The organism is Anabaena lutea FACHB-196 (genome assembly GCF_014698305.1).
Lineage (GTDB): Bacteria > Cyanobacteriota > Cyanobacteriia > Cyanobacteriales > Nostocaceae > Anabaena > Anabaena lutea.
In genome coordinates this window covers 1-52823 of the sequence record NZ_JACJST010000034.1, presented here as the reverse complement: position 1 = coordinate 52823, position 52823 = coordinate 1, and the positions used below count along the sequence as shown (strand labels likewise).

At 40.0% G+C, this 52823-nt stretch carries 37 protein-coding genes; 21 read left to right on the top strand and 16 right to left on the bottom strand.

Annotated features, from left to right (window positions below; translation table 11 throughout):
- Positions 1-1104, bottom strand: a 1104-nt coding sequence (locus tag H6G59_RS24805) for a hypothetical protein (RefSeq protein WP_190719981.1), incomplete at its 3' end; no start/stop codon positions are given.
- A 389-nt stretch (positions 1105-1493) separates the two neighbouring features.
- Here H6G59_RS24805 and psaA point away from each other — a divergent pair.
- The 5 genes from psaA to H6G59_RS24780 all read left to right on the top strand — a co-directional run bounded on the left by psaA (position 1494) and on the right by H6G59_RS24780 (position 12165).
- Entirely contained in the window at positions 1494-3752 is a 2259-nt protein-coding gene (psaA, locus tag H6G59_RS24800; RefSeq protein ID WP_190719979.1) for a photosystem I core protein PsaA, read from the top strand.
- 112 nt (positions 3753-3864) lie between these two features.
- A complete protein-coding gene (gene psaB / locus H6G59_RS24795) occupies positions 3865-6096 on the top strand; it encodes a photosystem I core protein PsaB (RefSeq protein WP_190719976.1) in 2232 nt (743 codons plus the stop codon).
- 335 nt (positions 6097-6431) lie between these two features.
- Positions 6432-8972, top strand: coding sequence for a CHAT domain-containing protein (locus H6G59_RS24790; RefSeq protein WP_242038973.1), 2541 nt, complete (start codon positions 6432-6434; stop codon positions 8970-8972).
- A gap of 526 nt (positions 8973-9498) precedes the next feature.
- Positions 9499-10218, top strand: coding sequence for a DUF928 domain-containing protein (locus H6G59_RS24785; RefSeq protein ID WP_190719973.1), 720 nt, complete (start codon positions 9499-9501; stop codon positions 10216-10218).
- A gap of 60 nt (positions 10219-10278) precedes the next feature.
- Positions 10279-12165: a CHASE2 domain-containing protein gene (locus tag H6G59_RS24780; RefSeq protein WP_339328004.1), complete on the top strand. Its 1887-nt coding sequence runs from the start codon at positions 10279-10281 to the stop codon at positions 12163-12165.
- On the opposite strand, the gene H6G59_RS24775 is transcribed toward H6G59_RS24780, so the two are convergent.
- The 3 genes from H6G59_RS24775 to H6G59_RS24765 all read right to left on the bottom strand — a co-directional run bounded on the left by H6G59_RS24775 (position 12162) and on the right by H6G59_RS24765 (position 13377).
- The gene (locus H6G59_RS24775; RefSeq protein WP_190719970.1) at positions 12162-12602 is read right to left on the bottom strand and encodes a QcrA and Rieske domain-containing protein; all 441 of its coding nucleotides are present in this window, start codon (positions 12600-12602) and stop codon (positions 12162-12164) included. The genes H6G59_RS24780 and H6G59_RS24775 overlap by 4 nt on opposite strands.
- A gap of 69 nt (positions 12603-12671) precedes the next feature.
- Positions 12672-13076 carry a type II toxin-antitoxin system VapC family toxin gene (locus H6G59_RS24770; RefSeq protein WP_190719965.1) on the bottom strand — a complete coding sequence of 135 codons (405 nt, stop codon included), beginning with the start codon at positions 13074-13076 and terminating at the stop codon, positions 12672-12674.
- A 4-nt stretch (positions 13077-13080) separates the two neighbouring features.
- Positions 13081-13377 (bottom strand): hypothetical protein, encoded by a 297-nt coding sequence (locus H6G59_RS24765; RefSeq protein WP_190719962.1) that lies wholly within the window; start codon positions 13375-13377, stop codon positions 13081-13083.
- Between the two features lie 433 nt (positions 13378-13810).
- On the opposite strand from H6G59_RS24765, the gene H6G59_RS24760 reads away from it, so the two are divergent.
- From H6G59_RS24760 to H6G59_RS24710, 11 genes are all read left to right on the top strand, one after another.
- A complete protein-coding gene (locus H6G59_RS24760; protein ID WP_190719959.1) occupies positions 13811-14050 on the top strand; it encodes a hypothetical protein in 240 nt (79 codons plus the stop codon).
- Between the two features lie 569 nt (positions 14051-14619).
- The gene (locus tag H6G59_RS24755; protein WP_190719956.1) at positions 14620-16188 is read left to right on the top strand and encodes a ferredoxin--nitrite reductase; all 1569 of its coding nucleotides are present in this window, start codon (positions 14620-14622) and stop codon (positions 16186-16188) included.
- Positions 16189-16249: 61 nt separating this feature from the next.
- Positions 16250-17575, top strand: coding sequence for a CmpA/NrtA family ABC transporter substrate-binding protein (locus H6G59_RS24750; RefSeq protein WP_190719953.1), 1326 nt, complete (start codon positions 16250-16252; stop codon positions 17573-17575).
- A 315-nt stretch (positions 17576-17890) separates the two neighbouring features.
- Positions 17891-18733 (top strand): nitrate ABC transporter permease, encoded by an 843-nt coding sequence (gene ntrB / locus H6G59_RS24745; protein ID WP_190719950.1) that lies wholly within the window; start codon positions 17891-17893, stop codon positions 18731-18733.
- Positions 18734-18783: 50 nt separating this feature from the next.
- A complete protein-coding gene (locus H6G59_RS24740; RefSeq protein ID WP_190719948.1) occupies positions 18784-20757 on the top strand; it encodes an ABC transporter ATP-binding/substrate-binding protein in 1974 nt (657 codons plus the stop codon).
- Positions 20758-20856: 99 nt separating this feature from the next.
- Positions 20857-21702 carry a nitrate ABC transporter ATP-binding protein gene (locus tag H6G59_RS24735; protein WP_190719945.1) on the top strand — a complete coding sequence of 282 codons (846 nt, stop codon included), beginning with the start codon at positions 20857-20859 and terminating at the stop codon, positions 21700-21702.
- 230 nt (positions 21703-21932) lie between these two features.
- Positions 21933-23423: a NarK family nitrate/nitrite MFS transporter gene (locus tag H6G59_RS24730; RefSeq protein WP_190719942.1), complete on the top strand. Its 1491-nt coding sequence runs from the start codon at positions 21933-21935 to the stop codon at positions 23421-23423.
- Between the two features lie 161 nt (positions 23424-23584).
- Positions 23585-25840 (top strand): molybdopterin oxidoreductase family protein, encoded by a 2256-nt coding sequence (locus H6G59_RS24725; RefSeq protein ID WP_190719939.1) that lies wholly within the window; start codon positions 23585-23587, stop codon positions 25838-25840.
- 279 nt (positions 25841-26119) lie between these two features.
- Entirely contained in the window at positions 26120-26578 is a 459-nt protein-coding gene (locus H6G59_RS24720) for a phosphate-starvation-inducible PsiE family protein (protein WP_190719935.1), read from the top strand.
- Positions 26579-26594: 16 nt separating this feature from the next.
- Positions 26595-27047: a nitrate reductase associated protein gene (locus H6G59_RS24715; protein ID WP_190719932.1), complete on the top strand. Its 453-nt coding sequence runs from the start codon at positions 26595-26597 to the stop codon at positions 27045-27047.
- A gap of 426 nt (positions 27048-27473) precedes the next feature.
- Positions 27474-28844, top strand: coding sequence for a PrsW family glutamic-type intramembrane protease (locus H6G59_RS24710; RefSeq protein WP_190719926.1), 1371 nt, complete (start codon positions 27474-27476; stop codon positions 28842-28844).
- A 500-nt stretch (positions 28845-29344) separates the two neighbouring features.
- On the opposite strand, the gene H6G59_RS24705 is transcribed toward H6G59_RS24710, so the two are convergent.
- The 4 genes from H6G59_RS24705 to ndhM all read right to left on the bottom strand — a co-directional run bounded on the left by H6G59_RS24705 (position 29345) and on the right by ndhM (position 34590).
- Positions 29345-29983, bottom strand: coding sequence for a hypothetical protein (locus H6G59_RS24705; protein ID WP_190719923.1), 639 nt, complete (start codon positions 29981-29983; stop codon positions 29345-29347).
- A 151-nt stretch (positions 29984-30134) separates the two neighbouring features.
- The gene (locus H6G59_RS24700; RefSeq protein ID WP_190719920.1) at positions 30135-31712 is read right to left on the bottom strand and encodes a CHAT domain-containing protein; all 1578 of its coding nucleotides are present in this window, start codon (positions 31710-31712) and stop codon (positions 30135-30137) included.
- Between the two features lie 137 nt (positions 31713-31849).
- The gene (locus tag H6G59_RS24695) at positions 31850-33796 is read right to left on the bottom strand and encodes a protein phosphatase 2C domain-containing protein (protein WP_190719917.1); all 1947 of its coding nucleotides are present in this window, start codon (positions 33794-33796) and stop codon (positions 31850-31852) included.
- A gap of 437 nt (positions 33797-34233) precedes the next feature.
- Entirely contained in the window at positions 34234-34590 is a 357-nt protein-coding gene (ndhM, locus tag H6G59_RS24690) for an NAD(P)H-quinone oxidoreductase subunit M (protein ID WP_127051843.1), read from the bottom strand.
- A 1126-nt stretch (positions 34591-35716) separates the two neighbouring features.
- Here ndhM and H6G59_RS24685 point away from each other — a divergent pair.
- Positions 35717-35998 (top strand): Npun_R1517 family heterocyst differentiation transcriptional regulator, encoded by a 282-nt coding sequence (locus tag H6G59_RS24685; RefSeq protein ID WP_016948939.1) that lies wholly within the window; start codon positions 35717-35719, stop codon positions 35996-35998.
- A 524-nt stretch (positions 35999-36522) separates the two neighbouring features.
- Here the strand turns inward: H6G59_RS24685 and H6G59_RS24680 are convergent.
- Together H6G59_RS24680 and H6G59_RS24675 are read right to left on the bottom strand one after the other, a co-directional pair.
- Positions 36523-37218 carry a response regulator transcription factor gene (locus H6G59_RS24680; protein ID WP_190719914.1) on the bottom strand — a complete coding sequence of 232 codons (696 nt, stop codon included), beginning with the start codon at positions 37216-37218 and terminating at the stop codon, positions 36523-36525.
- 300 nt (positions 37219-37518) lie between these two features.
- Complete coding sequence (locus H6G59_RS24675; RefSeq protein WP_190719911.1) at positions 37519-37722, bottom strand: hypothetical protein; 204 nt, start codon at positions 37720-37722, stop codon at positions 37519-37521.
- Between the two features lie 187 nt (positions 37723-37909).
- Here H6G59_RS24675 and H6G59_RS24670 point away from each other — a divergent pair, with 187 nt between their 5' ends.
- Positions 37910-38803, top strand: a complete 894-nt coding sequence (locus tag H6G59_RS24670) for an S-methyl-5'-thioadenosine phosphorylase (protein WP_190719908.1) — start codon at positions 37910-37912, stop codon at positions 38801-38803.
- A 385-nt stretch (positions 38804-39188) separates the two neighbouring features.
- Here the strand turns inward: H6G59_RS24670 and H6G59_RS24665 are convergent, their stop codons facing one another.
- From H6G59_RS24665 to sat, 3 genes are all read right to left on the bottom strand, one after another.
- Positions 39189-39512, bottom strand: a complete 324-nt coding sequence (locus H6G59_RS24665) for a hypothetical protein (RefSeq protein ID WP_190719904.1) — start codon at positions 39510-39512, stop codon at positions 39189-39191.
- A 40-nt stretch (positions 39513-39552) separates the two neighbouring features.
- Positions 39553-41682, bottom strand: coding sequence for a caspase family protein (locus H6G59_RS24660; RefSeq protein ID WP_190719900.1), 2130 nt, complete (start codon positions 41680-41682; stop codon positions 39553-39555).
- Positions 41683-41783: 101 nt separating this feature from the next.
- A complete protein-coding gene (gene sat / locus H6G59_RS24655; protein WP_190719897.1) occupies positions 41784-42965 on the bottom strand; it encodes a sulfate adenylyltransferase in 1182 nt (393 codons plus the stop codon).
- A 735-nt stretch (positions 42966-43700) separates the two neighbouring features.
- Here sat and recQ point away from each other — a divergent pair.
- The gene (gene recQ, locus H6G59_RS24650; protein WP_190719894.1) at positions 43701-45866 is read left to right on the top strand and encodes a DNA helicase RecQ; all 2166 of its coding nucleotides are present in this window, start codon (positions 43701-43703) and stop codon (positions 45864-45866) included.
- Between the two features lie 87 nt (positions 45867-45953).
- On the opposite strand, the gene H6G59_RS24645 is transcribed toward recQ, so the two are convergent.
- Positions 45954-47087, bottom strand: coding sequence for an SAM-dependent methyltransferase (locus H6G59_RS24645; RefSeq protein ID WP_190719890.1), 1134 nt, complete (start codon positions 47085-47087; stop codon positions 45954-45956).
- Between the two features lie 476 nt (positions 47088-47563).
- Here H6G59_RS24645 and H6G59_RS24640 point away from each other — a divergent pair, with 476 nt between their 5' ends.
- Positions 47564-50725 (top strand): CHAT domain-containing protein, encoded by a 3162-nt coding sequence (locus tag H6G59_RS24640; RefSeq protein WP_190719887.1) that lies wholly within the window; start codon positions 47564-47566, stop codon positions 50723-50725.
- A 386-nt stretch (positions 50726-51111) separates the two neighbouring features.
- Complete coding sequence (locus H6G59_RS24635) at positions 51112-52059, top strand: trypsin-like serine peptidase (protein WP_190719884.1); 948 nt, start codon at positions 51112-51114, stop codon at positions 52057-52059.
- Between the two features lie 232 nt (positions 52060-52291).
- Here the strand turns inward: H6G59_RS24635 and H6G59_RS24630 are convergent, their stop codons facing one another.
- Positions 52292-52669 carry an S-layer family protein gene (locus H6G59_RS24630; RefSeq protein WP_190719881.1) on the bottom strand — a complete coding sequence of 126 codons (378 nt, stop codon included), beginning with the start codon at positions 52667-52669 and terminating at the stop codon, positions 52292-52294.
- Entirely contained in the window at positions 52666-52803 is a 138-nt protein-coding gene (locus H6G59_RS24625) for a hypothetical protein (RefSeq protein ID WP_190719878.1), read from the bottom strand. Before H6G59_RS24625 ends, H6G59_RS24630 begins: the two co-directional genes overlap by 4 nt.
- Positions 52804-52823: the final 20 nt, after the last annotated feature.

Sequence of the window (52823 nt, the reverse complement as noted above, 5' to 3'; positions counted from 1 at the left end):
AGGTTTGGGTATTATTTCAACTTTGGGAGTTGGTGTCGTTTCCGTTTCGGGAACTGGTTGCGTTTCTATCTCCGGTTGAGGTTTGGGTATTATTTCAACTTTGGGAGTTGGTGTCGTTTCCGTTTCGGGAATTTTAGGCGTATAATTCTGGTCTACGATACCTCGCACTTCATCAGCGGTTAATTCTCCTCTCACAATTCTCGAAAGCGTGTCTTTACCGTTTGGTTGATAGTTAATTAATCTGACTGTACTGTTGAAGGCATTTTTGACTGGGTTTCCCTGATTATCGAGAAATTCTAGTTTTACCCAAGTTTTACCGGGTTGAAAGCCTTTAAGATATACTGTTTGCCAACGGTCAAGAACGAAATTTTCACCGTTAATAGTGCAGCGAATGCGCCAATCGCTGATTGTGTCTTCAACATCATCTTCAGAAGCAATGTGTAAAGGCGCGTTAGTAAGATAAAAATCCAGCATAATCGGTTCTGCACCGTAACTGGCATTGGGACGACTGTAAGTTAATACTGGTAAATTAGGTTCAGGGTTGTTATCGTCAGTTTTAGTAAAAATGTGAAATGTTGTTTGGGCATAAGCGCCCTCATTTTTAAAGCTTTCATCCCAAGGACGAGAAGCAAAGACGCGCAGGGTATGAGTACCAGGGGATAAGTTAGTTAAAACTAAAGGTTGACTTAGGTCGTAAACAGCTATATCTGGCTCATTATCAAGAATTAGGTTTAAATGGGGGCCAAGTTGCCATTGCGGATCTTTAAATATTGGTAGATCCTTAACCTGCAAGCTGACTTTAACCGTTTCGTCTTGTAGCACTTCATCCCCTTGGGGACTGAGAATGGTCACTTGTGGCTGATAACCTTCCAAGCTGGGACGCAGTTCTTGGATAACATCTGGTGGAGTAGTTTCTGCAAATTTCCCCGAAATTGGGGATACTAGTGACGCTTTTGTCTGATTGTCAATAGATACTTCTTGACTTCCCGCTTTCTCAACACAACTGTATAAACTTAAGACCAACACCAACGTTATTAGCCATTTGAGGATCGGGAAACTCCTAGAGATGAGTTTCTCTAAAGCTATTTTACGCCTAGAGTTCATTCCTTTCGCCCTGTGATAGTCTTCAACGGTTAACAGATTATTGTGGCGCAAACTGTGCATAGGGAACTATAACCTAAAAGATCAAATTTGCTACCCTCAGTAGTACCTATAAATTTTAAGAATTGTTATTCTTTGTAAATTAAATGGATAAGCTATTGACATTTTAACAATTTGTTTTACGTTAAAAGCCAGATAAGGCAAGAAATCTGGCTATTTTTAATTATTGTTAAAATGTCTCTAACAAAGTACAAGTATAGACTCTATAATTCAACAGAAACAACTATCCACACAGCGCGGTCATCGCGGCTCCAGAAAATCTCTGGAATTACGAGTAAAGCTAACTATGTGGTATTCCCAAGTCCTCATTCCTTATTTAGAGAGGAGGTCGAATGACGATTAGTCCTCCGGAGCGAGAGGAAAAGAAAGCAAGAGTCATCGTTGACAATGATCCGGTACCTACCTCATTTCAAAAATGGGCGCAACCTGGACATTTCGACAGATCCTTAGCTAAAGGTCCAAAAACCACCACTTGGATTTGGAACCTGCACGCCCTCGCCCACGATTTTGACACTCATACAAGCGATTTAGAAGACATATCCCGCAAGATATTCTCCGCTCACTTTGGCCACCTGGCTGTAGTGACAATCTGGTTGAGCGGAATGATCTTCCACGGCGCTAAGTTCTCTAACTACGAAGCTTGGCTGGCCGATCCATTAGGAGTTAAGCCCAGCGCACAGACTGTTTGGCCCATTGTGGGACAAGACATTTTAAACGGAGATGTTGGCGGTGGTTTCCACGGCATTCAAATCACCTCTGGCTTGTTTCAAGTATGGCGTGGCTGGGGTATCACCAACTCCTTCCAACTTTACTGCACCGCGATTGGTGGCTTGGTACTAGCAGGCTTGTTCCTATTTGCTGGTTGGTTCCATTACCACAAACGCGCTCCTAAACTGGAATGGTTCCAGAACGTGGAGTCAATGCTGAATCACCACTTGCAAGTACTGCTAGGTTGTGGTTCGTTGGGATGGGCTGGTCACTTAATTCATGTGTCCGCACCGACCAACAAGCTATTAGATGCAGGCGTGGCCATCAAGGACATCCCCTTGCCCCACGAGTTCATTTTGAACAAGGATCTGTTGACAGAGTTGTATCCCAGCTTTGCCAGCGGTTTAACACCTTTCTTCACTTTGAACTGGGGAACTTATGCTGACATTCTGACCTTTAAAGGCGGTTTGAACCCAGTCACAGGTGGCTTGTGGATGAGTGATATTTCTCATCACCACTTAGCGATCGCTGTACTGTTCATCATTGCTGGTCATATGTACCGTACCAACTGGGGTATCGGTCACAGCATCAAAGATATCCTAGAAAACCACAAAGGTCCTTTTACTGGCGAAGGTCACAAAGGTCTTTACGAAAACCTCACCACTTCTTGGCACGCTCAGTTGGCTACTAACCTGGCCTTCTTGGGTTCATTGACAATCATCATCGCGCATCATATGTACGCGATGCCTCCCTATCCATACTTGGCAACTGATTACGCTACACAGTTGTGCATTTTCACTCACCATATTTGGATCGGTGGCTTCTTGATTGTTGGTGGTGCTGCTCACGCAGCGATCTTCATGGTGCGGGATTACGATCCCGTAGTTAACCAAAACAACGTGCTAGATCGAGTGATTCGTCACCGTGACGCTATCATCTCTCACCTGAACTGGGTATGTATTTTCCTAGGCTTCCACAGCTTTGGACTGTACATCCACAACGACACAATGCGAGCGTTGGGTCGTCCTCAAGATATGTTCTCCGACGCAGCAATTCAGTTGCAACCTGTGTTTGCTCAGTGGGTACAAAACCTGCACACACTGGCTCCAGGTGCCACAGCACCCAATGCGTTAGCACCAGTTAGCTATGCTTTTGGTGGCGGTGTGTTGGCAGTAGGCGGCAAAGTCGCAATGATGCCCATAGCTTTGGGTACAGCAGACTTCCTAATTCACCACATTCACGCCTTCACCATTCACGTCACCGTTCTGATTCTGCTCAAAGGTGTACTGTACGCCCGCAGTTCTCGTCTGATTCCAGACAAGGCAAACTTAGGTTTCCGCTTCCCTTGCGACGGGCCAGGTCGTGGCGGTACCTGTCAAGTGTCTGGTTGGGACCATGTGTTCCTAGGACTGTTCTGGATGTATAACTCCCTGTCAATAGTAATTTTCCACTTCAGCTGGAAGATGCAATCTGATGTGTGGGGAACTGTAGACGCAGCAGGTAATGTGTCTCACATCACTGGCGGTAACTTTGCCGAAAGCGCTATCACCATCAATGGTTGGTTGCGTGACTTCCTGTGGGCGCAAGCTACACAGGTAATCAACTCCTACGGAAGTGAATTCTCTGCTTATGGACTCATGTTCCTAGGCGCTCACTTTGTTTGGGCATTCAGCTTAATGTTCCTGTTCAGTGGTCGTGGCTACTGGCAAGAACTAATTGAGTCCATTGTTTGGGCGCACAATAAACTGAAAGTAGCACCAACAATACAACCTCGCGCTTTGAGCATCACTCAAGGTCGGGCTGTAGGTGTAGCTCACTATCTATTAGGAGGAATTGCCACCACCTGGGCATTCTTCCACGCACACATCCTTTCAGTAGGGTAGTAATCAGTTGAATTTTGGATTTTAGATTTTAGATTTAATCCAAAATCCAAAGTCTAGAATCTAAAATTTTACTGATACCTGATGGCTAAAGGTCAGAGGACATATCAAACCTATGGCAACAAAATTTCCAAAATTTAGCCAGGATCTCGCACAGGACCCGACTACTCGTCGGATATGGTATGCGATCGCTACAGGCAATGACTTTGAAAGCCACGATGGCATGACGGAGGAAAATCTTTACCAAAAGATTTTCGCTACGCACTTCGGTCACTTGGCAATCATCTTCCTGTGGGCATCCAGCCTCCTGTTTCACGTAGCCTGGCAAGGTAACTTTGAACAGTGGATTAAAGATCCCCTTCACGTCCGTCCTATCGCTCACGCGATTTGGGACCCTCACTTCGGTGCGCCTGCGATTGAAGCTTTCACCCAAGCTGGCGCAAGCAACCCCGTAAACATTGCCTACTCTGGTGTTTACCACTGGTGGTACACAATCGGGATGCGGACAAACACTGAACTTTACACAGGTTCTTTAGGTCTGCTCCTATTGTCAGCAGTATTCTTGTTTGCAGGTTGGTTGCATTTGCAACCCAAGTTTCGTCCTAGTCTTTCTTGGTTCAAGAGTGCTGAACCCCGTCTGAACCACCACTTAGCTGGTTTATTCGGTGTTAGCTCCTTGGCTTGGACTGGTCACTTGGTTCACGTTGCTATTCCTGAATCTCGTGGTATTCACGTAGGTTGGGATAACTTCTTAACTGTAGCTCCCCATCCAGAAGGCTTAACCCCCTTCTTCACTGGTAACTGGGGTGTTTACGCTCAGAACCCTGATACTGCCGGTCATCTGTTTGGTACTTCAACTGGTGCTGGTACAGCGATTCTTACATTCTTGGGCGGTTTCCACCCCCAAACAGAATCCTTGTGGTTGACTGACATGGCTCACCACCACTTGGCGATCGCTGTTATCTTCATCATCGCCGGTCATATGTACCGCACTAACTTTGGAATTGGTCACAGCATCAAAGAAATGCTGAACTCCAAATCCGGTTTAGTTCCCGGTAGCAAAAGTGAAGGTCAGTTCAACCTGCCTCACCAAGGTCTGTACGACACCATCAATAACTCCCTGCACTTCCAACTGTCTTTGGCATTGGCTGCACTAGGAACTATTACTTCTTTGGTGGCGCAGCATATGTACTCCCTGCCTCCTTACGCATTCATTGCTAGGGACTACACAACACAGGCAGCACTGTACACTCACCACCAGTACATCGCTGGTTTCTTGATGGTTGGTGCATTCGCCCACGCCGCCATCTTCTGGGTACGTGACTACGACCCCGAACAAAACAAGGGCAACGTATTAGACCGGATTTTGCAGCACAAAGAAGCGATCATCTCCCACCTCAGCTGGGTGTCTCTCTTCTTAGGCTTCCACACCTTGGGCTTGTACGTTCACAACGACGTAGTAGTTGCTTTCGGTACTCCTGAAAAGCAAATCTTGATTGAGCCAGTATTTGCTCAGTTCATTCAAGCTGCTCACGGTAAAGTACTCTACGGTTTAGACACATTGCTGTCTAACCCCGATAGCGTCGCTTACACAGCCTATCCCAACTACGGTAACGTTTGGTTGTCTGGCTGGTTAGATGCCATTAACTCTGGTACTAACTCTCTCTTCTTAACAATCGGCCCTGGCGACTTCTTGGTTCACCACGCATTCGCTTTGGCTATCCACACCACCACCCTAGTACTTGTTAAAGGTGCTTTGGATGCGCGTGGTTCTAAGCTGATGCCCGATAAAAAGGACTTCGGCTATGCGTTCCCCTGCGACGGTCCAGGCCGTGGCGGTACTTGCGATATCTCCGCATGGGACGCTTTCTACCTGTCTATGTTCTGGATGTTGAACACCATTGGTTGGGTAACCTTCTACTGGCACTGGAAACATCTAGGTATTTGGCAAGGTAACGTTGCTCAGTTCAACGAAAACTCTACCTACCTAATGGGCTGGTTCCGTGACTACCTCTGGGCTAACTCTGCTCAGTTGATTAACGGTTACAACGCCTACGGCATGAATAACTTGTCTGTTTGGGCTTGGATGTTCCTCTTTGGACATCTAATCTGGGCAACCGGTTTCATGTTCCTCATCTCTTGGAGAGGTTACTGGCAAGAGTTGATCGAAACCTTGGTTTGGGCGCACGAGCGTACTCCTCTAGCTAACTTGGTTCGCTGGAAAGACAAGCCCGTTGCTCTCTCCATTGTTCAAGCTCGTGTGGTTGGTCTAGCTCACTTCACTGTTGGCTACATCGTCACTTACGCAGCTTTCCTCATTGCCTCTACTGCTGGTAAGTTCGGTTGATCCTGACTACTGGTTTTAGGTAATCAATCCCCTGCCGCAAGGTGGGGGATTTTTTAATGGGCGGGGAAGGATGGCATTTTTGTCAAGAGAGGGAAACTCAAAAGTATAGAAGGTGATACCACTTCACTTTAAGGTTGATACAAATGGACAAACGCTCTTACGCGGAGATTTATTTTTAGCTTTAATTAAGTGAATTGATGCCTAAAAAATAATTAGTTAACCGCATCTAAATGTAAATGATAATTGTGAAGTCGGTTAAGGGAAGAAAAATGATGAAATTTACCCAATCGCTTCTAAAATCTATTTTATTGTTTTTCCTCTCTTTATTATTGACAATGGGCATTACTCCTGTAATCGCTCAAATGCAGCAATCACAGACAATTATTCAACAAGCTCGGATTCTTTATGATGCGGGAAAGTTTCCAGAAGTTGTCCCTTTATTACAACAAGCTGCAACCGGATTTAAGAATCAGGGAGACTTCTTAAATCAAGGTATGGTTTTAAGTAATCTGGCTGCAACTTTCGGACAATTAGGACAATGGGAACAAGCGGAAGAAAATATCAATTTTAGTCTTTCCCTCCTCAAATCCCAATCTCCAACTTCTGAACAACAGCGAATACTTGCCCAAACTCTCGATATCCAAGGACAATTACAATTTGAACGGGGTAAAATTCAAGATGCTCTAGATACTTGGATTCAATCAGCTAAAATCCACAAATATCTAGGAGCAAAAGACCGAATTATCCAAAATCAAATTAACCAAAGTTTAGCTTTACAATCATTAGGATTATATCCCAGAGCTTGCCAAACATTATTACTATCTTTAAATTTAGAAACATCAACCTGTGAAATTACTTCTGCAATATTAGAAACTTGGAAAAACCAATTATTCTCTTTGCAGAATATTCAATCTATAAATGCTTTAGGTCATGTTCTGCGAGTTTTAGGGCAGTTGAATGAATCCCAAGAAATTTTAACTTTAGGTTTACAATCTGCTGAAAAATTAAGTCTTCCTCAAATACAAGCTGAAGTTTATTTAAATATCGGCAATACAGCCCGTGCTTTTGCTAATCAACCTGCTTTAAACAAACAACAAAAAAACCAATATCAAGAAACTGCACTTTCGGCTTATGTCAGTTCTGCTCAATTAGCAACTCGTCAAAATACTCAAATCCAAGCTTTATTGAATCATCTTAGTTTATTGACAGATTCGCAAAAATGGCAAGAATCACAAACTTTATGGTTAAAATTAAAACCACAAAGTAACCAAATTTCCAATAATCAAACGGGAATTTATTCCCAAATTAATTTAGTTGAAAGTTTAATTAAATTAGCAATACATTCTTCAGAATCATTTACAGAAATTGAACAAATTCTCAACCGTGCTTATCAACAAGCCCGGAATTTAGGAACTCCCCGCACTCAAGCTTATATATTACTCACTCAGGGGAGATTATCTGAACTACAAAAACAATGGACAAAAGCAGAAATTTATACCAATCAAGCCTTGAATTTAGCACCGTCTTTTGAGTATCCTGATATTGCTTATCAATTGTTCTGGCAACTGGGACGTATTCAAAAATCACAGAAAAATACTGGAGGAGCAATTTCTCAATATACCCAAGCTATTAAAATTCTCGGTTCATTGCGCGGTGATTTGGTGACAGTTAACCCTGATGTCCAATTTTCTTTTCGGGAAAGTGTCGAACCAATTTATCGGGAGTTAGTCGGGTTGCTGCTGCAAGAAGAATCTCCCAGTCAGGCTAAATTGCAACAAGCCCGTCAGATAATCGAATCTTTGCAATTAGCAGAATTAGATAACTTTTTCCGTGATGCTTGTGCAGATGCTAAACCAAAATTAATTGATGAAATTGATCCCACAGCAGCTGTTATTTATCCAATTATTTTAAATGACCGTCTAGAAGTTATTCTCTCTATTCCTAACAAACCTTTACGTAAATACACTACTAATAAACCCCAAACAGAATTAAAAACTACCATTAAACAAGCCCGAATTTCCCTGAGAAGGACGGCTTTCCCGCAAGAGCGATTACCGATAGTTCAAAAACTCTATAATTGGCTAATTCGTCCCGCTGAGGCTGATTTGACCGCCAATGGCATCAAAACCTTGGTATTTGTTCTCGATGGCTCTTTGCAAAGTTTACCAATGGCCACGCTCCATGATGGCCAACAATATCTCCTGGAAAAATATAACATTGCTCTGACTCCCGGACTCCAACTCCTCGAACCTAAACCCCTCACCCAAGTAAAACTAAAAGCCTTAATTGCTGCACTGACAGAAGCGCGTCAGGGTTTTCCAGCTTTACCAGATGTGGCTACTGAAATTCAGCAGATTTCATCGGAGATACCAACACATACACTTTTAAATCAGCGGTTTATAGTTGAGTCGCTACAAAAGCAAATCAAAGCCGTGTCTTTTCCTATTGTTCATTTAGCTACACATGGTCAATTTAGCTCTAATGCCGCAGATACCTTTATTTTGACTTGGAATCAGCGGCTAAATGTGAAAGAATTAGACCAATTATTGCGAGAATCCCGCAATGATGTCCAAAAACTCCCTATTGAACTGTTAGTTCTCAGTGCCTGTGAAACTGCTTCTGGTGATGAACGTGCGGCTTTAGGCTTGGCAGGTATCGCCATTCGTTCCGGCGCTCGTAGTACTGTCGGTACTCTCTGGCAAGTTAATGACGAATCAACCTCTATCCTGATTAGTGAATTTTATCGGCAATTGGCCAAGTCTAAAGTTAGTAAAGCCGAAGCCCTCCGCAATGCTCAACTATTACTAATAAAAAATCGCAAATTCCAGAATCCCTATTTTTGGTCAGCCTTTGTGTTGATAGGAAATTGGCAATAAGAATTGGAGATATTCGGAAAAGGCATAGGCACAACTCATATGGGCGTAGGCCTACCGAAGGACATTGTCTTACAAAGGGTTTCGGACAACCCATAATTATTTTTTATCAGATGTTGATTAGTTTAAAGGTATTGTGAATTTTTACCAGAGGGTATTTTATTTTTCAGTTCTTTTCAGTATAATCACATTAGTTCTTATAAAATTTACAATTAATTCATATTGGTAAACTGTATAAAGTCACAAAAAAGTTCATTAAAACTCTGGAATGCTCGGCTAAAGGCTTCTTTCTCAGTAAATACCACTAATATCCTGATTTTGGAGAAATACTTAGAAAGTTAGAAATCATAACTACAGAAATACAGTAAATATTCCTTGTTTATATAACTAGCAGGACTTACGCAAGAACTCTCTCAAACCCTTCTTTCTTCGTGTCCTTTGCTTCAGAACGCTTTGCGAACGCGCCTTCGCGGTTCGTTTCTTCCTGATTTTGTGTAAGTCGTGACTAGATAACTTTCAATCTTAAATTATGAATATGCAAAAATTATCTCGTTCTGTGTTATCCATGCTCTTTACCGGACTGGTACTATTACCCTTAGCACCAGCCTACAGTGTCACCTTTCGCGCTAAAGGTAGTCCCCAGAAAACCGCAGGGGGCGCAACTAGGGGAGTTTGTCAGCACGTTGGGACTTCATCCCCACAACCAATTTTGACTGCATTGATTCCAGCGACAGAAAGGGAATTAACCGCTGCGGCTTATCCTACCGTCTTGGTGAAGATATCTGAACCTGCAACTCGAAAGGCTGAGTTAACTTTGTGGGATGAAGAAGGAAACGGAATTTACCAAACTATCGTTGATTTGAATGCTACCTCCGGGATTACTAGTTTTAAAATTCCTCAAGCAGCTGAACCTTTGGCAGTTGGTAAGCAGTATAAATGGAATCTGGCTTTGATTTGTGATCCAGAGGAACGACAACGGGATATCGTTCTGGAAGGAAGATTGGAACGTGTTGAACTCAGTTCGGCTCTCAACAGTAGTCTCGCAACTGCTAGCCCTCTAGAAAAAGCTAAACTCTATGCTCAGAATGGGCTTTGGTATGACACTGTAGCCACATTAGCTGACTTGAAGCGATCGCTTCCCCAAAATACTCAAATTGGCGCTGAATGGCAAGAACTGCTTCAGTCTGTTGGCTTAACTGAACTTAGCCAAGTCCCTGTTGTTGATTGTTGTCAGCAACCCAAAAATTAACAGTCCGCTGATGTGATTAAACTCAAACAGTTCCTCAATAGCTGGCGAGCAGTATTGATAGTGACTCCATCAGTAGCGGGTTTCATCATTCTCATGCGGGTTCTGGGGCTGTTTCAGATGATAGATTGGGCAGCACTCGACCAGTTTTTTAAACTGCGTCCCCCAGAACCGCAAGACTCCCGCATTGTGATAGTCACTATTGATGAAGACACAATTAGAAAAGTTGGACAATGGCCAATTCCCGATGCTGTGCTTGCGAAAATGCTGGATAAAATTCGCCAACAAAAACCCCTAGCTATTGGGTTGGATTTATATCGAGATTTACCTGTACAACCTGGTCATGAACAACTAATTCAGATCCTCCAATCTACACCAAATCTGATTGGAGTAAAAAAGGTAGTAGGAGATGGACTTGGCCCGGAAGTAAATCCCCATCCTATTTTAAGTAAACGTGATCAAATAGCAGCTTCCGATTTGTTATTAGATGCAGATGGTAAAGTCCGTCGGGGGATCATTTCCCTTGAACCTAAATCGGATGAGCAAGTTTTGAGTTTGGCCACAAGACTATCTTTAATGTATTTGGAAAATAAGGGTGTTGAGTTACAAGAATTGGATGCAGATAAACGCCATTATCAATTAGGAAAAGCTACATTTATACCTTTTCAAAAAAATGATGGTGGTTATATTCGGGTTGATGATCGAGGCTACCAGATTTTACTAAATTTTCGGGGGACGCAAGACAACTTTCAAAAATATTCAATCATGCAAGTGGTAAATGGTGAAGTACCGCCAAATTGGGGACGCGATCGCATTGTTTTAATTGGTGCAACTGCGGCTAGTCTACATGATGATTTTTTCACCCCTTATAGCAGTTCTGTTAGTGCTTTTCCAGAAAGAATGCCTGGGGTAGTTATTCATGCTAATGTTATCAGCCAAATTTTGAGTGCTGCACTGGACGGTAGGCCGATGATGCGGGGTAGTTCCCAAGAAATACAATGGTTATGGATTATTTTATGGTCTTTTGTTGGTGCTATTCTTGGTTGGACATTGCGTTCTCAAAAATTTATTTATAAAAATATTTCCTACAGAGAAACGATATTAAGTTTAATAGTGGCTGGAAGTAGTTTGATTTTTGGTTCTTACCTGGTTTTCCTGCGAGGTTGGTGGATTCCCGTAGTTCCACCTTTGCTAGGTTTAGGAGGATCTGCGATCGCTATTGCTATCTACACTACCCGTTTAGAACGTCAAGACCGATACACTCTCATGGCCTTGTTTAAACAGCAAGTTACATCTCAAGTCGCTGATCAAATCTGGACTTCTCGCCACAATTTGCTCCAAAAAGGGTCAATTGTCGGGCGAGAAATGACAGCAACCGTACTATTTTCAGACTTAGAGGGTTTTACCTCTATTGCTACAACTATAAGTCCTACAGCGCTGATGTCTTGGCTGAATGAATATATGCAAGCAATGGCTGATATTGTCCTGGAATATAACGGGATGGTGAATAAATTTATCGGTGATGCGGTAATGGCGCTGTTTGGTGTGCCAATTCAACGGACAAAGTTGGCGGAAATCACCGTTGATGCCGAAAATGCCGTCGGTTGTGCTTTAGCAATGGCAGATAAATTGCGATCGCTCAATCAACAGTGGCAGTTATCAGGTAATCCCACCGTTGCTATCCGCATTGGTATTGCCACAGGAACAGTCGTTACAGGTATACTAGGCAATGCTCAAAGAGCCGAATATACAGCCCTGGGAGACACCGTAAACATCGCATCTCGACTAGAAAGTTATGATAAATCTTTGAATTGTGGACTTTGCCGAATTTTGATTAGTGAAGAAACTTATCAACATATTAAAGATAAGTTTCCTACAAAATTTATCGGCAGTAGCCAGCTAAAAGGACGAGATCAATTAACTCAAATCTACCAAGTTCTACTTTCTTAAGTTGCTTTAACTAAGACAGAACCAGCTTCAATTTTAGCCTGGTAAGTTTTTAGTGGTTTTTCTGCTGGCCCTTCTTGTACCTTGCCATCACCACCAAATTCTGCATCATGACAGGGGCAAACAAATTGATTTTTATTTGCTTTCCACGCAACTGTGCAACCTTTGTGAGTGCAAGTAGGGTTAACAGCAATTAAATTTTTTGCAGCTTTAGAAGTTCCCACTACTAACACTGCACCAACTGGCGAATTCTCAGCCAATAATTGCCCCGTTTTGTCTAATTCTGCAATAGTACCCACCTTTTGCCAGCCCTTATTAGCATCATTAGATCCAGAAGTAGCCGAGGTGCTAGTTTCGGGAGAACAGGCTGCAAGTGCGACAGGTAGAGAACTAGCTAAACAACCTAAACCCACCCAGTTTATAAACTCACGACGTTTCATTAGTTGCTTTTAGTTAATGTGTAATTTCTCACTAATATATATTATTACTGTTAAACTTTGAAACTGTCATTATTCCTGTAACCAATTCTCTAAACTTAATTCTTGAACTCTCAATAAATCACTATCATTAGAAACGAGAATAAAACTTTTAATAATAGCAGTTGCAGCAATTAAAATATCTTCTGTTTGGATTGGTAATCCTCTTAGTCTGAGATTTGCATGAATTTCTGCCGCTTTTTCTAAAATCGCTAAATCATTTATAAAAATAATTTGGTAATCTTGGCAAAACTCATCAAATCTTGTCAGTTGTTTAGTTGCTTTTACTGCAAATAATCCTCTTTTAACCTCAAAATAAGTAATGCAACTTATACACACTAATTCTCTTTGAGATTGTAATTGTTCTAGTCTTCCCTTAATTTTGAGATTATTTTTCATTGCTAAGGAAACAATGTTTGTATCTAATAAATAAGTCATTGATCTATTTTCGTTTAATTGCTTCATCAAAAATAGCCATTTGTTCAGGTGTTAATTCATTCAAAGTCCCTGCGACTGCTTCTGTCACCATAATCGAGCTACAATGCTTTTTCAATTCTTGATCTGACATAGTATTAAATTCTTCAATCGGTAAGTTGGTTTCAAATAGTTTACATAAAAGTTCAACCACCTCCGTTGGATTAAGTTCTTCTTTAAACAAAGGACGTTCTTCCATTAAAATAGCCACAATTTTCTCAATTCTGTTGAGCATGGATTCTTGTTGAAGTTCTGTTGATAACATAATATTTTCTCCAGAGAAATGTAAATAATATTCATGGATGTTATATATTGTAGCATTTTTTAGTTTTGTGATGTCTGTTCATTCCTTCAGTGTTAATTTGTGAGTAATAGATTGTGTCATATTTTGAAGTTAATTGTTTAATTATTAAGTTTTACATTGTATACTTAAAAAATTTTTGACGTTTCTAGACACACTTAAAGATGCGTGTTAGATTTATAATCGTATCTATTTGAGATTGTGCTGTTAAAGGATGCGAAGATATGATGGGATGGTTGTTTGGGGCTGTTGCTAAAAAATTTGACAGTGCAACCAAAGAGGTTGTCAAAGAAAGTAGCCATAATATAAACCGTATAAAATTGAGGGCTTTGAAATTTCTCCTGATATTACCTTAGATAAGTTATCAAATACTATATCTAGCTATGCAGCTTCCGTTATGGAATCTGATGAAAAAATATTAGCCTTAAAGAATACTGGCTTTTGGAATGATGCTAAAGAAGGTATTGTATTAACAAATAAAAAATTGATTTGGAAAAGTGGATGGTCAGCACCTGAGTTTATTGCTTTTTATGCTATATCTGAATATCGAAAATTACCAGTACTGTCTGTAGATGAAGAAAATGCACATTTTTCTAGGCTAATGCAAGAAATAGGGGAAAAATATGATGATCTTTAAAAGTGGAAGACTTCTCATTTTTAAAACTTGACTCTTTCCTTTATTTTAACCCTGTTTCATCACTTTCGGCAGCGCAAAATTTGAAACATTTATTTAATCAGTGTTTTAGCGATTTATTAATGTTTCAAAATATTCGCCATATTTTGTTAGCAATAAAACGGTTTAACTTTTATCACATCTGGATTTACAAATTAGGAAATTATTTTTGTGCTTCCCAGTTTAATGAAAGAGGGTTAATAAACCCCTACAAAATAACAACTCATAAAATACCTACGCGAAAAACCAGATTCCCATTATCGCTTAGATGTATTTAAACGTATTTATAAAAATATAACCCCATACCTCATGCAAAAACAGCAATTACAATATCCTATTTCTGCATGATTACTCAAATTTAGTAACCTACTATACGAATTGTTATAAAAAATCACCTTAACGTAACAACATCGAAACAGTTACAACCACCAACCAGGAAACTACTATCAGTTATTTCCCCAAAGTGGCAAGTACATCAGCGAGAAGAACACGGATACACAGTTAATTAAGTCCTGTTCCTAATACAACAGCCCATGACAGAAACAGCAACTACCACCGAAAAACTCAATAAATTCGAGAAATTCAAAGCTGAAAAAGACGGACTTGCAGTTAAAAACGAAATAGAAAATTTTGCCCAAATCGGTTGGGAAGCAATGGACGAAGACGACCTCAACCATCGCCTAAAATGGTTAGGTGTATTCTTCCGTCCAGTGACTCCCGGTAAATTCATGATGCGGATGCGTTTACCTAACGGTATTCTCACCAGCAATCAAATGTCTGCTTTAGCAGAAGTGGTACAGCGTTACGGTGAAAATGGCAGCGCTGATATTACCACCAGACAGAATATACAACTACGCGGGATCAATATTGAAGATATTCCAGATATCTTTAATAAATTTCACAAAGTTGGCTTAACCACCATTCAATCGGGGATGGATAACATCCGTAATATTACAGGCGATCCTGTAGCTGGTTTGGATGCAGATGAATTTTATGATACCAGGGAATTAGTGCAGCAAATCCAAGATATGCTCACTAACAACGGTGAAGGTAATCCAGAATTCAGCAATCTTCCTCGTAAATTTAATATTGCGATTACTGGAGGAAGAGATAATTCAGTTCATGCAGAAATTAACGATTTAGCCTTTATTCCCGCTTTTTGGGGAAATAAAGATCAATTACCAATATTCGGTTTTAACGTCATTGTCGGCGGCTTATTTTCAGCAAAACGTTGTGAAGCTGCTATTCCTCTAAATGTTTGGGTATCTCCCGCAGAAGTTGTTTTGTTATGTAAAGTCATAGTTGAGATTTTCCGAGATCATGGCTTACGTGCAAATAGACAAAAAGCCCGGTTAATGTGGCTACTGGATGAATGGGGTATAGAAAAATTCCGAAATGAAGTAGAAAAGCGTTTTGGTAAATCATTATTACCCGCAGCAGCTAAAGATGAAATTGACTGGGAAAAACGCGATCATGTGGGGATATACAAACAAAAACAACCTGGATTTAACTATGCAGGTTTAAATATTCCTGTCGGGCGATTGTATGCTGATGATATGTTTGAAATTGCCCGGTTAGCCGAAGTTTATGGAAGTGGAGAAATCCGGTTTACCGTAGAGCAAAATATCATTATCCCCAATATTCCCGATTCCAGTTTAACAACATTTTTCACCGAAGAAATATTAAAGAGATTTGCAGTTAATCCTGGTTTATTGATGCGATCGCTAGTATCATGCACCGGCGCACAATTTTGCAACTTTGCCTTAATAGAAACCAAAAACCGCGCCTTAGCAATGATTAAATCATTGGAATCTGAATTAATTTTATCTCGTCCTGTGCGAATTCATTGGACTGGATGCCCTAATTCCTGCGGACAACCCCAAGTAGCAGATATTGGCTTAATGGGAACTAAAGTCCGTAAAAATGGCAAAATGACGGAAGGTGTAGACATTTACATGGGTGGAACAGTTGGGAAAGATGCACATCTAGGAACTTGTGTACAAAAAAGTATTCCCTGTGAAGACTTACAACCCGTGTTGAGAGAAATACTCATTCAAAACTTCGGCGCAAAAGTTCGGGAAGAAGCCTTAATTTCCCATTAAATCAATCGCCAAAATCCAGACATAACCGTAAACCTAAATAAAACCTGACTGAGAGTTGACAATGAGCAATATTTCTCGCAGAAAATTTATTATTACTTCAAGTGTAGCAGCAGCAACTTCTATCTTGGTACACGGTTGTTCATCCGGTAACTCTAAGTCAGCAACAACAGATACTGCTGCTTCTTCCACTGCTAAACTGGCTAACAATTCCACAGTTAGTAATGCGTCAAAAGTTGAAACAACCAAAGCCAAATTAGGATTTATTGCATTAACTGATTCTGCACCTTTAATTATTGCCAAAGAGAAAGGTTTCTTTGCTAAATATGGCATGACTGATGTTGAAGTCAGCAAACAAAAATCCTGGCCAGTCACACGCGATAATCTGAAAATTGGTTCATCTGGTGGTGGTATTGATGGCGCACACATTCTTACCCCAATGCCTTATCTTCTCACCATGAATGATAAAGTGCCAATGTATCTTTTGGCGCGTTTAAATATCAATGGTCAAGCCATTTCAGTTGCGGAAAAATTCAAAGATTTGAAAGTTGGTTTACAAAGTAAATCACTTAAAGAATCAGTAAATAAAGCTAAAGCTGATAAAAAATCCATGAAAGTTGCCATGACTTTTCCCGGTGGTACACACGATTTATGGATGCGCTATTGGTTAGCTGCTGGCGGTATTAATCCTGATCAAGATGTAATTTTGGAAGCAGTACCACCACCACAAATGGTAGCAAATATGAAAGTTGGAACTGTTGATGCTTTTTGTGTGGGAGAACCTTGGAACGCTCAATTAGTTAGTCAAAAATTAGGTTATACCGCTTTATCGACAGGTGAATTATGGAATGATCATCCAGAAAAAGCCTTTGCTATGCGTAAAGATTGGGTTGATAAAAATCCCAATGCTACACAAGCAATTTTGATGGCAATTATGGAAGCACAACAATGGTGTGATCAGCCAGAAAATAAAGAAGAAATGTGTAAAATCTGCGCTGATAGAAAATACTTTAATGTTGCTGTGGCTGATATTTTAGAACGGGCTAAAGGTAATATTGATTATGGTGATGGACGCAAAGAGCAAAACTTCGCATATCGCATGAAGTATTGGGAAGATAATGCTTCCTATCCCTATAAGAGTCATGATACTTGGTTTTTAACTGAAGAAATTCGTTGGGGTTATTTACCTAAAGATACGAAGGTGAAGGAAATTGTTGACCAGGTAAATAGAGAAGATTTATGGAAACAAGCTGCTAAAGCTTTGGGTGTAGCTGCTGCTCAAATTCCAGCAAGTTCTTCTCGTGGTGTGGAAACATTTTTTGATGGGGTGAAATTCGACCCAGAAAAACCGGAAGAATATTTAAAGAGTTTGCAAATTAAGAAGGTGTAATTGTAGGTTGGGTTAAGAGGTTGTTTGAAAACTTTTTCGTGTTGGATCTGACACCCGCTGATCCCCCTAAATCCCCCTTTCTAAGGGGGACTTTGAAGAATTTAGCCCCCCTTTCTAAGGGCTAGGGAGGATATCGATTAATTCTGATACTTTTCAAACATCCTCTAAGCGAAAGTGCAACCCAACATAGTCTACTGGATTAATTAAATTTTTTAAGTCTCACGCAATCTCCGTCAGGAGATCCCGCAGGGTAGGCGCAAAGACGCAGAGAAGAGAAGGAAAAGAGATTTTTAATATTTTACTTAGGAGAAATACATGACTGCTATTGTTGGAAGTCGTAGAGTTATTAGTAAACAGCAAAAGGCTATTAATAAATTTTTGATTAACAAGGTTATGCCGCCGCTGTTTGGATTGATTATGTTTCTGGTGTTGTGGGAATTACTTTGTTTAATTCCTAGTTTTCAATTACCTGGTCCGATAGAAACAATTCGTGAAACTTGGGACCCTTTTATTCTTCATCCTTTTTTTGATAATGGTGACAGTGATAAGGGTTTAGGTTGGCAGATATTAACGAGTTTAGGACGGGTGGCTTTAGGTTTTTCTCTAGCAGCAGTTGTCGGGGTTGTTTTAGGAATATTAATTGGCTCTAATAAATTTCTATATAATTCTGTAGACCCGATTTTTCAGGTATTAAGAACTATCCCTCCTTTGGCTTGGTTGCCAATTTCTTTGGCAGCTTTTCAACAAGCTAATCCTTCAGCAATTTTCGTAATTTTTATAACTTCGATTTGGCCGATTTTGATTAATACAACTGTGGGGGTGCAGAATATTCCCCAAGATTATGTAAATGTGGCTCGTGTTTTGCGGTTGCGGAAGGGTAATTATTTCTTGAAAATTATATTTCCGGCAACTGTTCCTTATATTTTCACGGGTTTGAGAATTGGTATCGGTTTATCTTGGTTGGCAATTGTCGCGGCGGAAATGTTAGTTGGTGGTGTGGGCATTGGTTCGTTTATTTGGGATGCCTATAACACTACTACCGAAACCAATATGAGTGAGATTATTATCGCCTTGGTATATGTCGGGTTGGTGGGATTAATTCTAGATAGAATGGTGGCTTTTGTTGCCCAAAAGGTTGTAAATACAGAACAAAAATAATTACGAATTATTTGAATTACCTGTTCCCTGTTCCCTATTCCCTATTCCCTATGAAGACTTTTTTAGAAATTGACCACGTAGACCGAATATTTAACCTCCCTGATGGTGGTAAATATATCGCTTTAAAAAATATTGAGTTGAAAATTTCTGAAGGTGAATTTGTTTCCTTAATTGGACATTCAGGTTGTGGTAAGTCCACTTTACTAAATATTATTGCTGGCTTAGATCAAGCTAGTATTGGTGGTGTGACTCTGGAAGGTCGGGAAGTAAGAGAACCTGGACCTGATAGGATGGTAGTTTTTCAAAATTACTCGTTGCTTCCTTGGTTAACTGTGCGGGAAAACATCGCTTTGGCTGTGGATGAAGTACATCAAAATCTACCTAAAGGAGAACGTCGAGGAATAATAGAAGAACATATTGATATGGTGGGGTTGCGTCGTGCAGCTAACAAACGTCCTAGTGAATTATCGGGGGGAATGAAACAGCGAGTTGCGATCGCTCGTGCTTTAGCTACCCGTCCTAAACTATTACTGCTAGATGAGCCTTTTGGCGCTTTGGATGCCCTGACAAGGGGCAATTTACAAGCACAATTAATGACAATCTGCAATGAACACAGAATTACCTGTGTAATGGTGACACATGATGTTGATGAGGCTTTATTATTGAGCGATCGCATTGTCATGTTGACCAATGGACCAGAAGCACACATTGGGCAAATTCTGGAAGTTCCTATTCCCCGTCCCCGTCAACGTTTGGAAGTAGTTAACCATCCCAGTTATTACAACTTGCGAAACGAAATAATTTACTTTCTCAACCAACAAAAACAAGCTAAAAAACGCCAAAAACAACCCACAGCACCTGCAATTATTTCCAACAACAATTTAGAAAAAGTTCATTTAGAAATTGGCTATATTCCCCTCACCCAAGCCGCGCCCTTAATAGTTGCCAAAGAAAAAGGTTTCTTTGCCGAATACGGTTTAGAAGTCAACCTTAACAGCGAAACTAGCTGGAAAGACATCGCCAAAGGTGTAGCAACTCGTAGACTTGATGCAGCCCAAATGGTAGCAGGAATGCCCCTAGCCATGACTTTAGGTGCTGGAGGTAAAAATGCGGTGTCAATGGTGACAGCCATGACCCTCTCCCGCAATGGTAGCGCCATTACCTTCAGCAAAGAACTACTCAACACTGGAGTAAGAAACTTAGCAGACTTTCAAGCCACCATCAACGCTGACTTAGACAAAACCCACACCTTGGGAATTGTCCATCCTGCATCCATGCAAAACCTATTATTGCGCTATTGGTTAGCAGCAGGTGGGATTCAACCTGATGTAGATGTGAGTTTGATGGTAATTCCACCACAAGAAATGGTGACTTCCCTCCAAGACCGAAAAATTGATGGTTACTGTGTAGGAGAACCTTGGAACTCTCACGCAGTTGATCAAAATTTGGGTTTTATCATCGCTATTACCTCAGAACTTTGGCAAGGACATCCAGACAAAATATTAGGAGTGCGAGAAGATTGGGCGCAGGAAAATCCCCAAACACATCTAGCATTAGTAAAAGCCCTATTAGCAGCTTGTGAATATTGCGATGACATTCGCAACCGGGAAGAAATTCTCACATTAATTTCTCAACCTAATTATTTGGGTAGTAATTCTCTGCATCTTCGTCCAGGTTTAATAGATAATTACCAGCAGAATAATTACAACCAATCCCAGACTTCACATCAATTTTATTTCAACAAAGCCAACTACCCAGACCGTAATGAAATGCTATGGATTTTAACTCAACTAGCCCGTTGGGGTTTGGTAGCTTTCCCCAAAAACTGGATAGAAGTAATTGATAGAGTTTGCCGTTCAGATATCTTTGGTGCAGCCGCACGAGAAATGGGAATTTTAGATATTGGTAGAGAAGAAACAATTCAATTATTTGATGGCAAAGTCTTTAATCCTTCAGAACCCATAGAATATCTCAGAAGTTTGGAAATTAAACGTCAGTTGCGAGTTGAAGAAGTTTTTATATAAGGAGTCAGGAGATCAAGGAGTCAGGAGTCAGAATAATTTTAGATTAGTGTTAAAAAACAATCCAAAATCCAAAATTGAAATACCCATTACAAAAAAATCATGACAGCATTAAACTTTAAGAACAAAACCCAAAACCAACAATTACAAAGTCAGAAAAAAGAAGATTTTTTAGTAATTGATGGTGTCAACAAAATTTACCCTACTGCTGAAGGCCCATACACTGTTCTAGATGACATTAACCTCAAAGTCCGTGAAGGTGAATTTATTTGTTTGATAGGACATTCTGGCTGTGGAAAATCTACACTCCTCAACATGGTTTCTGGATTTAATAAACCTACCAACGGTGTCGTGTGGTTGCAAGGTCAACCCATCACAGAACCAGGCCCAGACAGAATGATGGTATTTCAAAACTATTGTTTACTACCTTGGTTGAATGTTTTTGATAACGTTTACCTAGCTGTTGATTCCGTATTTCCCAGAAAAAGCCAAGCTGAAAAACGAGCAATAGTCAGAGAACATTTAGCAATGGTAGGACTGACAGAAGCAGCCGAAAAGAAACCCAGTCAAATATCTGGGGGGATGAAACAAAGAGTAGCGATCGCTCGTGCTTTAGCCATCCGTCCCCAACTCCTCATATTAGACGAACCTTTCGGCGCTTTAGATGCCATCACCAAAGAAGAATTACAAGAAGAACTACTGCAAATTTGGTCAGAACATCAAGTCACAGTTTTAATGATTACCCATGACATTGATGAAGCACTTTTCTTAGCAGACAAACTCGTAATGATGACAAACGGCCCTGCGGCAAATATTGGCGAAGTTTTAGAAATACCCTTCTCCCGTCCTCGCAACCGTCGTCGCATCATGGAAAACCCAGAATATTACAACCTACGAAACTACGCCTTAGACTTCCTATATCGTCGCTGCGCTCATTTAGAAGAGTAATTAGTGTAAGGGGACGTTTGAAAAGTCCCTCATGGTGTATCAAGCAATTTCAGATCCCCCCTCACCCCCCTTGATAAGGGGGGGATAAATCAATCAAAGTCCCCCTTAAAAAGGGGGATTTAGGGGGATCTACAAGTATTAGATACCACAAGAAAAAGTTTTCAAACAACCTCTAAGTATTTCATAATTCCCTACCTCCAAGAAATTAATAAATCACGAGGAAAATTTAAATGTTGAAGGGATTATTTTCGTTTCAGGGTCGCTATCGCATTTTACATCAGACTTGGTTTGCTTTTTTTCTCACCTTTGTCTGTTGGTTTAACTTTGCACCCTTCGCTACCACAATTGGTAAAGAATTAAATTTATTACCTGAACAAATTAAAACTTTAGGTATTTGCAATTTAGCTTTAACAATTCCAGCCCGCATCATTATTGGGATGTTACTGGATAAATTTGGCCCCAGAATTACCTATTCCATATTATTAATGTTTGCTGTTATTCCCTGTTTAGCAACAGCATTAGCCCAAGACTTCAACCAATTGGTTATTAGTCGCTTATTAATGGGAATAGTCGGTTCTGGATTTGTTGTTGGTATCCGCATGGTAGCCGAATGGTTTCCTCCCAAAGAAATGGGAATTGCTCAAGGTATTTATGGCGGTTGGGGTAACTTTGGAGCATTTGGAGCAGAATTTGCTTTACCAACAATTGCAATTGTAACTAGCTTTTTAGGTGGTGGTGGTTCTAACTGGAGATTAACAATTGCATTAACAGGAATTATAGCCGGAATGTATGGCGTAATCTACTACAAAAGCGTTCAAGATACACCCATTGGTAAAGTTTATAAAAAGCCCAAGAAAAATGGCTCTTTAGAAGTCACATCAATCAAAAGCTTTTGGGCGATGATTGTGTCTAACTTTGGGTTAATTTTTGCATTAGGCTTATTAGCTTGGCGGTTAGAACAAAAAAATATTCACTTCCTTACACTCAGCCAAATGTATATAGTTTGGTTGGCGTTAGCAGGATTATTTGCTTACCAAAATTATCAAGCATATCAAGTCAATAAAGAATTACTAACTGGACAAAAAACTTACCCTGCAAATCAACGTTATCAATTTAGTCAAGTAGCATTACTAGAATTCACTTATATTACCAACTTTGGTTCAGAACTTGCAGTCGTTTCCATGCTACCTTCCTTCTTTGAAAAAACCTTTGCATTAGAACACGTAGTAGCCGGAATGATCGCTGCCACCTATCCCTTCTTAAACCTAGTTTCCCGTCCTAGTGGAGGCTTAATTTCTGATAAATTAGGTTCTCGTAAATGGACAATGACAATAGTTTCTGCTGGCATTGCTCTTGGTTATTTAATGGCACATTTTATTAACAAAGATTGGCCTATCCCCTTAGCAATTGCTGCGACAATGTTCGCTGCTTACTTTGCTCAAGCTGGTTGTGGTGCAACTTACGGAATAGTCCCATTAATTAAAAAAGAAGCAACTGGACAAATAGCAGGAAACGTTGGCGCTTACGGTAATTTTGGTGGTGTAGTTTATCTCACAATTTATAGCTTAACTGACCCATCAACCCTATTTGCCACAATGGGAATAGCCGCCATGATTTGCTCATTTATGTGTGCATTCTTCCTCAAAGAACCAAAAGATTCATTTGCTTGTGATGAAACTGAAGAAATAATTATTCATCAACCTGTTTTTATAGAAGAATAATTGTCTCACGCAAAGGCGCACCAGCGAAGCGTATCCCTAACGGGAGCCGTAGGCTTTAGCACGAAGTGCGTTAGACGCAAAGGTAAGAATACAAAGAAATTGTCAAAATCACACTTTCCTCCTCTCCGCGTCTCTGCGTGAAATAAAAAATTATAAATACCATGAATGAATTTACCAAAACACTTTGTCCTTATTGCGGTGTTGGTTGTGGTTTAGAAGTTTCCCCACCAGCCCAACATGGAAAAGCCACAAATCGAGATAGTGAAGGAACTCCAACTTGGCGGGTACGTGGTGATAAATCACATCCATCTAGTCAAGGAATGGTATGCGTTAAAGGTGCAACAATTGCTGAATCATTAGATAAAAATAGATTGCATTATCCAATGATGCGCGATTCTTTAGATCAAGAATTTCGCCGTGTGAGTTGGAATGAAGCTTTTGATATTATTACCCAACGGATGCAAACATTGCGCTTGAACCAAGAAACAGATTCTATCTGTATGTATGGTTCTGGACAATTTCAAACCGAAGATTATTATATTGCTCAAAAATTACTCAAAGGTTGTTTAGGAACTAATAATTTTGATGCTAATTCCCGTCTTTGTATGTCTAGTGCGGTGTCTGGGTACATTCAAAGTTTTGGTGCTGATGGTCCTCCTTGTTGTTATGACGATTTGGAGTTAACTGATTGTGCTTTTTTAATTGGGACGAATACAGCAGAATGTCATCCAATTGTTTTTAATAAGTTAGCGAAATATCATAAAAAAAATCGTCACGTGAAAATGATTGTGGTTGATCCTCGTCGCACTCCTACCGCAGAAGCAGCCGATTTACATTTAGCTATTCGTCCTGGTACAGATATTGATCTATTAAATGGTATCGCCCATTTATTAATGAAGTGGAATTACATCGATACATTATTCATGGATGAATGTACCAGCAATTTTCCAGCTTATGCAGAAGTAATTCGTCATTATTCTCCAGAGGTGGTAGCTAGTCGATGTGGTATTAGTATTGAAGATTTAGAAACGGCTGCTAAATATTGGGGAAAATCTAAATCTGTACTTTCTTTATGGTCAATGGGTGTCAATCAATCTTCGGAAGGTACTGCTAAAGTTAGAACTATTATTAATTTACATTTAATGACGGGACAAATCGGTAAACCTGGTGCGGGTCCTTTTTCTCTTACCGGTCAACCTAATGCTATGGGAGGAAGAGAAGCGGGAGGTTTGGCGCATTTGTTACCGGGATATCGATTGGTGAAAAATGACCAACATCGAGCAGAAGTTGAGGATTTTTGGAAACTCAAAAGAGGACAAATTTCCTCTGTTCCTGGTTTGACTGCTTGGGAAATGATTACTGGTTTGGAAACTGGAAATGTGGGTTTATTATGGATTGCAGCTACGAACCCCGCTGTGAGTATGCCAGATTTAGAACGCACTAAAAAAGCTTTATTAAAATCTCCTTTTACTATCTATCAAGATGCTTATTACCCTACAGAAACATCAGCTTATGCTCATGTTTTATTACCTGCGGCACAGTGGGGTGAAAAAACTGGGATCATGACTAATTCTGAAAGAAGAGTAACATTGTGTTCAGCTTTTCGTGAACCACCAAGAGAAGCAAAACCAGATTGGGAAATTTTTGCAGAAGTGGGAAGACGTTTAGGTTTTGAGAAGGAATTTGCTTTTAATAATTCTGCGGAAGTTTATGCGGAGTTTGTGCAATTAACTCGTCAGCGTCCTTGTGATATGTCGGGTTTGAGTCATGAGGTTTTACAAACAAAGGGACCGACTCAATGGCCACACCCTGAAAAGAAAGCACAACCAATATTTATTGATGCGGAAACAGGAGTTGGGAGTTTTGCACTAGAAGCGAAAGAAAAAACTTCTTCACTCAAGGACGGAAAACGCTTGTATACAGATTTACGCTTTCATACTCCTGATGGACGCGCTAGATTTGGGGCCTATTATTCAAAAGGACTCGCAGAACCACCTGATGAGAATTATCCTTTTGTGTTAACTACTGGACGACTTTACGGACATTGGCACACACAAACGCGCACGGGTAGAATTGAGAAAATTCGCCAAATGCACCCCCAACCGTTTATTGAAATTCATCCCCGTGATGCTGCGACGTTGGGAATTCTTGATCATCAGTGGTTGGAAGTGCGATCGCGCCGTGGTATAACTAAGTTTCCTGCTAAAGTCACAAAAGCTATTTCTCCTGGTACTGTTTTTGTCCCCATGCACTGGGGTAAGCTTTGGGCAGATGATGCTGAAGCTAATGCACTGACTCACTCAGAAGCTTGCCCAGATTCTTTACAACCAGAATTAAAGGCTTGTGCTGTGCAATTAGTACCTATCTCTGTAGAAATTACTACCACAAATCATCAAGTTTTGTCCTCACAATGGTAAGCTGCTTAATATGTTTCCTAAACTGGGAATTATTAACTTAACCTAATATTAATATTCAATAGTTATGATTAGGTTTTTTGATACATAATTTTCTAGGACTTAATCATGAGCCAGTATCTTGGATAATAAAGTCTTAAATATAAATAAATACATTTCTTATAATCAGCCAATGTGGTTTACTTAGATAGATAAATAGCCTTTCTTATCCTGTAGATAAATCTAGAGGATTTTTCTTTTATAGTGATAGTTTTTTGGTTGATTTTAAACAGGGTACTACAGATGAGTAAACTAATCAAAAAATTGATAGAACTTACCAGCGATAAAAACTTCATGCACCTCATCGAAATTGTGGAGGTCATAGTTTCAAAATTGCTATCTCTACTGATGGTACTGGTAATTTTTGCAACACTTGCCGATTTAACAATATTTATAATTAAGGAGATACTTTCCCCAGCAGAAGGCAGTTTTAGTCAGGCATTGTTTAAAACGTTTGGATTATTTCTAAATGTTCTGATTGCTTTGGAAATATTAGAAAATATTACAGGCTACCTAAAAAAGCACGTTTTACAAGTTGAATTAGTTATTGTTACTTCGCTAATTGCAATTGCTCGCAAAATTATTATTCTTGATTTAAAAGTAACTGAAGGTATAGAAATTATAGGTTTAGGTATTGCTATTCTTTCCCTATCAATTAGTTATTTTATAATTCGGAGTAACAATTCTGGAAAAGAACATTAGAATAGGTTTTAATTTTATGTCCAAGTTATTTGAATTTGAAACAGAATTTGTTGATAATCTACGTTGCATACCGATGCAAGTACGTTACAAATTAGATACCTGTGGTATCAAACTCAGATTATCTGAGTGGAACCAGATGAATCTAGCAGAACGTACAGCTTTAGTTGAATTACCCTGCTTGACAGCAATAGAGATTCAATCTTACCAAGAGTATCTACAAAAATTAATTTTAGAACTTACAGGTAAACCACCTGCCCAATTACCTATTGAATCTCTTCCCCCTTGGATGGATGCTAAAACTATACCACCTAGCCTTCAAGAGAAAGCACAAGAAATGGGTGTTACTATTACGTTACAACAATGGTTTGCTTTAACACTTTTACAACGTTTTGCTCTGATTAAACTTAGTCGTTCAGGACATGAAAACAAAAATTTTGCCGCAGCAATGGCAGAATTTAATCTGTTTTAGTAAATCGATTTTAGATTTTGGATTAACCCCATAGATAAACCTAGAATATTGAAGATAGTTTGCTTTATATCCCAATATAAAACATTTATTGTATCAATATTTTTTGTTTTTTTGAACATAGATATAGTAATCCTCTACTGATATGGAAGGGAATATTTTATTGGTTCCCCTGACTAGAAAATGAGAAATCTTTCCTGCTTCTGGGTCAGGAGTAAAACAACTAATATTGTACATTTGTGACTTTCTTGGTTTTGAATTTTTAATTTTGTATTTTGAATTGGAGCAAAGCGACGGTTAGTGAAGCTATAGTGTATTTAGCAATAGCTGTGGCTGTTGTTCTGACTAAGGTTAAATCTACTACCAAAAAATTTGATAGCCTAGGGTGGCGTAAGCCACAGAATTTGTATAGACACACTCACTAACTCGATGACAGGCAACAACGCAAGACATAATGCATTTCTGCGGCTAGTGTCTAGTAAGGTCGTAGCTTCTGGGTCAGAAGCCCGCTACTCACTGCTTCCCACTAAAGAGACGGTCATTGGACGTGACCCCAGCTGCCAAGTTGTCTTGGATGCCATGATGTACCGGATGGTATCTCGTCGTCATGCGGTGGTTCGACCCCTTTCGTTATCTCCAGATAGCAGATTCAGCTGGGTGATTTGTGATTTGAATAGTGCCAATGGAACTTTGTTAAATGGACAACTGTTGCAAGGTTCTCAAGAATTGCACCCAGGCGATCGCATTTCTCTAGGTGCAGATGGTCCGCAATTCATTTTTGAGTATGAATTTCCCTCTCAACCAACTGTGATGTCAGCTAACCACGGGAAGGAACTACCATCTGCTAAAAATAAACAATTGCCATCACAGCATGATTCAGTTAGCTTCACACAACTGTTTCCAATTATTTCCACTGGGAAAGATTTAACACGGAAAGCTTACTTAGTACCGGGAATCCTGACAGTAGTATTTGTAGTGCTGATGTTTGCGACAGTAGGCAATCCCCAAGCAAATCAATTGATTGTTGGGTCTTACATTGCCTTTGCTGCTTACTACTTTGTGTACCAACTTTGTGGGAAACCGAAACCTTGGTGGGTACTCATTTCGATGGCATTGAGTACAACACTGATTTTGCTTAGTCCTGTATTAGATTTTCTGATCTTTGTCTTTCGCGTTATCCTTCCTGGAAGTTTGCCCTCATCTCAAGAGTCAATCACCTTCACAGAATTGCTGGTGCGGATGTTTTTTGGTGCTGGGTTAATGGAGGAATTACTAAAGGCATTGCCCGTATTAGGCGCTTATTTCATAGGTAACTCATTACCATCACCTTGGCGCGAACGGATCGGCGTTTGGGAACCTCTAGATGGTATTTTGCTGGGAACTGCTTCGGCTGTGGGTTTTACTTTGCTAGAAACTCTTGGTCAATATGTGCCTGTGATCACCCAAAATGTTACCCAACAAGATGGCATAGGTGCAGGCCAGTTGGTGGGTTTGCAACTACTGATTCCGCGAATTTTAGGCTCTGTAGCCGGACATATGGCTTACAGTGGATACTTGGGTTATTTTATCGGGTTAGCTGTCCTCAAGCCGCTGATGAGTTGGCAAATTCTCTCAGTTGGGTATTTAAGCGCTTCCGCACTTCATGCTTTGTGGAATGCTACAGGTTCAATCAATGCTTTGCTGTTGGTGGTAGTTGGGGTTTTATCTTACGCTTTTTTGATGGCGGCAATTCTGAAAGCACGAGCATTATCTCCAACGCGATCGCAAAATTTTGCAACTCGCTTTCTCGAACCAAAATAAAACATTTCTGGGGTAATTGGTGATTGGTGATTCGATTTTGAATTTCGGATTTTGGATTGTATTTAATTAACTCCGATCTAAAATCTAAAATCTAAAAATCTCTCCATCTCCTCATCTCCCCAGTCCCTCACAAGTATCAGCTTCATGAATCTCTACGCCTTAGATTATGCCAGTTTGGATGTTAGACTTAGATTTTATAGCCGTGGACAGGGTGGTTAGGACATCAATTGATCATGAAACTCTCACTACAAGAGGGTTTTACTCCTGAACCGGAGGTCTGCGAAGCGTCTCCTGAACCGGAGGTCTGCGTAGCGTCTCCTGACTCCTGCTATAAATAAGGCAATGATGGTAATCAGTTTATACGTATTTTATGCTGAACCAAATATGAATAAAAAATGGAAATTCAGCCAGAGACTTTAATACACAGAAAAACAGAACTACAAAGAGTTGAAAATAAATATCGACTTAATTTGATATCAGCCCAGTGATGAGAGAAAAATTTAGGATTCAGTCTGCAAGCTAGAGAGTTGTTTGAAGGCATAGTCAGCGATTGCTAAACTAACTTTTGCTTGTTCTATTTCTGATAAACTTGTCCAGTCTCGATTTTCAATATTTTTGGTGACAAATACCAAGTTTTGTTGTTCGTTACTTCGCATGGCATAGGCAAAAGGACGAGCTAAGACTAGCAGATCATCTGTTCCCCAATTTGGTAGTAAAGCTTGCACACATTCCACTAGTTTATCACTAGTAGATTGTTCTAAAGTGATAATTTCCGCAGCTTTTTGGGCGATGGCATTGAGCCAATTTGAGGGGACAGAGGTAGAAAAAGCCCTATGTAAAGCGGATTGAAGACGATTAGATGGCTGTTGATCATGGTCAGTTTGAGAATGGGAAACCTGAGACCAAATGTCATCTAGATGGTGATAAAAATTCTCCGCTCTGGTAGTCAGGTCTTCTGCTAGCAAATCCTGACACTCAAACTGCTGCTCTAGTTGGGAAAAATAAGCTTCTGATTCTTCATCAGCGGGATTCCAGGGATAAGTAGCATCTTCAGGTTGTAGTAGTGCTTCTAATAAATCTAAATCTACTGAAGATGGAAAAACAGAGCCGATATCTAAACCATTGATTTTATTAATCATGTTTCACCTCACAATTAATTGATTAGCCTTGTTGACAGCTACAACTTGAAGAATCAAATTTCCGCAAAAAACAATGATTGTTTCTCTATATCAAAAGTAGGGGATTAAACCCAATGCCGAGAACAGAAATTTTCCGGTTGAAATTATTCCTTTAGGAATTTTTAATTAGGAATTCCCAGGTTTCACCTTTAGCGTTGCCAAACTTTAATTGCATTCCCGATCTTAGAGGCACTTCTTCTCGGAGGATTTGTTGCCAGCCATTTGGACCTAAACACCAAGTTGTACCATAAGTTGATAAATCTTGCAGGTAGTATGTTTGCACTGATGTAGTACCGGTGAGAGTATTTCGGCATAAAATTTCGGCATGGCGTTTGGAAATATAGAGTTCAGGGATGACAATATCATTATCCTTAGTGCGACCAATACGGGTGACACCAGAACGCAATAACCAAGTTTTTCCTTCTGGTGAGAGCGATCGCAATGATGCTGTGGTTTTTGGGGAACCCAGTCCAGATATAGCAGTATCTGGTAATTCTGTAATTCCTTCATCAACACTCTTGATCAAGTCACCATTAAAATCTGGATGCAGGTAGAGAACTGGTAATGTCCAAGCCGGTTGATTGAACTTATATAGTGTTAACAGTTCTTGCCTTGCTGCTGCCATTGCTTCATCAATTGGTTTACGCGATCGCAATCCTTCTGTAAAAGCTTGAATAAAACTGTGACTTTCTTGGTCAGCGATTTCATCCCGCATTGCTAATACCGCAGGCACACCATGACGGATGAGTACTTCTGCTAAACTACTAGCGGGTATGACTTGTTGATTAATTTTCGCTGGTTGCGCCCCCCAGCAGGCATTAAAGACCCCCAACTTGACACCTGTACGTGTTAATACTTGCGCTAATTCTATACCATTGAGGTTCATATCTGACCCCAAAAATAATAAACCACCATCTGGAGCAGGTAGACCGTGGCCAGCGAAAAAAAAGACATTGTAGGCTTTGGTTTCTAACTCTTGAATTAACTGTTGTGGAGTGGGTTGCAAGAGTGTCTTCACCATACAAGGCGCGTAAGCATTTTTTCCTAATGGACTACAGTCTGACAATATTTTTTCAAGAATAGCAGCTTCTGTTTCTAATTGCAGATTGTCATCATGTCCTAAAACCAATAAGACATTTAAAGCTGGATCGGTTCGCAAATTTGGCAGAGGTTCAACTTCACTAGTAGTGCGACTGAATAAAATGTCTTGGGAAAGAGATATTGCCGATTGGCCAGGTTCACGCTGCATAATTTCCCAAGGCAGAGCTATAAGATCAGGGTCACGAATTTCTAAACGAAAGCGCAACCGTTTATTCTGACCCATAGCAATACCACGACTACGTTCTAGACTACCAAGAATTGACCCATCGAATACCCAACGCCATAAACTGATGCCTAGGTATTGCATCAAACGACTACTGTAAGGACTGGTGGTTTGACCGGCCACGGGTAAATTGAAATCAATGGGTAATGTATTTACTCCTGGTAATGTCGGCAATGAAACAATATCCAAGGGATTATGACCAGCAAACATCTGCTGCCATTCTTGCCAAATTTGACTAAGTTCAGTAGAAAAAACACAGTCACGCAAAACATAACCACTGGGATAGGGAGCTTTAACCACCCAAATAGCGAAGTTATCAGTGCCAGTATTTACCAGACGGGCGATCGCCAGATTCAGGCAGGACATGGATTCAAGAAACTAAACTTTAAGAACAAATAATTAACAATAAACTTAGTCCAGGCAGAAATTTTTACCTGGTAATTTTTTATTCGTTTATCACCTGCATTATAAGATAGTGTGGGATACCGAAAAGGCATTGTTCACTAAGGTGCAGGTGGTTGACTAACTGGTGGCGAGAAATCTTGCTGGTTTTCCAGGTTTGTTGGTTGTGGGTTTACAGATGGATTTACTGGATTAGCAATCGGAGGTGGTAGCTGCCGTTGGATTTTGATCCAATATCCCAGTGAACCAGATGCTAAAAGTATCCCCAGAAGAACTAGCAACTGTAGCGGTAATTGAGACGTGCGAGTCGGCTTGGTTTCTGGAATGACTTGAGTTTGCTGGTAAGAGTTTTCCAAAACTGTGCCGTTTGTGATTTTTGGGGTCAAATCTACCGTTTTGCTAGAGGAAATAGTACCGATGTCCGCGTTGAGTGTTAAATCGGGTTCGGAGTATTGGACTTGATAATGTAATAAAGCGATGGTGACATTATCGTGTCCATTTTTGGTATTAGCGATTTCTATAAGTCGCTGGGCAACATTTTCTATATTTGTCTCGCCAGAAAGAATAGGTAAAATTTCTGTTTCCCAATATTCTTCTACGCGGTCAAAATCACTCAAACCATCAGAAGTGAGTAGAAAAACAGCATCTTCATCAAGAATAAACCTTTGGGCTGTGGGATGCAATGAAGCGCTTTTACTCATCCCTAAAGCTTGCACCAAAGAGCCAGAACCACTATGTTGTAATGCTTCGCGGTATACAGCATAACCTAACCGCACTTCGCGGGAAGCCACATCATCATCTAGGGTAACTTGATAACAACCTTGGCGCGTAATCCAATAGGCACGACTATCACCAATATGGGTGATATACATTTCGTGGGCAATGGGCAAAGCCATTACCAGGGTGGTTCCCATCCGTTGTCGCCCTTGACGATGTTCAGTATCATTGCGCTGGCTAATTTTATCATTAACGAGTGCTACAGCCTGCTCCAAATCATTCAGTAGCAGTAAGGGATCGATGTTTTCATAAGGAACTGAGGTTAGTTCGATTACCTGTTGCTGAATGGTTTCAATGGCTAAAGTTGATGCTATGTTACCTCCTTCATGTCCACCAATACCGTCACAGACAATAGCTAAAGCGTTTTGCTGTGGTGGTTTACTGACAATGACACCAGTAGGGGGGTAACAGGCATCTTCATTACGTTGACGACTAGGGCCTGTGTTAGTTTGGGTGACAATTTTAATGGTGGTTTGTGCTGGAGAAGTGCGTCCAGTGCCACCTGTCCCTAATTGTGCTAGTCCTTGATCTAGAACTGTAATTAATTGCTCAGATGAGTTGATTTTGCCCTGAATGAGAGCATCACTAATTTGTTTGATAAATTCAGCTATGGCTGGCTTGGCATCCTTCAGCAGTGATCGCCAAAATTCTCCCAATTGTGACAATGTTGGTGCTGGTTCTGAATCCAAATGCAACTCCAGTAACCGCACTAATGCCCCTTCAACTCGCAATAAATTGGGATCTAATAAGCTGGAAGCTACTCCTTCGGTTAAAAGAGGTTGCCACAAATGAGCTAATTGCCAGAGCCAATTAATTTGCCGGATTGATGAGGCTTCACCCCAAACAGTGGTTAACTCGCTGCACAGATGTACTTGAGAGCTTATACCATCAACTAACAGAGGCGGTTTTTCCAGAAGTAATATTTCTGGCTGCAATTGTTCTTTATTTACAGTTAACACCCCATATATTTGCGGTATGTGTAAGCGGTAGGGAATTAGTTTGAGATAGGCTTTAATTTTCTGGAAATTATCTAGTTCAGGTATTTGGGGTAGTAAACCAGGCTTGAGATCAAAAATAATAGATTGACCAATGACTAGATAGCGATCGGCTAAAATTTCTCCAGGACTACCCAGACTTAAATTATCCCCCACAGCCCACAAGTAACGCTTGGGTAGTGGTGTGGAACATCGCTGGCAAAACTTGTGTGTCAGGGGGTTAGCAGCTTGACAATATTCATTTGGGCAGTAGAGTGTTGCCGCGTCATTTTCCATATTTGTCGCACCGATCAGCGATTGGCAATTTCTTCAACAGTATTTGCTGCGGTAATTTAGACCGCTTATGTTTTTGTCTTCAACACAACCAACTTTGGATTGTGATTTTAGCTGGTGACTAGCAGTCGTTGCTAATACTTATTACTACTTCACTTATCCCAATAGCATACTCCTAAGTCAACCCTACAGCCTCATCATAGCTTCTATTGCTCTGGGACTTTCTACCATCAAAGTAACTAAATTTCACCCTGTCAGCAAAGCTTGACTTGGGAAGATGGAAGGGGCTGAAAAGGCAGGGAAGTGGGATGTTCCTTGCAGCACCCTTACCCAGCCCTTCAGTCTGCTGTTTACTAGGGACTAGGGATTCTCACTTTGGTTAGTCCCTAAATTGTTGGTGAGTTACAAAATTTATAAATCACCAACAATAATTATTCACCTTATTGATTTGAGTTAGCTGCAACTTGGGGTAGTCCCATGCTGTAGTTAGTAACGCGGCTAGAGAGATTGTAGCTAATTTCGCCTTTTTGCAGAAGCGATCGCAGATAATGCTCCAAGTCTGACCCAATACGACGCAAGTTATAATCTGTTAGGTCTACACCACTGGAGGCTTCTACTAGTTCATCAAACTTGCGATAAACTTTTTGCAGAGCATCTTCATTCCAGTTAAATTCATTGTCTGGGTCAACATCTAAGGTCAACACCTGATTACTAGGAACTAGTTCATCTTTGTCCATTTCAGCCGCAAAAATGCGAATATGGCGGGTTGTAGACTTGAGCAGCATCGGGTTATCCATAAAAAGGTGTAAGATTTCGATTAATTACACTGCAATCATTTTAACTGCTGTGCTTGGGCTTAATTCCTCCAACTTACAAGCTGTGATTGCAGTTTTCACGAATTTTGGGAAATATTTAGTTTGCATTTATCAACACACTGTCTGCTGCGATTGCTGCTAGAGACAGAAAACTGAACGATTGAAGCAGGTTGTGCAGCTAGTGCTTCAGTTCAACTGAAAAGAAAAAATTAACAAGGTTCCCAGCCTTTTCTTCCAGTATATAGCAGGGAAGTCTTAATTCTTAACAAGCAGCAGGGTTGAAAGTCTGTCGGTATTTGAATTTTATGTATCCTTGACGGCAGCGTCAGCCATCACCTATGCCTTTCTTAAGGGATACAGGTATGACAATTAACTGACAAAAGTGTCATACCTTTAAAAGAAATTTAGTACCAGTAACCTGTTCTCAAGTTCCAATTCTGAGTTAAATATCTACAAAGCGAGCAGTAGTGACAGGGGAAAGAAACAAGAAATTTTCTTTTTGGCTGATGCCTTCTCAGTGCAGCTAGTAATCTTTAAAACTTGCTATCCTATTTGGTAAAATTCTGGGCTAAGATAACTTAATTCAGTATGTATGTGATTCTCCAGAAAGAAATTTTTACAATTCATAATTTTACCGATTTAGTCTCAATAAATTTACTGATAAAAAAGAGTACAATTAGTAATTGTACTTATAATAGCCACAATGACATATAGCTCTAATCCAATGACAAAACTCAGCGTTCGCGCTTAAGTGTATATACTTAAAAAACAATGATAAGTAAAACTGTTATTGACGTTTAGATAAAGTTGATGTAAAAACTTTTAAAAAGGTCTGGCAAGTTCTTACAGAAACTTTATTGTATGGAATCTTAAAAACTGAATAATAGTTTATGAGTAACATATGCGATAACTAACACAGGATCATCAAAACTGAGACGAAAATGTAGCTGGAACAAAAGCAGGAGGAGTTAAATCGAATGCAAATGTGATGTATAAGAAAAAATTCTTAATTCAAATACTTCTTTGTATTCAAAAAAATATAAAGAGTTTTTTTCCGGATATCTAGTTTCTCACTCGCATGAACACCAAGTAAAGGAATCCTCAGACTATGAACTCCAAAGCATTACCACGCCAAATAAATAATCTCGAAGTGGGTGTTTATGAATGCGAAATTCATCTCAAATTCCGGTTGATTGAAGAAAAAAGTCTATTGGGCGATCGGGAACAACTTTTGCAGGTGCTACTAGATGCGCTAACTGAGGGATCTGACGACTTTTTGGAGACACTACAAGCGTCTGTAAAAGCGCAAGAGGTTTCTGAGTTCAAAGCCTCGCCTCAAATGAGACGTCAACTGATGCGTTTACGGAACTTTGCTGATAATAGCCAATAACTAAAGCTGTACTTTTGAGAAGTAGCAAATTCTGATTCGGGCATCAAATAGTAAATTTATTTACGTTGTCCCCTACCTATTTGCTATCATTACTAGTCAGCTTGTATAATCAGACTCTACAGATACAAGTGAGAAAATCACCTCAGGGAAGTTTAAGCAAGTATCTACATCAGCCCTTAATAATAGTGCGCTACCAACATACATGGATGTCTACTTAAGGAAGTCATCCCTTGCTTCAAATTTAGGTTAGAGTTGTTGAAAGTTTATTTTCCGATAAATTTCAACATATAGGAGGGTTCCGCTTCCATGATAAGAACCCACATATTATCTATTGTTAGCAAACTTCGCAGGGTGCATCTTCCCAATTTTTTGATCAAAGGGTAACGCCAAAAACAAAGTTTTTTTGGATTAAAAACCGATATGGAATACAAAAATTATCAATGAATAAGGGCTTTAGCCCTTACTAAGAAGTGAATTATGATAATTTTACATTGCTGAACATGGTTTGATTTAATTCCATCGGCTTAATTAGCCAATCCATGTTCTAAAGCAAAACGAACTAACTCTGTACGACTATTAGTGCCGGTTTTACTAAATAAACGGCTGACATATTTTTCGACATTGCGAACGCTGGTTTCTAAGCGTCGAGCGATTTCTTTGTTCATCAATCCTTCTGCTACTAAGTTTAAAACGCTTTGCTCTCTGGGAGTCAAATCGATTTTGAACGGTGGTGGGGAGTAAGAAATTGCTGTTCGGGGACTTAACAAATCTTTAATTTTGGAAATTTCCTGGGCTAATTTGGCAATATCCATGTTTTCTCCATCTTCACTTGCTGCTGGTGCTTGAGCAGAGCGACGGATCAGCAAGTTTTCGATAATTGCCACTAATTCATCAGGATCGAAGGGCTTGGGTAGATAAGCGTCAACACCAGCTTGGTAGCCTTGAATGCGATCGCCTGTCATGCCTTTAGCAGTTAAAAATACTACAGGCATTGCTTGAAAGCGGGGGTCATCTCGCAGTTGTTTGAGAAACTGATAACCATCTACTTGGGGCATCATGATATCAGAAATCACCAAATCTGGTGTATTTTGCTGCATCAAGTCCCAACCTTCACGGGCGTTACTGGCAGTTTGAACACTGAAACCGCTTTCTTGTAAATACTCTTTCACGGCTTCCCGCAATCCTGGTTCATCATCTACCAGTAACAGTTGTGCTGACATTGAAAATTCCTTTAAGTGTACCTTTTTCTAATTTAGCGAAAGTTGAGAGATTTTGGGTACAGGAGATTGGGGAGAGTTAAAATAATTCGTAATTCGTAATTCGTAATTCGTAATTCGTAATTCGTAATGGGGATTTAACTCCAAGACAAAACCTGCTTATTTATAGAACTGGGGGACTTAAACCCACGGAACTAGTTAAAAATTCCTGAAAAGCTTGTGTAATCTGCTTTTTAAATTGTAAATTTTGAATTTTAAATTCCGCCCCAGGTAGTATGAATTGAGACTTGTGCATTCATCCCCTTAATCTACTACCTTAATTAGTCCTCTTTTTAAGGCATCAAATACTTTATTAATTTGCTTCATATCATAATCGCTTAAGCCTTCCCCATGTAAAAGGTTAGACATCATTATATATTGATCTTGACGTGTAATTCGGCGATTACTAAATATGCGTTCCAAGATCGCCTCTAAGTTACTTTGGGGTGATTTATCTGTAAATTGCATATTTTTTACCACGCCTTAATATAATTTTCATACTTAATTAATTGCACAATAACAAAATTTGACTAAGTTGCCATTGGTAGCTTTACTTAAACAAAAAAAGTTAGCTAATTACTACTTGGTAGCTTTGTACTCGGCAAATTTTCGGTAAAATAACTTAGCACTTTAAAGAATTAACAAACTTGATAGTATGACAATAGCACAAATAGGTATTATAGGTGGCAGTGGTTTATACAAAATGGAGAGCCTTAAAGATGTGGAAGAATTAGAGGTACAGACTCCCTTTGGTTCACCATCAGATGCTTTAATTTTAGGTACACTGGGAGAAACTAGAGTTGCTTTCTTAGCTCGGCATGGTCGTAATCATACGTTATTACCTTCCGAGTTGCCATTTCGCGCCAATATTTATGCAATGAAGCAATTGGGTGTGGAGTACTTAATTTCAGCTAGTGCAGTTGGTTCTTTGAAAGAAGAAGCGAAACCACTAGATATGGTAGTACCAGATCAGTTTATTGATCGAACAAAAAATCGAATTTCTACGTTTTTTGGTGAAGGAATTGTGGCACATATCACTTTTGGTGAGCCGATTTGTAAAAATTTGGCTAGTGTGGTTGCTGATGCGATAGCTACGCTGACCGAAGGTAACGCTTCTTTAAATTTACCAGATGTGAGTCTGCACCGGGGCGGTACTTACGTGTGCATGGAAGGGCCGGCATTTTCTACAAAGGCGGAATCGAATCTTTATCGTAGTTGGGGTGCAACGGTAATTGGGATGACAAATTTACCTGAAGCCAAGTTAGCCAGAGAAGCGGAAATTGCTTATGCAACTTTAGCGTTGGTGACAGATTATGATTGTTGGCATCCAGATCATGATAGTGTCACGGTAGAGATGGTGATTGGTAATTTACATAAAAATGCGGTAAATGCTCAAAAGGTAATCCAAGAGACTGTGAAGCGATTAACTGAAAATCCGCCTGCTAGTGATGCACATTCGGCATTAAAGTATGCGATTTTGACGAATTTAGATAAAGCACCGGCAGCGACTAAGGAGAAGTTGGGTTTGTTGTTGAACAAGTATTTGTAGTAATATCATGTCCGGTTAAATATCCATAATTAGGGTTTGCTGAAAAAGTTATCTGTGTTCGCGCAGCGTGACGTAAGTCATGGGCTAGGAGTCAGAATACATCCGTCAGGAGACGCTTCGCAGACCTATGGCTTACGCCAAGCTGCGCTATCGGTTCAGGAGGAAGAATTAAAAGAAGACAAGAATCGTCTTGAATCTGTTCAAGTGATAGGTTTTTTCTAGTTTCAGAGCTTATTCCTTGCACCTGATTCACCTTTTTCACCTTCAAACTCTTGATATATCTAAGTTTTAGCATTATTAAGCAAGCCCTAATTATCCTTGACATAAGGATGCTGAGAAATTTTTTATTATGGATAATTTGCCGGACATCATATAAATTAACCACTTACCAGATTGGTTTCCAACCTTCCTTAACTGCGGCTACAAAGTAATTGTGAGCATGAACTTCACTTTCAAACCCATACTTTGCGCGTTGCAGCGTTCGGATAATGGCATCTTCTAGGCAGATGGCGTAATTGATTGCAACTATTAACTCTGAGTCACAAAGATTGATTCCAAGCACTTTTAACTGTTCACTGTAGTTTGTAAGAATTTCGGACTGTATTTCCTCCCATAGTTCACTCTGTGGTATTTCCTCTTTAGGAATTTCTCCGAGATATTCTTTGGCTATTCTGCTATGTCTTGCAATTTCTTCTAGTGAGTATGTCATGGTATTTGAATTTTGGCTGAGTTATGTTCAGACATCTTCATTAAAGTACTTGAAAACTAAAATTAAGACTTGCCCAATTATTCACATCTAAAATGTATGAGTCTGTAGCAGTTCCATTCATTTCAGTTTTGACTTGACTGGCGTTATGCAAGTCTTGCAGCAAAGCTTGGGCAACTTCTAAAGGATTAACTAACGGACTAATGGGCTGTTGATCAGCTGTAGGATACTTAGCAGTTCTTAAAGCTTCCAGGGTTTCGCTGAATGGTGAAGTGCTGAGAATTAATTGATGTTCACAAAATAGAGCGCGTGTAGGTAGCATCCAGCCGATGGATGCATCATTTTGTGGTATCCTCCGAGTTTGGCCTGGGGCAATAACTATTTCTTGTAAATGAGGTTTGGTGTCTGAGACTTCTTCAGGGGCGATTTGCCAAGGGTAAAAAGCGATCGCACTTCTAGTATTATTTAACCCTATCAGCATTAAATATATAGAGCGATCGCTCAAATTTTCCACTCGGTACTGCATTCGACTCCCGCCGGGAACGGTGGGAATGGCTTTTCCTTGAGTAGTCAATGCTTTGTTAGTCGCAGTTTCCCCACTCCGACTGCGCCCGGTTTCCCGTTGCATAACTACACGTGTTGAGATGTTGTGAATAATCTCTAAAGTCCCTTTCACTGGTAAGCGGGAAGAACCTTCATTTTCTGTCAGTCGCCATAACTTTGCAGCTAACAGAGTGGAAAATTGCGGTTTTAATCGCTGTACTGCTACTTTCACCGCTTCCCCAACTTCCCCAGCAGTATTGAGAATTAGTTCACCACCAACAGAAAAAAGACCATAACGGCTGGGAGTTTGTTGCAGTTTACCAAATACATAATTTGCTGGCTGTTCTGCTGCTATGTTGGCAATGCGGGTAATTGCTGCAAAAGCGCTGGTTGCGTCTACCCGCTCAATTCTTTCTAACTCAGTATCTAAGGCTACGGTTAAATTAATATTTCTCGGTAATACGCGGATTGCTTCTTGGACAAGTTGTCCTACTTGTGGCGTGGTAGTAGGTTCTGGAGATAGTTGTGCTTTTGCAGTTAATCCCGTTCGTGACTTTAATATTAGTTCTTCTCCAGTAGCTAAAGTTAATCGAGAATTAACACCGTAGTATTCCAGAATTTGCGGAGGTAAGCCAGCTAACCATAACTGGAGTGTTTTACCGTCTTCATCTACATCTGTGACAAAGCCTTCCGCGCTGGTGCTTTCTAGGGGGAGGTGATCGACAATCAAAGCAGTTTGAGGATTTTTTTGCTCACTCAATAACCCTGGCTGCTGTTGAATTCCCAGTTTGGAAATAGAACTACTCACATGAGAAAGAAGAAATTGAATAGTTGTAGCTGGGGTAGCTTCCCATAGATATTGAGTCAAAGCATAAGTAAATAATCCGGCACTAAAGCCAGAAAACAGCAATTCTCCAGCTTGCTGATTTTCATCGGAGGTGGCTTTGAGGACAATAGCATTGTTGGCGGCTGAGTTCTGGGTTTTGAGTTGTTGGAGAAACTCCAGTTCTTCGACTGCTAACTTTGCAACTGGTAATTCTGGGCGGGTGCGAATTCGCCAAGTTGAGGGCTGTGATGTAGTTGGGGCATGGTAACTAGTATCTAACACTGCGGTTACTTTGTCGCAGGGGAGCGATCGCAATAATAATAAAAGTGTTTCTTCTAATAAATAGTTGACAACGCGCTTGTTTTGGATATTTTTTTCATCAACTGGGATAATGGCATTCTGCACAGTTTCTGGCAAAGTCCCCAATTTCACACGAGTGCCATAACCACTAAAGTGGAATACAACCACATCACCTGCTTTTGCTTGCTTACCCAAATGATCGAAAAAAGCCGCTTCAATAAATTCTCGGCTGGCTTGTTCCTCCGTTAAGGTGAGAATATCTGAAGTTGCAAAGCCAAAACGGTGAATCAAAAGTTCCCTTTGCAATTCCACATCAGTCAGACAACCACCAAGGGCGGGACTATGTGGATATTTATTAATGCCTATTAATAACGCCAACTTCCGAGAGGTAGGTTGTGCTAAAGCTTGATAATAGCGATCGCCCAAAGTCAACCACTCAGCCTCAGTCAATCCCAATACCGCCAGTAAGCGGCTTATTCGTTCTAAAAACGCACGCCGTTTCATAATTAGCTATCAGCCATCAGCCCATCAGCATAATAGCTTAAAGGGCTGAAGTCTGTAGAGTAAAGTTTCTGATTATACTATTTCATAATTCCAAGACAGTGTTAAGCTAATACTGCTGGAACACGCATTGCCCGTGTCAATTCTGCCGCTACTTCAGGACGAGAGAATTCTGGTGGGGGTAATTCACCACGACGTAGCATTTCCCGGACTTTTGTCCCTGACAGGTGAACCCGTTCCTCTGGTTTGCTAGGACTAGTTTTAGTTGTCGCCATTTGTTTGGTGCGTGTGCAATAAAAAGCGTGTTCAAACTTCATTGGCACAATGCCCAATTCTTCAGGCGCAAACTCATCAAATATATGTTGAGCATCATAAGTGCCGTAGTAGTCACCTACTCCAGCATGATCTCGCCCAACTATAAAATGCGTACAGCCGTAATTCTTGCGAACTAAAGCATGGAAAATTGCTTCCCTTGGCCCAGCATAACGCATCGCCGCTGGATTAATTGCCAAAATGACTCTATCTAAAGGGTAATAGTGTTCTATCAAAATTTCATAGCAACGCATCCGCACATCAGCGGCGATGTCATCCTCTTTTGTTGCCCCTACCAAGGGGTGTAAAAATAAACCATCTACAGTTTCTAAGGCGCACTTTTGAATATATTCATGGGCGCGGTGGATAGGGTTACGAGTTTGGAAACCAACTATAGTTTTCCAACCCTTCTCTTTAAACATTTCCCGTGAAGCGGCGGGATCAATTTGATAGCTGGGAAAATGAGGATGGGAATCACGTTGTAATAACCAGATATCGCCAGCAAGATTCACAGAACCTTGATTGTAGACTACCTGCACACCGGGATGTTTGGCATCATCAGTGCGATAAACATTGATAGCTTCGCGTTTTTTATCGTAGGTATACTTTTCGGTAAGTTCTAAAACCCCTATAAATTCGCCATCAGGGTTATCCAGACGCACTAAACCACCTTCTATCAAAGGGGCTGCAACTTCTTCTGTTACAGATAGTGTAATTGGTATTGACCAGACAAGACCGTTAGCCAGCCGCATTTCTCCTACTACTCGGTTGTAGTCTTCTTGGTTCATAAAACCAGTCAGCGGACTAAAACCACCGATTGCAATCATTTCTAAATCAGAAACGGCTCGCTCATCCAGTGTAACTCGTGGCAAGAAGTCGGCTTTGGAGAGAAATGTTTCCTTTTGTGCGGGTGTAGCAACCCGGTTAACCAACTCTCCACCGTGGGGGGCAATGGCATCTTGATGGTGACTCAACGTGATTCTTTCCCTATAATTGTTGCGAACTATGTATTAATTTATCAAATTGTTGGTACACATAGTACAAATTCTTAAAACTTTTTGTTAATTGCCGGTCGGGAAAAGTGAGATTCGGAAGAGTAAATGTATATTTAACTACGCTGCTAGGATTTGCTGCTGCTATAGCAATCTTATCCAGTGGCATAAATGGCACAATTAAAGTAAGAATTCAGGAGTCAGGAGACGCTTCGCAGACCTTTGGTTCAGAATGCTTATGAAATCAAGAATAGAGAGAAGTGAGATTTTATCAAAATCATCAAAGTTTACTAAAAAAGCCTTTATTCTCCTGGCTTGGAGTATTCTCTATCCTGAATACTTACCAATTAACAATTAAAAATTGAAGACCGTTGCAGTAGGGGACACTTACCCCAACTCAACTGAGACTAAGTGTAGACCTAGGGGTCTTAAACTCTTGAATTTACGATAAATTGTCCGAGTTTCTGCTAAATATTCTCGTCATTTATCAGATTTAATCTAATAGGATTTTTGACTATCTGTAAGATTCAATTTACCATTTATAGTAGCAGTTTCATGTAATTCTGCAATAGATATAGGAATCTTATTTGAGTTTTGTGAAAGTGCCTGCGCTTTGCGCTTACAAAACAACCTACTCATCTACCTACCTTCTATTCCCTTTTCCCTACTGTATTTTTATAACTATCCATACAGGCATCACCCGCATAGCTATTTACCATGCTTCAGTATCCTAATCTCGAAAAAGCCTTAAAATATCACTTTGGTTATGATCAATTCCGTCCCGGACAAAGACAAATTATTGAAGACGCACTGCACAATCGGGATTTAATGGTAGTGATGCCGACTGGTGGAGGTAAGTCTTTGTGCTTTCAATTACCTGCACTCCTGAAACCAGGTTTAACTGTGGTGGTGTCACCGTTGATAGCTTTAATGCAAGATCAAGTGGAAGCACTGCGAAATAATAACATTTCTGCCACATTTCTCAATAGTAGTCTCAACGCCTATAAAGTTCGCTCTCGTGAAGAAGCGATCATGAATGGTAAAGTAAAATTGCTCTATGTCGCCCCAGAACGTCTGATTAGTGAGAGATTTTTGCCGCTTTTAGATGTAGTTAAAGAAAAAGTCGGCATTTCCACTTTTGCTATTGATGAAGCCCATTGTGTTTCTGAATGGGGACACGATTTTCGCCCAGAATATCGACAATTAAGATTATTAAGGAAACGTTATCCTGATGTACCTACTGTTGCGCTTACTGCTACGGCTACAGATAGAGTCCGGGCTGATATAATTGAACAATTAGGATTAAAACAACCAAGTATTCATATTGCCAGTTTTAATCGTCAAAATCTTTATTATGAAGTTCGTTCTAAAAGTAAACGTGCTTACGCTGAATTATTAGAAATAGTCAGAGAAAATGAAGGTTCAGGAATTATCTATTGTTTAACGCGCAAAAAAGTTGATGAACTAACTTTTAAATTACAAAATGATAAAGTTTCAGCCTTGCCTTATCATGCTGGATTAAGTGATGATGAAAGGTCAAAAAATCAAACTCGATTTATTCGGGATGATGTGCGGGTAATGGTGGCAACAATTGCTTTTGGCATGGGAATTAATAAACCTGATGTGCGGTTTGTAGTTCATTTTGATTTACCCCGCAATTTAGAAAGTTATTATCAAGAATCAGGTAGGGCTGGGAGAGATGATGAACCTTCTAGATGTACACTTTTTTTCAATTATGGTGATATTAAAACTATTGAATGGAGTATTAATCAAAAAACAGATCCGCAAGAACAGCTAATAGCTAAACAGCAACTGCGACAAGTAATTGATTATGCAGAAGGAACCGATTGTAGACGCACAATTCAATTAGGATATTTTGGGGAAAGATTTCCGGGAAATTGCGGGAATTGTGATAATTGTCGTTATCCCAAACCTATGCAAGATTGGACAATTGAAGCTATGAAGTTTTTATCTTGTGTAGCACGATGTAAAGAAAGATATGGAATGCTTTACATTATTGATGTGTTACGAGGTGCGAAAAACCAAAAAATTGCCCTAAACGGACATGATCAACTGTCTACTTACGGGATTGGTAAAGATAAAACTGTAGATGAGTGGAGAATGTTAGGGCGATCGCTTTTACATCAAGGTATACTAGAACAAACCCCCGATGGTTACTCGGTTTTGAAGCTTAACGCCCTGAGTTGGGAAGTAATGCGAAAACAGCGTCCAGTCTCCATTGCGGTTCCTGTAGCCCAGAAAATTACCTTCGATGAGGGGAATGTCAAAGCCGCAGAGGTAGAAATTCTGATGCACAGATTGCGATCGCTTCGTAAACAAATCGCTGATGAACAATCTGTCCCACCTTATATGATATTTCAGGATTCCACCCTAAAATTAATGGCACAAATCAAACCGAAAACTTTAGATGAACTTGGTAAACTTGATGGCGTAGTTAGTTACAAATTATCACAATATGGCGATAAGTTTTTAGCAGAAATTCAAGCCTATCGTCAAGAACAAGGTTTACAGCCATCAACAGCTAATCAAGTTAATTACACACCAGTTAATAACTTTCCTTCTGATACAGAATTAACAACACTTCAATTATATCAGCAGGGTTTTAGTATTGAAGAAATCGCCCAAAAACGTAATATTCGCCCTACAACAATTATCCGTCATTTAGCAGATTTAATCGAGAAAAATCAACCTGTAGATTTAAGTCAGTTAGTAACTTTGGAACATCAACAAAAAATTTGGCAAGTTTTAGAAGTTCTCGGTGATATCGCGCTGACTCCTATTCGAGATTATTTAGGTGAAAACTACAGTTTTGACGAAATTCGCCTAGTTAGAGGCAAGTGGAGACGAGAAAAACTCAAGTAATAACTATCTGTTCTTAGTCAAGTAGCTAGTTTTTTGCGATTGTCAATTAAATCACTGTCAATTTCTTTTACTATTTTGACAATTTGATTAAGCATGAACCATTAAATATTGTCCATTACCATTGTATTCACCGTCACAACTTGCAAAATTAGCAACAAACCAAATCAAATAAAAGCGCCAGATTCGGCGAAATTTGGCATAGTCAATACCGTAGTCTAAATCTTTGACTATCGCCTGAGAATCATCAAAATTTTTCAGCCAATTAGCAAAGGTTTTGGAGTAATTAGAGCCATTAAGATACCATCTATCAATAGTTTTGAGGTCTTTATTGTGGCTGGGAATTGCATCGTATTTCCAGTAACGTCCATGAGGGAAAATATATTTGTGGGTGAAAACGCTAGATATATTATTGGGAGTGCGGACTGTGATAATGTGAATAAAAACCCGACCGTTATCCTTGAGAAAAGATGCCAGCTTTTGGAAAGCTTTTGTTAAATTACCTACATGACAAAAAACACCGATTGAGAGAATTTTGTCAAATTTTGTCTCAAATTTGGCATCATTTAAATCTCCTTCATAGAGAGTAAAACGACCGGAACTAAGGTAACTTTCGGGATCTTGCATTTTCTGACGCATATACTCACATTGCTGGTGACTCAAGTTAATTCCTGTAAACTTGACATTGGGGAATTTGGCAAGAATATAATTTGCTACGCAACCCCAACCGCAACCAAAATCTAAAATATTATCACCATCTTTAATCTCTAGTTTTTCAATCACATCATCAAGCATTTGTATTTGTGATTGTTCGAGATTGGCTGCTCCTTTTTCCCACAATCCCATACTGTATTTAGGATAAATGAGTTTTCCATCACCTAACATGGGATTCAGCATAGCTTGAGGCAAATCGTACTGAATCTTCATTAAATCCCGTGAACCTTCGGCGGTATGCTCAGTTTCGGTTAATACCCATTCATAGGGTGCAAGGAGGGATGGAAAATACTTAAATAACACGGGCATACAACTATCAAAAAGCGATCGCAATACAGAATCTGGTACTTCTAATCCGTTGATATAAGACTCTGCTACTGCCATTTGCACAGCATTAACTGTACTAACTGCGAGGCGTGTTGCTCTGTAAGCAATAGGACTTTTAGTATGCACATCTCCCACTATGGGAATATGTTTGTCAATGTTTTGTAAAATTGTTGATGAACTCATCTTTATATTAGGTCTTAAAGATGCCGCTATTCTATATCAATAAAACCAAGTGGAAATAGCATTAAAAAATAGATATTTCCTTAGATAGATCGTAGGAGAAAAACAGGAATAATAAATATATAGCAGTATGCACTTGAATGAGATACATCATAGTTCTCTCCTCGCTTGCAATGAGGGGCTAAAATCATATCTTGCACCATCATCTTATTGCGAAAATCTAAGTCTACAACCCTTATTATTGCGTAGGGTGGGCATTGCCCACCGCACCCTTATTGAGAAGGTGCAAGATGTGAGTAAAGTATCTTACACAACCGATAACCGCTATAATACATCAAATATGTGATCATGGTTTATCACAGTGTTGCTTACCTACCCTACACCCTTAACTGACATTGTTACAAAAAACGCAACAGCACCCCAGATCATAAATTACCCCTCGTACAATCCAAGTAGTGAGGAGTAATAGAGGCAAAATCATGAAATATCAGGGAAATGACCGGGGTTTGCTACCGATATTTAGCCGTTGTGGGTTAACAATGTTGCTAACTGCGGTGTTACTGGTGGACTCAGTGGGAGCAATGCCAAGAGGTACAGGGTTACAGATAGCACAACAGCAAGGAACACAACAGGAAGCCATGCTTGCTAAAGCTAAAAAGTTATTTCAAGAAGGAATGCAGCTTTATCAGCAGGGTACAAAGGAATCTTTATTACAAGCAATTAATAAATGGGAAGAAGCACTTCCCCTATTACGTGCAGTGAGAGATAGGGGTCTAGAAGCCACTACTCTCTATAATATTGGCAGTGTCTACTCCGACCTGGGAGAAAATCAGAAAGCACTGGCATACTATAACCAAGCACTTCCCCTCAGACGTGCAGTCGAGAATAGGGGTGGTGAAGCCAATACTCTCAATAATATTGGCACTGTCTACTCTTCCCTGGGAGAAAAGCAAAAAGCATTGGAATACTATAACCAAGCACTTCCCCTGTATCGTGCAGTGGCGGATAGGGGTGGTGAAGCCACTACTCTCACTAATATTGGCACTGTCTACAACTCCTTGGGAGAAAAGCAGAAAGCACTAGAATACTTGAACAAAGCACTTCCCCTGTATCATGCGGTGTCGGATAAGCGTGGAGAAGCCACTACTCTCAATAATATTGGCACTGTCTACTCTTCCCTGGGAGAAAAGCAGAAAGCACTGGAATACTATAACCAAGCACTTGACCTCAGACGTATAGTGGGGGATAGGGGTGGAGAAGCCAATACTCTCAATAATATTGGCACTGTCTACTCCGACCTAGGAGAAAGACAGAAAGCACTGGAATACTATAACCAAGCACTTCCCCTAGCACGTGCAGTGGGGTATAGGGATGTAGAAGCCGCTACTCTCAATAATATTGGCTTGGTCTACTCCGACCTGGGAGAAAAGCAGAAAGCACTGGAATACTATAACCAAGCACTTCCCCTAGCACGTGCAGTGGGTAGAATTCTCACTGGTATTGGCGCTGTCTACTCCGACCTGGGAGAAAAGCAGAAAGCACTGAAATACTATAACCAAACACTTCCCCTGATGCGTGCAGTGGGGGATAGGGGTGGAGAAGCCGCTACTCTCAATGGTATTGGCACTGTCTACTCCGACCTGGGAGAAAAGCAGAAAGCACTGGAATACTATAACCAAGCACTTCCCCTCAGACGTGCAGTGGGGGATAGGGGTGGAGAAGCCACTACTCTCAATAATATTGGCAGTGTCTACTCCGACCTGGGAGAAAAGCAGAAAGCACTGGAATACTATAACCAAGCACTTCCCCTAGCACGTGCAGTGGGGGATAGGGATGGAGAAGCCGCTACTCTCTCTAACATCGCCAGCCTACAAAGCAGCCAAAACAACCTCCAAGAAGCCCTGACCAACATTCAAGCCGCCATCAACATCATCGAAGACCTACGCACCAAAATAGCCAGCACAGAACTACGTACATCCTACTTCGCCACCAAACAGGGCTGCTACAAATGCTACATAGACCTGTTAATGCGGATACACAAACAAAACCCCAATAAAGGCTACGACGCACAAGCACTACACATTAGTGAACGTTCCCGCGCTAGGGGTTTAGTTGAACTTCTCACCGAAGCTAACATCAACATCCGTAAAGACATTAACCCCCAACTTTTAGCCGAAGAAACCCGCTTACTGTCCCTGAGAGATGGTAAAGAAAAACTCCTCTCAGAACTGATGAGTAAACCAAAACCTCCCGAAGAAATTATCCAAACCACTAAGCAAGAAATTCAAAATATCATCCAACAACAAAAGGAACTAAAAAATCAACTCCGCGCTACTAACAAAGAATACGCAGACTTAAAATATCCCGAACCTCTAACATTACCCCAAATTCAACAACAACTAGACCCTGATACAGTCCTATTACAATATTCATTAGGTGCAGAAAATAGTTATTTATGGTTAGTCACTCATAACAGTTTCACCACCTATCAACTACCCAAAGAAGCAGATATTAACAAAGTTGCCCAACCATTAATTGACAAATTAAAAGCCCCCGTCATTGCTGGTGCATCACTCCAGGAAACCGCCCAATATGTAGCAGAAACAGCTAAAGCAGCTAATGAACTCAGTCAAATAATTCTTAAACCTGTGGCTGATAAATTAGGGAAAAAACGGTTAGTAATTGTCGCTGATGGTATCTTACATCAAATCCCCTTTGCTGCATTATCTGACCTAACCCCCCAACCCTCTTCCCTGCAAGGGAATGGGGAGCAAGAGTTACTCCCCTCGCCTTCTAGGAGAGGGGTAGGGGGAGAGGTCAAATATCAACCATTATTAGTCAATCATGAAATCATTAACTTACCATCCGTCACCAGTTTAGCTACCCACCAGGAAAAACTCAAAAACCGCAAAACAGCACCGAAAAAATTAGCTGTATTAGCTGACCCAGTTTTTAGTAATAATGATAGCCGTGTCACAGGTAAAACAGAAGTTGCTTTATCCACCGATTTAGATTTAGAACGTTCTGCTTTAAGGCGTTCTAGTGCTAATAGAGGTTCATTATCTCGACTACCAGGAACTCGTAAAGAAGGAGAGGAAGTTTTAAAACTTGTTCCCAATAATGAAAGTATCCAAGCCTTTGATTTTGATGCTAATTATGAATGGGTCATAAGAGAAAAATTAAATCAATATCAGATGGTACTTTTTGCCACTCATGGACTAATTGACATGGAAAACCCAGATTTATCTGGCATAGTTTTATCATTGTTTGATAAACAAGGAAACCCGAAAAAAGGATTTTTAAGATTGAATGATATTTTCAACTTAGATTTACCTGCGGAATTAGTGGTATTAAGTGCTTGTGAAACAGGTTTAGCTGGGGAAGTTAAAGGAGAAGGTTTAATAGGTTTAACCAGGGGTTTCATGTATGCAGGTGCGGCTAAGGTTGTCGTATCTTTATGGAAAGTGAATGATGAAGCAACAGCAGAATTAATGACTGAATTTTCTGGTCAAGTATTGAAAGAAGGTAAATCTCCTATTGTGGCTTTAAGAAATGCCCAGTTAAAATTATGGCAACAACAAAAAACCCAAGATCCCCGTTTTTGGGCTGCGTTTACCGTGCAAGGTGAATGGCAAAAATAGTTATTAATAATTAACCATTGTAGGTTGGGTTAAGCGACAGCGCAACCCAACATTTCTTTTCTTGATGAAGATGATCAATCTCCAAAACATTATAATGTAGATGATTATAACAGGCAAGATGCCTTTTCCACACAGCCCAACATTTCTTGTAAACATTAATAATTGTTGGGTTTCACTGCGTTCTACCCAACCTACAATTATGAGAGAATATAAAAATTATTGGTTACAAAAATTGTAACTGCACCAGTATTTATTCCTTGGCATTTTATACTTAAAAAGTCAAAGATTTATTTTCTTATTAATGGTGCGTTACGCTACGCTAACACATCATACAAATTACTAAGAAAATCCACACATTACAGAATTTCAAATGAGGAGTGTTTACCATGTCTAAAAGACTATTTGCTTTATTAACAGCAAGTGCTGTAATTGTAGCTGCTGCTGGTTTATCTGTGGAAGCACAAAGTAAACCTAAAGATAAACCAACAAATGCCCCTACTTTTGTAAAATTGGAAAATGCAGGTAAATTAAATTTATCTTCTGCTGGTAATCCTTTTAAACCGAGTAATTTTAAACAATCTAAAAAACCTTATGCTGGAGATCGGGGTATTATTGGCTATGATAACCGTGAACCAATGTTAAGTAGAGAATATCCTTGGTCTGCTATTGGTCGGATTCAAGGAACTACCACAGACGAAAAAAATTATCATTGTACAGGTACTTTAATTGCTGAAAATTTAGTGTTAACAAATGCCCATTGTGTGATTGATCCGAAAACTCATCAACTCAGTAGAGAAATTGCTTTTTTACCTAATGTAATTAACGGTCAAGTTGCTGATAGACAAGATATTGCTTTTGCAGAAAGAGTAATTTATGGTACTGATTTTACAGCAGATACAATCACTAATCAAACTCAAGATTGGGCAGTAGTCAGATTAAATAAACCAATTGGTAGAAAATATGGTTATTTAGGCTGGAGAAATTTACCAGTTTCAACGATGATTAATAATCCCAAAAAATTCTCTTTTGTTGGTTATTCTGGTGATTATCCTAATCCCAGTAAAAGAGGTTATGAGTTTTTAAGTGCTGGTGCTGGTTGGACTGCTGGTTTTCAAGAGGGATGCAGTATTGTGAAGGAAGATAGAGATATACTGTTACATGATTGCGACACAACCGGAGGTTCTTCTGGTGGTCCGATTATTGGTTGGATTAATAATCAGCCTTACATTGTAGCCTTGAATAATGCTGAAATTAAGAATGTTAACACCAATGAAGGTATTATTAATTTAGCTGTGAATTTATCTTTTTTAGATAGACTGGCTGGCACAAATTAAGGATAATTGATAGTTCCACTTGCCAGCAAAATATCTAATTTCTCATGCTGATAAGCTGTTGTGCATTTAATTTGTATAAACCTAGTGTCCAAGATGTGCGTACTACAAGACTTAACAATATTAGGATTATCAAATTTACCTGCTTAACAGCTTATCCAGGAAATGAATAATCAACTTTTATCAGCACATAGGTTCGTATCTCATTCAACTGCATACTGCTATATTTATTTCTTCACTGTGGCGTACAACTAGATAAAGGTCGCCAAGAACGTTGAGAAAACTGACCTGTAGGTTCATCAGCCAAAAGCGTTACTTCCCCCTTTTCATTCATCACCCAACTTTTTGCCGGGACTGGTAATGGGTAATTGGTGATTGGTGATTGGGAAAATTCTTGACCTCTGCCCCCTGCTCCCTGCTCCCTGCTCTCTTCCACCCAAGCAAACTGCTGAGAATTACCGCTCAGAGCATCATTAGGACTCGGTGGTACTCCCCCCCGTCCAGTGATAGAAAACTCGCTCCCTGCGCCTCTTGTACAGGGATTAGCTGCAATTAAAGTATTAGGATCAACGACATTTTGCGGTATTTCCACCAACCCTTGAGCGGGATTCACCCCAGAGGTGCTAAAGGTGACAGTCCCTGGGAGCAACGCGATTTTGTGAGGTAGGGCAAAAAAAGTGCGATCGCCAAGTTAAAAACAGGCATCACTAAAAAATCTTTACCGTACAAAAAAATGATTTTACACATAACAAATAAATAATATTACT

Coding starts and splice junctions, on each gene's coding strand:
- psaA (WP_190719979.1), top strand. CDS start 1,494: ATGACGATTAGTCCTCCGGAGCGAGAGGAAAAGAAAGCAAGAGTCATC.
- psaB (WP_190719976.1), top strand. CDS start 3,865: ATGGCAACAAAATTTCCAAAATTTAGCCAGGATCTCGCACAGGACCCG.
- H6G59_RS24790 (WP_242038973.1), top strand. CDS start 6,432: ATGGGCATTACTCCTGTAATCGCTCAAATGCAGCAATCACAGACAATT.
- H6G59_RS24785 (WP_190719973.1), top strand. CDS start 9,499: ATGAATATGCAAAAATTATCTCGTTCTGTGTTATCCATGCTCTTTACC.
- H6G59_RS24775 (WP_190719970.1), bottom strand. CDS start 12,602: ATGAAACGTCGTGAGTTTATAAACTGGGTGGGTTTAGGTTGTTTAGCT.
- H6G59_RS24770 (WP_190719965.1), bottom strand. CDS start 13,076: ATGACTTATTTATTAGATACAAACATTGTTTCCTTAGCAATGAAAAAT.
- H6G59_RS24765 (WP_190719962.1), bottom strand. CDS start 13,377: ATGTTATCAACAGAACTTCAACAAGAATCCATGCTCAACAGAATTGAG.
- H6G59_RS24760 (WP_190719959.1), top strand. CDS start 13,811: ATGGAATCTGATGAAAAAATATTAGCCTTAAAGAATACTGGCTTTTGG.
- H6G59_RS24755 (WP_190719956.1), top strand. CDS start 14,620: ATGACAGAAACAGCAACTACCACCGAAAAACTCAATAAATTCGAGAAA.
- H6G59_RS24750 (WP_190719953.1), top strand. CDS start 16,250: ATGAGCAATATTTCTCGCAGAAAATTTATTATTACTTCAAGTGTAGCA.
- ntrB (WP_190719950.1), top strand. CDS start 17,891: ATGACTGCTATTGTTGGAAGTCGTAGAGTTATTAGTAAACAGCAAAAG.
- H6G59_RS24740 (WP_190719948.1), top strand. CDS start 18,784: ATGAAGACTTTTTTAGAAATTGACCACGTAGACCGAATATTTAACCTC.
- H6G59_RS24735 (WP_190719945.1), top strand. CDS start 20,857: ATGACAGCATTAAACTTTAAGAACAAAACCCAAAACCAACAATTACAA.
- H6G59_RS24730 (WP_190719942.1), top strand. CDS start 21,933: ATGTTGAAGGGATTATTTTCGTTTCAGGGTCGCTATCGCATTTTACAT.
- H6G59_RS24725 (WP_190719939.1), top strand. CDS start 23,585: ATGAATGAATTTACCAAAACACTTTGTCCTTATTGCGGTGTTGGTTGT.
- H6G59_RS24720 (WP_190719935.1), top strand. CDS start 26,120: ATGAGTAAACTAATCAAAAAATTGATAGAACTTACCAGCGATAAAAAC.
- H6G59_RS24715 (WP_190719932.1), top strand. CDS start 26,595: ATGTCCAAGTTATTTGAATTTGAAACAGAATTTGTTGATAATCTACGT.
- H6G59_RS24710 (WP_190719926.1), top strand. CDS start 27,474: ATGACAGGCAACAACGCAAGACATAATGCATTTCTGCGGCTAGTGTCT.
- H6G59_RS24705 (WP_190719923.1), bottom strand. CDS start 29,983: ATGATTAATAAAATCAATGGTTTAGATATCGGCTCTGTTTTTCCATCT.
- H6G59_RS24700 (WP_190719920.1), bottom strand. CDS start 31,712: ATGTCCTGCCTGAATCTGGCGATCGCCCGTCTGGTAAATACTGGCACT.
- H6G59_RS24695 (WP_190719917.1), bottom strand. CDS start 33,796: ATGGAAAATGACGCGGCAACACTCTACTGCCCAAATGAATATTGTCAA.
- ndhM (WP_127051843.1), bottom strand. CDS start 34,590: ATGGATAACCCGATGCTGCTCAAGTCTACAACCCGCCATATTCGCATT.
- H6G59_RS24685 (WP_016948939.1), top strand. CDS start 35,717: ATGAACTCCAAAGCATTACCACGCCAAATAAATAATCTCGAAGTGGGT.
- H6G59_RS24680 (WP_190719914.1), bottom strand. CDS start 37,218: ATGTCAGCACAACTGTTACTGGTAGATGATGAACCAGGATTGCGGGAA.
- H6G59_RS24675 (WP_190719911.1), bottom strand. CDS start 37,722: ATGCAATTTACAGATAAATCACCCCAAAGTAACTTAGAGGCGATCTTG.
- H6G59_RS24670 (WP_190719908.1), top strand. CDS start 37,910: ATGACAATAGCACAAATAGGTATTATAGGTGGCAGTGGTTTATACAAA.
- H6G59_RS24665 (WP_190719904.1), bottom strand. CDS start 39,512: ATGACATACTCACTAGAAGAAATTGCAAGACATAGCAGAATAGCCAAA.
- H6G59_RS24660 (WP_190719900.1), bottom strand. CDS start 41,682: ATGAAACGGCGTGCGTTTTTAGAACGAATAAGCCGCTTACTGGCGGTA.
- recQ (WP_190719894.1), top strand. CDS start 43,701: ATGCTTCAGTATCCTAATCTCGAAAAAGCCTTAAAATATCACTTTGGT.
- H6G59_RS24645 (WP_190719890.1), bottom strand. CDS start 47,087: ATGAGTTCATCAACAATTTTACAAAACATTGACAAACATATTCCCATA.
- H6G59_RS24640 (WP_190719887.1), top strand. CDS start 47,564: ATGAAATATCAGGGAAATGACCGGGGTTTGCTACCGATATTTAGCCGT.
- H6G59_RS24635 (WP_190719884.1), top strand. CDS start 51,112: ATGTCTAAAAGACTATTTGCTTTATTAACAGCAAGTGCTGTAATTGTA.
- H6G59_RS24625 (WP_190719878.1), bottom strand. CDS start 52,803: ATGTGTAAAATCATTTTTTTGTACGGTAAAGATTTTTTAGTGATGCCT.